This is a genomic window from Streptomyces sp. ICBB 8177 (assembly GCF_003144095.1).
GTDB lineage: Bacteria > Actinomycetota > Actinomycetes > Streptomycetales > Streptomycetaceae > Streptantibioticus_D.
In genome coordinates, this window is record NZ_NSKH01000023.1 from 1,059,745 (window position 1) to 1,100,355 (window position 40,611).

Genomic DNA, 40,611 nt, shown 5'->3' on the forward strand with positions numbered 1-40,611 from the left:
TCCGCGGCGTCTCACCCGCGCCGACCTGGCGGAAGTCCGCGCGTTGCGCGAGACGGTGCGTGGGGTGCTCGAACGGGCGAACGCGGACGCGGTCCAAGCCGCGGCTCTGATCAACGACGGTCTGCGTCGCAGCCGCGCCACCCCGGTACTGCGCCACGAGGGCGACCGCTGGTGGACCGAGGTGACATCCGACACCGACCGCTGCTCGACGCACCTTGCCGCGACCATGCTCAGCGCACTGGCCGCCGTGATCGCCACGCTCGGTCCCGCTCGTCTCGGCGTATGTGCCGGGCCGACCTGCCGGGCCACTTTCGTGGACCTCTCGCGCAACGGCTCGAAGCAGTACTGCACCCGAACCTGCGCACACCGGGCCAGCGTCGCGGCCTACCGGAGCCGGCGCAGCCCGCGTTGAGCGCAGGCACCTGCCCCTGCCAGGCGGGCTCCGGGGTTTCGTCCGAGCCCGCCCTCGACGAACTCGTTCGGGGCTCCGAGGGCGTTCCTCGCGACAATCCGCGTCGCAGCGAAAGTCGCAGTGCGGGCCCGAGACCGCAAGATCTCCGTTCCGGTCGTCCAGCACGCAGCGCGAGCCTGGTATCAGTCCGACAAGGCGCGTGCTCTTCGCGCGTATCCGGAGCCGGACCGACTCCTGAAACAGCTCATCGACAATTCGCGCTCTTCGGCGCCGGGGGCCCGCACATCGTTCGCCGCGGTTACTGAGTCGAAGCGGGGCCGACGGCAGTCGGAAGGGCCTACTGCGGATCGTCGTCACCCTGCCGAGGATCGGCCCCCGCGGGCAGTCATTGCATAAAAGTTCTGTGGAACGTATAGTCATGCCATCGATCGAGGAGGGATTCGATGGTGGTGCGGGCGGCCGTGGCCGGGGCCAGTGGGTATGCCGGGGGTGAGGTGCTGCGGCTGCTGCTCGGGCACCCGCAGGTCGAGGTCGGCGCGGTGACCGCGCACGCCAACGCGGGCGAGCGCCTCGGCGCGCTGCAACCGCACCTGCTCCCGCTCGCCGACCGCGTGCTGGAGCCCACCTCGGCGGAGGTGCTCGCCGGGCACGACGTCGTCTTCCTCGCCCTGCCGCACGGCCAGTCCGCCGCCGTCGCCGAGCAGCTCGGGGACGCGACGCTCGTGATCGACTGCGGCGCCGACTTCCGGCTCGAGGACGCCGCCGACTGGGAGCGCTTCTACGGCTCGCCGCACGCCGGCACCTGGCCCTACGGCCTGCCCGAACTGCCCGGCGGCCGGAGCGCGCTGGCCGGGACGCGGCGGATCGCGGTGCCCGGCTGCTACCCGACCGCGGTCTCCCTCGCCCTCTTCCCCGCCTACACGGCCGGCCTGGTCGAGCCCGAGGCCGTGGTGGTCGCCGCCTCCGGCACCTCCGGCGCGGGCAAGTCGCCCAAGCCGCACCTGCTGGGCAGCGAGGTCATGGGCTCGATGACCCCGTACGGCGTGGGCGGCGTCCACCGCCACACCCCGGAGATGGCGCAGAACCTCGGCGCCGTCGCCGGGCGGCCGGTCACGGTCTCGTTCACGCCGACGCTGGCGCCGATGCCGCGCGGCATCCTCGCCACGTGCAGCGCCAAGGCCCTGCCCGGCACGACCGGCCACTCGGTGCGCGAGGCGTACGCCAAGGCCCTGGACGCGGAACCGTTCGTCCACCTGCTGCCCGAGGGCCGCTGGCCGTCCACCGCCGCGGTGTACGGCTCCAACGCGGCGCTGCTCCAGGTCGCGTACGACGAGACGGCCGGGCGCGTCATCGCCGTCAGCGCCATCGACAACCTCACCAAGGGCACCGCGGGCGGCGCGGTGCAGAGCATGAACATCGCCCTCGGACTCCCCGAGGAGCTGGGACTGACCACGATTGGGGTGGCTCCGTGAGCGTCACGGCAGCACAAGGGTTCACGGCGGCCGGGATCGCCGCCGGAATCAAGGACAGCGGCAACCCGGACCTGGCACTCGTCGTCAACAACGGCCCGCGCCTGCACGCCGCCGCCGTCTTCACCTCCAACCGCGTCAAGGCGGCCCCCGTGCTGTGGTCGCAGCAGGTGGCGCGCGGCGGCGCGGTGAGCGCGGTCGTCCTCAACTCCGGTGGTGCCAACGCCTGCACAGGACCCGAGGGCTTCCAGGACACCCATGCCACCGCCGAGAAGGTGGCGGAGGTACTCGGCCACAGCGCCGGTGAGGTCGCGGTCTGCTCCACCGGGCTGATCGGTGTGCGGCTGCCGATGGACAAGCTGCTGCCCGGAGTCGAGAAGGCCGCAGCCGAACTGTCCCCGTACGGTGGGGAGAAGGCAGCGATCGCCATCAAGACCACCGACACCACGCACAAGACCGCGGTCGTGCACGGTGAGGGCTGGACGGTCGGCGGCATGGCCAAGGGCGCGGGCATGCTCGCCCCGGGCCTGGCCACCATGCTGGTCGTCCTCACCACCGACGCCGACGTGGAGGCTCCCGCGCTCGACAAGGCGCTGCGCGACGCGACCCGCACCACGTTCGACCGGATCGATTCCGACGGCTGCATGTCGACCAACGACACCGTGCTGCTGATGGCCTCCGGAGCCTCCCAGGTCGCCCCGGAGTACGGGGAGTTCGCCGACGCCGTGCAGCGGGTGTGCGCCGACCTCGCCCGGCAGCTGATCGGTGACGCGGAGGGCGCCTCCAAGGACATCCGCATCGAGGTGATCAACGCCGCCAGTGAGCGGGACGCGGTGGAGGTCGGCCGGTCCATCGCCCGCAACAACCTGCTCAAGTGCGCCATCCACGGAGAGGACCCCAACTGGGGCCGGGTGCTGTCCGCCATCGGCACCACCAGCGCCTCCTTCGAGCCCGACGCGCTCAACGTCGCCATCAACGGTGTGTGGGTCTGCCGCCGGGGCGCCGTCGGCGACGACCGGGAACTGGTGGACATGCGCTACCGCGAGGTGCGCATCACCGCCGACCTGGGCGCGGGCACCGACTCCGCCGTCATCTGGGCCAACGACCTGACCGCCGACTACGTCCACGAGAACAGCGCGTACTCCTCATGACCGACGCCGACCACACCTCGCAGCCCGGCCGGGCACCGAAGCCCGGCACCGGCCACGTTCCCGAGGCGGCCGGCGCCGACGGGTCGCCCGCCGCCCGCACCCACAGCGCGCTGCCCAAGGCCCGCATCCTCATCGAGGCGCTGCCCTGGCTGACCCGTTTCCACGGCAGGACCGTCGTCATCAAGTTCGGCGGGAACGCCATGGTGGACGAGGAGTTGAAGGCGGCGTTCGCGCAGGACGTGGTCTTCCTGCGGCACGCCGGACTGCGCCCGGTCGTCGTGCACGGCGGCGGACCGCAGATCACCGCGCACTTCGACAAGCTGGGCCTGGTCACCGAGTTCAAGGCCGGGCTGCGGGTGACCACGCCCGAGGCGATGGACGTGGTGCGGATGGTGCTGGCCGGGCAGGTGCAGCGCGAACTCGTCGGCCTGCTCAACCGGCACGGACCGCTCGCGGTCGGCCTGACCGGCGAGGACGCCCACACCATGACCGCCACCAAGCGGTACGCCGACGTGGACGGCGAACGCGTCGACCTCGGCCGGGTCGGCGAGATCACCGGCGTCGACGCGGGCGCCATCCAGGCCCTGCTGGACGACGGCCGCATCCCGGTCGTCTCCTCCGTCGCCCGCAGCGCCGACGACGGCCACGTCTACAACGTCAACGCCGACACCGCCGCCGCCGCGCTCGCCGTGGCACTCGGCGCCGAGACGCTGATGGTGCTGACCGACGTCGAGGGCCTGTACGCGGACTGGCCGGCCAGCGACGACGTGATCAGCCAGCTCACCGCGAGCGAACTGGAGAAACTGCTGCCCGACCTGTCAAGCGGCATGGTGCCGAAGATGGAGGGCTGCCTGTACGCGGTGCGCGGCGGGGTGGGCACCGCCCGGGTGCTCGACGGACGGGTGCAGCACTCGATCCTGCTGGAGATCTTCACCGACGAGGGGATCGGCACCATGGTCGTGCCGGACCCGGCACCCGAGGGGGACGAGGCATGACCGGCAACGCCGCGTTGACCGCCCGCTGGCAGAACGCGCTGATGGACAACTACGGCACGCCGAAACTCGCCCTGGTGCGCGGCGAGGGTGCCCGGGTGTGGGACGCGGACGGGAACGCGTACCTGGACTTCGTCGGCGGCATCGCCGTCAACGCCCTCGGCCACGCCCACCCCGCCGTCATCGAGGCCGTCACCCGCCAGCTGGGCACCCTCGGCCACGTCTCCAACCTCTTCGTCGCCGAACCGCCGGTCCAACTCGCCGAACGCCTCCTACAGTTGACGGGACGTCAGGGGCGGGTGCTGTTCTGCAACTCCGGCGCCGAGGCGATCGAGGCCGCGTTCAAGATCGGCCGTCGCACCGGCCGAACCCACAACGTCGCCACCGTCGGCGGCTTCCACGGCCGCACCATGGGCGCACTCGCGCTGACCGGCCAGCCCGCGAAGCAGGACCCGTTCCGCCCGCTGCCCGGCGAGGTCACCCACGTGCCGTACGGGGACGCCGACGCGCTGCGCGAAGCGGTCACCGAGCACACCGCCGCCGTCTTCATCGAACCCGTCCAGGGGGAGAACGGCGTGGTCGTGCCGCCGCAGGACTACCTGCGCGCCGCCCGCGAGATCACCCGGGCGACCGGCACGCTGCTGGTCCTGGACGAGATCCAGACCGGCATCGGCCGCACCGGCCACTGGTTCGCCCACCAGGCCCAGGGCATCGAGCCGGACGTCGTCACGCTCGCCAAGGGCCTGGGCGGCGGCCTGCCGATCGGCGCCACGCTGGCGTTCGGCCCCGCCGCCGAACTGCTGACGCCCGGTCAGCACGGCACCACCTTCGGCGGCAACCCGGCGGTGTGCGCCGCGGCCCTGGCCGTACTGGACACCATCGAGGCGGACGGGCTGCTGGAGCGGGCCAAGCGCATCGGGGAGCGGCTGCGGCAGGGGATCGAGGGAATCGGCCACCCGCTCGTCGACCATGTGCGCGGTGCGGGCCTCCTGCTCGGTATCGTGCTCACCGAGCCCCTCGCGCCGCAGGTGCAGCAAGCGGCTCAGGGCGCCGGTCTCCTGGTGAACGCCTGCGTGCCGGACACGGTACGGCTCGCCCCCGCGCTGATCCTCGGCGACGAGGAGGTCGAGGTGTTCACGCAGGCGCTGCCGGGCGTCCTCGACGCCGCTTACGGGGACCGACGAGCCGGAGACTGACGACGAGATGACCGAGGCGCAGGGCGGCCCAGCCGTACCGCAGACCCGTACCGCACGGCACCGCCGGATCGTGGACATCCTCGGCCGGCAGCCGGTGCGCTCGCAGAGCCAGCTGGCCAAGATGCTGGCCGACGACGGGCTGAACGTCACCCAGGCCACGCTCTCTCGCGACCTCGACGAGCTGGGTGCGGTCAAGATCCGCAACGCCGGCGGCGAGCTGATCTACGCGGTGCCCTCCGAGGGCGGCTTCCGCACGCCGATGGCGCCGCTGGGCGAGTCGGTGAAGGAGGAGCGGATGGCCCGGCTCGCCGGTGAGCTGCTGATCAGCGCCGAGGCCTCCGCCAACCTCGTCGTGCTGCGCACGCCGCCGGGCGCGGCCCAGTTCCTGGCCTCCGCGATCGACCAGGCCGAGGTGCACGACATCCTCGGCACCATCGCGGGCGACGACACGCTGCTGCTGATCAGCCGTGACCCGGCCGGCGGCCAGCCGCTCGCCGACCACCTGCTGCGGCTGGCCGAACGCGACCGCGGCTGACGCCGTACCCGTACGATCCCAGCCCCGCATGGATGAATGACCATGCGGGGCTTTGATTTTCCATACGGCATGCTGCATACTTATGCCAGGCACCGCATGGATGCTGTCGTCCGCACCCGCACGCCACTTCAGTGCGCCACCACAGTGAAGGAGAAAGCCGTGACAGAGCGCGTCGTACTCGCCTACTCCGGCGGCCTGGACACCTCCGTCTGCATCGGCTGGATCGCCGAGGAGACCGGCGCGGAGGTCATCGCCGTCGCCGTCGACGTCGGCCAGGGTGGCGAGGACCTGGACATCATCCGTAAGCGGGCGCTCGCGTGCGGCGCGGTCGAGGCCGAGGTCGCGGACGCCAAGGAGGAGTTCGCCGACGAGTACTGCCTGCCGGCGATCAAGGCCAACGCCCTGTACATGGACCGGTACCCGCTGGTCTCCGCGCTGTCCCGGCCGACCATCGTCAAACACCTGGTGGCCGCCGCCCGCAAGCACGGGGCGGACACCGTGGCGCACGGCTGCACGGGCAAGGGCAACGACCAGGTGCGGTTCGAGGCGGGCATCTCCTCGCTCGCCCCCGACCTCAAGTGCATCGCGCCGGTGCGGGACTACGCGATGACCCGGGACAAGGCCATCGCGTTCGCCGAGAAGGCGGGCCTGCCGATCGCCACCACCAAGAAGTCCCCGTACTCCATCGACCAGAACGTCTTCGGCCGGGCCGTCGAGACCGGCTTCCTCGAGGACATCTGGAACGCGCCCATCGAGGACGTCTACGAGTACACCGAGAACCCGGCCACCCCGCGCGAGGCCGACGAGGTCGTCATCACCTTCAAGCAGGGCGTGCCGGTCGCGATCGACGGCAAGCAGGTCACCGTGCTGGAGGCCATCCAGCAGCTGAACGCGCGGGCCGGGGCCCAGGGCGTCGGTCGGCTCGACATGGTCGAGGACCGGCTGGTGGGCATCAAGTCCCGTGAGGTCTACGAGGCCCCCGGCGCCATCGCCCTGATCACCGCCCACCAGGAGCTGGAGAACGTCACCGTCGAGCGCGAACTCGCCCGCTACAAGCGGCAGGTGGAGCAGCGCTGGGGCGAACTCGTCTACGACGGCCTGTGGTTCTCGCCGCTGAAGCGGGCGCTGGACGGCTTCGTCAACGAGGCCAACGAGCACGTCTCCGGCGAGATCCGGATGACCCTGCACGGCGGCCGGGCGGTCGTCACCGGGCGGCGCTCGGACGAGTCGCTCTACGACTTCAACCTCGCCACCTACGACACCGGCGACACCTTCGACCAGTCGCTGTCCAAGGGCTTCATCGAGCTGTTCGGGATGTCGTCGAAGATCGCGGCCAAGCGGGACCTGGCGCAGTGAGCTCCGGCAACGACGACGTACGGCTGTGGGGCGGCCGGTTCGCGGACGGACCGGCCGAGGCGCTGGCCAAGCTGTCCGCCTCCGTGCACTTCGACTGGCGGCTCGCCCCTTACGACATCGCGGGCTCCCGCGCCCACGCCAGGGTCCTGGCCAAGGCCGGGCTGCTCACCGCCGACGAGCTGGAACGCATGCTCACCGGCCTCGACCGGCTCGAAGCGGACGTGGCGGACGGCACCTTCACGGGCACCGTCGCCGACGAGGACGTGCACACCGCGCTGGAACGCGGCCTGCTGGAACGGCTCGGCCCCGAACTCGGCGGCAAGCTGCGCGCCGGCCGCTCCCGCAACGACCAGGTCGCCACGCTGTTTCGGATGTACCTGCGCGACCACGCCCGGGTCATCGGCGGGCTGCTCGCCGACCTGTCCGACGCGCTGGTCGGCCTCGCCGAGGCCCACCCGGACCTGGCGATGCCCGGCCGCACCCACCTCCAGCACGCCCAGCCGGTGCTCTTCGCCCACCACGTGCTCGCCCACGTCCAGGCGCTGTCCCGGGACGCCGAGCGGCTGCGGCAGTGGGACGAGCGCACGGCCGTCTCGCCGTACGGTTCGGGCGCGCTGGCCGGGTCCTCGCTGGGCCTCGACCCCGAGGCGGTCGCGGCCGACCTGGGCTTCGAGCGCGGCTCGGTCGGCAACTCGATCGACGGCACGGCCTCGCGCGACTTCGTCGCCGAGTTCGCCTTCATCACCGCCATGATCGGCGTGGACCTCTCCCGGATCGCCGAGGAGGTCATCATCTGGAACACGAAGGAGTTCTCCTTCGTGACCCTGCACGACGCCTTCTCCACCGGCTCCTCGATCATGCCGCAGAAGAAGAACCCGGACATCGCGGAGCTGGCACGCGGCAAGTCCGGCCGCCTGATCGGCAACCTGACCGGGCTGCTGGCCACCCTCAAGGCCCTGCCGCTCGCGTACAACCGGGACCTGCAGGAGGACAAGGAGCCGGTCTTCGACTCCTGCGACCAGCTGGAGATCCTGCTCCCGGCGTTCACCGGCATGATGGCGACCCTCACCGTCAACCGCGAGCGCATGACCCGACTGGCCCCCGCGGGCTTCTCGCTGGCCACCGACGTCGCCGAGTGGCTGGTCAAGCGCGGCGTGCCGTTCCGCGTAGCGCACGAGGTGGCGGGGGAGTGCGTCAAGGTGTGCGAGGCCGAGGGCATCGAACTGGACGAGCTGACGGACGATCAGTTCGCTGCGATCTCCGAGCACCTGACACCCGGCGTACGCGAAGTCCTCAACGTCCAGGGGGCGTTGGCGTCCCGCGACGGTCGCGGTGGCACGGCGCCCTCGGCGGTCGCCGTGCAGCTGGCCGAGGTGAAGCGGGACGTCACGGCCCAGCACGAGTGGGCCGACGCCCGGCGCTGAGCCCGAGGGACCCGAGGGGCGGGAAGGTCCGGCCGGTCACGTGCCACACGTGACCGGCCGGACGCGTTCGCGGGCCGACTGGCGCGGTGGTCCCTCGCACCGTTGCGTCCGCCGCCGTCGCCTCGTTAGCCGACAACACGGCACTGGGCGCCGATGTGAGACTGTCCTGAATGTGATGAGACAGCATTGTCTCATGCGGGTTACCATCGTCTCATGAGCTTCGATCGTGAGCAGGTCCTGCGGGACGCGGCCGCGCTGCTGACCCGGCGCGCCACGGCGTCGCTGGACGAAATCGCCCGCGCCGCCGGCGTCAGCCGGGCCACCCTGCACCGGCACTTCCCCGGCCGGGAGGCTCTGGTGCGGGCGCTGGGCGCGCTCGGCGTCGCGCAGACCGAGGAACGCCTCGACGCCGCGCGCATCGAGGAGGGCGACCCCGTCGAGGCGGTGCGCCGCCTGATCGAGGAGGCCATCCCGGTCTCCGGCTTCCTCGCCTTCCTCTACGGCGAGAACCAGCTCTACGACGACGCGGAGCTCAACGCGGGCTGGGCCCGCATCGACGAACGCGTCAGCGCGCTCTTCCACCGCGGTCAGGAGCAGGGACTCTTCCGCTACGACCTGACCCCCGCCTGGCTCTGCGAGGCGCTCTACGCACTGATCGCCGCCTCCGCCTGGTCGGTGCAGGACGGCAAGATGGCCCCGCGCGACTGCGCTCGGATGGTCGGCGACCTGCTGCTCGGCGGCATGCTGCGGGAGCGCTCATGACCTCCGGTGTGCTGCGTACCCCCGTCGTCGGGCCCGAGCGGCCGCACCCCGCCCGCTGGTGGGCGCTGGGCGTGCTCACCCTCGCGCTGCTGCTGGTCGCCGTGGACGCGACCGTGCTGGGCCTTGCCATGCCGTTCCTCAGCGAGGACCTGCGGCCCTCCTCCACCCAGCTGCTGTGGATCGGCGACGTCTACTCGTTCGTCATCGCCGGGCTGCTGGTGTCGATGGGCGGCCTCGGCGACCGCATCGGCCGCAAGAAGCTGCTGCTGACGGGGTCCGCGGCGTTCGGTGTGCTGTCGCTGCTCGCCGCGTACGCGACCAGCCCCGGCATGCTGATCGCGGCCCGTGCGCTGATGGGTGTGGCCGGGGCGACCCTGATGCCCTCCACGCTGGCGCTGATCCGCAACATGTTCAGCGACGCGCGCGAGCGCAGCTTCGCCATCGGCGTGTGGGGCTCCGCCTCGATGGCGGGCGCCGCGGCCGGACCGGTCGTCGGCGGCTTCCTGCTGGAGCACTTCTGGTGGGGGTCGGCGTTCCTGATCAACCTGCCGGTGATGGCGGTCCTGATCGTCTTCGGCGTCAAGGTGCTGCCCGAGTCCCGCAACCCGGCCCCCGGCCCCTGGGACACCCTCAGCGTGCTGCTCTCCCTGGCCGGCATGATCGGCGTGGTCTACGCGGTCAAGGAGACCGCGGCCTACGGCTTCGGGCCCGGTCACCTGGCGGCGGGCGTCGTCGGAGTGGGCTGCCTGGTGGCGTTCGTACGGCGGCAGTTGACGATCCCGGCGCCGCTGCTGGACATGCGGCTCTTCCGCAACCGCGGGCTCTCCGCCTCCGTGCTGGCCGACCTGCTGACCGTACTGGGGATGTCGGGCCTGATCTTCTTCCTGTCGCAGTACCTCCAGATGGTGCAGGGGCGCTCCCCCCTACAGGCCGGGCTCGCCGAGATCCCCGCGGCGCTCGGCGCCGTCGTCACCGGGCTGATCGCGGGCAACGCCGCCCGCCGCTACTCGGTGCGCGCCGTCGTGGCGGGCGCTCTGGCCGTCATCGGCGCGGCGCTGGCCGCGCTCGTGGCGATCACCCCGGACACCGGCTATCCGGCACTGGGCGCGGTCCTGCTGGTGGTGGGCGTCGGCGCCGGGTTCTCGTTCACCGTGACCGCCGACGTGATCCTCTCGTCGGTGCCGAAGGAGCACGCGGGCGCCGCCTCCGCGGTCTCCGAGACCGCGTACGAACTCGGCGCGGCGCTCGGCATCGCGCTGCTGGGCTCGATCGTGACGGGCACGTACTCCGGCGTCTCGATGCCGCGAGGCGTACCGGCGCACGCCGCGGGACAGGCGCGGCAGTCGCTCGCCGACGCGCTGGACGCGGCGTCGGGGTTGCCGTCAGGCACCGCGGCGGCGCTGCGCGAGGCCGCCAGGGCGGCGTTCACCGACGGGCTGCGGGCCGCGTCCGCGGTCGGTGCGGCCGTGCTGCTGGTGGCGGCCGTCTGGGCGTGGCGGATGCTGCGCGGTCAGCGCCTCGCGGACCACACGCCGGGCGAGCACGGCTGAGGCGGGCGGACACCGGGTCCACCCGTCTCAGGAGAGTCCAGCTCCCGCTAGGCCGCCTTGCCGTGGTCGGCGGCCTTCGCGGCCTTCGCCTTCGTCGCGTAGACGTCCACGTACTCCTGGCCGCCGAGCCGCATCACGTGGCTCATCACCTCGTCGGTGACCGCCCGCAGCACGTAGCGGTCGCGGTCCATGCCGTCGTAGCGGGTGAAGTCCAGCGCCGGGCCGAAGCGCACCGTCACCGGGCTGATGCGGGGCAGGCCGCTGCCGCCCGGCTGCACCCGGTCGGTGCCGATCATGGCGAACGGCACCACCGGCGCGCCGGTCATCAGCGTCAGGCGGGCGATGCCGGTGCGACCGCGGTACAGGCGGCCGTCGGGGGAGCGGGTGCCCTCCGGGTAGATGCCGAAGACCTTGCCCTCGTCCAGCACCCGCTTGCCGGTCATCAGCGCCGCCACGCCGCCGTGGCCGCCGTCCCGGTCGACCGGGATCATGCCGGCGGTGCCGAAGAACCACGCCATCAGCCGCCCCTTGAGCCCGCGCCCGGTGACGTACTCGTCCTTGCCGATGAAGTAGACCGGCCGCTTGACGATCAGGCTCAGGAAGAGGGAGTCGATGAACGTGACGTGGTTGCCCGCGAGGATCACCGGACCGCTGTGCGGAATGTTCTCCATGCCCTCGACCCGTGGGCGGAACAGGACGCGCATGAGCAGTCCGAGCAGCGCCTTGAGCAGGAAACGGGACAACGGAACCCTCCGTCGGTGGTCGGCGGTACGGCGACAGCGTGCAGCGGGTGGAGCCGGGGCGAACCGGCGCGGAGGCGCCCTGCGGCCGGGCGGCCGGACTCACGTCGCTCCTGGTGGGGACCATACTCGCGGTTACCGATGAGTTCCACGCCGGGTTCACCCAGTCGATACGCCGAGTTGACACACCGCCTGCCCGGCCTCTCGCGCGGCCACCCCTCGGCCCCCCCGGACGGGTGAATCCCGGGGGATGGGAAACCGGCCGCGCGGCGCCGCGCGTTCCGATGGCATGAGGACTTGTGAGAACGCGCCCTGGGGTGCGGACGCGGACGTGGAAGAGGACGTGCGGGCGGTCGCGGCCAGGCTTGGCGGCGCGCCGGCCGGCGCCGCGGGGCTCGCTGGGCTGCTCGCCGCCGAAGCCGCCGCGGAGGCGTGCGCCGTGGGCGTCGACCCCGCCGACCTGGAACAGGCCGTCTGGCTGCGGCTGTTGGACCGAGGCCCGGGACCGCCGCCGGACGCGGGCTGGCTGCGCGCGGCCGTGCGGGCCGAGGTACGCGGTGCCCGCCGCCGCGCGCTGCGGGAGGTGCCCTACGAGCCGGGCCACGGCCCCGACGCCCCGTCGGCCGAAAACCACGTGCTCGACGCCGAGCGGCGCCGCGCGCTGCGGGCCGCCGTGGGGCGGCTGCCCGGCCGCTGCCCCCAGCTGCTATCGGTGCTGTTGTCCCGGTCCGACCTCACTTACCGGGAAATATCCCGGGAGTTGGGAATCTCACAAGGCAGCCTCGGCCCGCTGCGCTCACGGTGCCTGGCGTGCCTGCGGGTGATGCTCGGCGCCGAGGGTTGAAGCCGGGGGAGTACGGGGTAAGGAGCGGTAAACAGTCGGCGATCGGGCGCTTCTCCCCGTCCGGACCCGGCGTGCCACGGGTCTGTCGCACCGCGCTCGCCGAGCCGGACGACTGTGCGATCATCGGCGCCACGGACGTCGGAACGACCCTCTTGAACCCGAGCGGGCCGCGCCGCCTTCCGATCACAGGGCAAACATCCCGGACGCGCACCCTCCACCCTCATGCGTCCGGGAACTCTCAGGGGAGGCCTGCGCACATGGGCATGAGCGTGACCATCTCTACGGCGACCGACGACGACGCCGAGAACATCCTCAAGTTGCAGTACCTCTGCTTCCAGCGCGAAGCCGAGATCTACGGCGACTACGGCATCGAGCCCCTCACCCAGAGCCTCGACGCCCTGCGCGCCGAACTCGGCGAGGGCTGCGTGCTGGTCGCCCGGCTCGGCGCCGAAGTGGTCGGCTCGGTCCGGGGCAGCGTGGACGCCGACGGCACCGCGCGCATAGCCAAGCTCATCGTCCACCCGCGCATGCAGCGGCACGGCCTGGGCGGGCGGCTGCTCAGCGCCATCGAGGAGCGGCTGGCCGCCGAGCGGGAGGCGAAGCGCTTCCGGCTGTTCACCGGCCACCGCAGCGAGGGCAACCTGCGGCTGTACCGCAGGCTCGGCTACGCGCAGACCGCCACCGAGCAGATCAGCCGCCGCTTCAGCCAGGTGACCCTGGAGAAGCCCGCCGCGCAGGCGCCGACGTTCGCCGCGACCGCCTGACCGGCCGTCGTCGTGCCGGGGCCGGCCCCGGCACGACGCGTCAGGCCGCCTCGGCCCGTTCCGGGGCGGCCCGGCGCAGCCACAGGATGCCGGTGATCGGCAGCGCCAGGGGGATCAGCAGGTAGTCGACGCCGTAGTACGACCACACCGTCTGGTCGTGGAAGAGCGACGGCGTCACGATGGTGAGCGTGCCCACGATCAGCACGCCCGCGAGTTCCGCCGCGCAGCACACGATGCCGATCCGCCGCGCCGACTCCCCGCCGCGCACCAGCGTCACCAGGATGAACGCGTAGACGACGGCGGCGACCGCGGACAGCACGTAGGACAGCGGCGCGCGGTGGAACTGGGCGATCAGCTGGAAGACGGACCGCGATCCGGCGGCCACGGTGAACAGTCCGTAGAGGGAGACGATGAGCCGCCCCGGTCCCTCGCCGATCTTGCGGCGCGGGCGGCCCGCGGCGGGTGCCGTGTCCGTCGTCGCTTCCCCGATGGTCTTCCCGGCCGTGCCGGTGCCGGGCGTCGTGCCGGTGTCAGCCATGGCCGCCTCCCCAGATGTCGAAGAGCCTGATTTCCAGGACGGCCAGCACCAGGCCGCCCGCCGTCACGATCGCCGAGCCCCAACGGGTGCGCTCCAGCAGCGACATGAAGCCCGCCGCCGGCACCGCGAGCGCGGCACCCGCGAGGTAGGCGAGGAAGAGGGCGTCGCCGCCGTCCGCCTTGTGCCCGCTCGCCGTCTTCGCGATGCCCACCACCAGTTGGGCCACCGCGAGCACGGAGACCACGGCCATGCCGACGAAGTGCCAGTCCTTGGTGGACTGGTCGCGGGCGGTGGCCAGACCGCACCACGCCGCGAGCAGCAGGGCGGTCACCGTCACCGCGACGGTAAGCGCACCGATCACCGGATCCTCCGGAAGGCGGGACGTACCGGACGGCGCGGACCGGCCGGGCGGGCGTATGGGGGCATGCGGTGACTTTAGTACGGAGCCGTCCCCGCTCCCGCCACGGGTCGTCCCGCGAGGCCGACGCGCGGTCGTGACACCGCCCGGCCCGTCCACACCCGACCGCTGTCCGCATCCCGGACAAGGTGACCGGTATGTGGAATGGTGCTCCGGTGTCTGGTTTACTGGTGCGCATGACGACGACGAACCGCCGCACCCGCGCGACCGAGGCGATGACGCCCGGTGTTCGTCGTATGTGCCGAATGTGTGCGCTCTGAGGGCCCCTGCCTGAGCCTCGCGCCCCGAAGCGAGACCCGACGCGCGAACGGCCGTGACCGTTCCCCGCAGCACCACGGACACCGCACACCATGAACCTCCCCACGCACCACGCGTACCCCGCGTTCGGCCGTTGCCGGATCGCGCACCACCCGCAGCCGCCCGGCACCCGCTGCGTCTGACCCCCTCCACCGCCGGCCCGGTCCAGGGCCGCCCCCGGCATGCGCACGTCCGCGTGCCGTACCGGATTCCGAGATGAATGCCGTACGCGCCGAAGACCCCGGCCGCGTACTCGACAGTGACGGAAACCCCAGTGATCACCACCACGGGCCTGAGGAAGGTCTACCACTCGCGAGATCGCGAGAGCGTCGCCCTCGACGGCGTCGACCTGCACGTGCGCGAGGGCGAGGTGTTCGGCGTCGTCGGCCGCAGCGGCGCCGGCAAGTCCACGCTCATCCGCTGCGTCAACCTGCTGGAGCGGCCCACGTCGGGCACGGTCGAGGTGGCCGGCGCCGACCTGACCGCGCTGGCCGGACGCTCGCGGCGCGCCAACCCCGCGCTGCGCGCCGCCCGCAGCCGGATCGGCATGGTCTTCCAGCACTTCAACCTGCTCGCCTCCCGCACGGTGCAGGACAACGTCGAACTGCCGCTGGAGATCCTCGGCGTCTGTGGGCGCGAACGCACCCGCAAGGCGCGCGAACTGCTCGACCTGGTCGGGCTCGCCGACAAGGCGAAGGCGTACCCGGCGCAGCTGTCCGGCGGCCAGAAGCAGCGCGTCGGCATCGCCCGCGCGCTGGCCGGGGACCCCAAGGTGCTGCTGTCGGACGAGGCCACCTCGGCGCTCGACCCGGAGACCACGCGATCCATCCTGCGGCTGCTGCGCGACCTCAACGAGCAGCTGGGACTGACCGTGCTGCTGATCACCCACGAGATGGACGTGGTCAAGGCGGTCTGCGACTCGGCGGCGCTGATGCGGGCCGGACGGATCGTGGAGTCCGGCACGGTCGCGGAACTGCTGGGCACGCCCGGCTCGGAGCTGGCCGACGAACTCTTCCCGGTGGGCGGCGAACCGTCGCGGCCGGGCCGCACGGTGGTGGACCTCACCTTTCACGGCGAGGTGGCCACCCAGCCGGTCGTCTCCCAGCTCGCGCGCACCTACAACATCGACATATCGATCCTGGGTGCGGCGATCGAGACCGTCGGCGGCCGCCAGATCGGCCGCATGCGCATCGAACTGCCCGGCGCCTTCGAGGAGAACGTCGTCCCCATCGGCTTCCTGCGCGAGAAGGGACTGCGCGTCGACGTCGCGGACCCGGCCACCGCGCCGGATACCGGCGGTCCGGCCGCCGGTAATTCGCAGTCCGAGGCCGGTGGAGACGCCGCCCTGGTCGAGGAGGCCGCCAAGTGACCTGGAACGAACTCCAGCCCCTCTTGTGGCCCGCGTGTTGGGACACCGTCTACATGGTGCTGTGGTCCTCCGCGATCGCGGTCCTGGTCGGCCTGCCCATCGGCGTGCTGCTCGTCCTGACCGACCGCGGCGGCCTGCTGGGCAACGCGGCCGTCAACAAGGTGCTCGGCGCGGTGGTGAACGTCGGCCGCTCGCTGCCGTTCATCATCCTCATGGTCGCGCTGATCCCGTTCACCCAGTTCGTGATCGGCACCAGCATCGGCTCCGAGGCGGCCGTCGTGCCGCTGGCCATCGGCGCCATCCCGTTCTTCGCCCGGCTCGTGGAGACGGCGGTGCGCGAGGTGGACCACGGCCTCGTCGAAGCCGTGCAGGCGATGGGCGGTGGCACCTGGACGGTCGTGCGCAAGGTGCTGCTGCCCGAGTCGCTGCCGTCGCTGGTCTCCGGCCTGACCACGACCGCGGTCGCCCTCGTCGGGTACTCGGCGATGGCCGGCGCGATCGGCGCCGGCGGCCTGGGTGACCTCGCCATCCGCTACGGCTACCAGCGCTTCGAGACCAACGTGATGCTCTACACCCTGGTCGTGCTGGTCGCGCTGGTCACCGCCATCCAACTGCTCGGCGACTTCGCCGCGCGCGCACTGGCGCACCGCGGCCGTTCGCAGGCCGCGCCCCGGCTGCGGCTGCTGCGCGCCAAGTCGCCCACCGCGGACACCGCCTCCTGAGCCCCTTCGACTCCCTTCCGTTCCCCGCCCCGTGACGCCGTCACGGCGGTCGCAGCCGCGACACCCCGAGAAACAGCGAAAGGCACTTTTCGTGCGTAACGTCACCCGCATCACCGTCTCCGCCGTCGCGCTCGGCGCGCTCACCTTCTCCCTGAGCGCCTGCGCCTCCTCCTCCGACGGAGGCGGCGGCCAGAGCAGGAGCGCCGACGCGCCGCTCATCGTCGCCGCGAGCCCCACCCCGCACGCCCAGATCCTCGACTACGTCAAGGACCACCTGGCCGCCAAGGCCGGACTCAAGCTCCAGGTGAAGGTCTTCAGCGACTACGTGACGCCCAACACCGCCACCGAGAACGGCGACGTGGGCGCCAACTTCTTCCAGCACAAGCCGTACCTCGACGACTTCAACAAGAAGAACGGCACCCACATCGTGCCGGTCGTCGACGTCGAGCTGGAGCCGCTGGGCCTGTACTCGCACAAGCTGAAGTCCCTCAAGGACCTCAAGGACGGCTCCACCATCGCCGTACCGAACGACACCACCAACGAGGGCCGCGCCTTCAACCTGCTCCAGGCCAACGGACTGCTCACCCTCAAGCCGGGCAGCGGCGACTCCGCGACCCCCTCCAGCGTGGCGAGCAACCCCAGGCACCTGAAGTTCAAGGAGCTTGAGGCCGCCGAACTGCCGCGTTCGCTGGGCGACGTGGACGCCGCCGTCGTCAACGGCAACTACGCGCTCGGGGCGGGCCTGAACCCGGCCAAGGACGCGCTGGTGCTGGAGAAGGCGCAGGGCAACCCCTACGCCAACTTCCTCGCGGTCAAGGACGGCGACCAGAACGACCCGCGCGTGGTGAAGCTCGCGAAGCTTCTCAACTCGCCGCAGGTCAAGGAGTACATAGAGAAGACCTTCAAGGGCGCGGTCGTCCCCGCCTTCGGCAAGCCCGCGTAAATCAAGCGGACCCCCTGGCCGGTGGCCGCGGCGCCCCGTCCGGCGCCGCGGCCACTTCCGCGCCGGCACCCCGGGTGTCCGCGCGCGTCTACGGGCGCCAGTGCAGCCAGTACACGTCGGTGGTGTACGGCATCTCCAGCCGCTCCTCGCCACGGGTGACGCCCTGCCGCCGGAGCAGGTCCACCGCCTGCGCGCGGACCTCCTCCTGCTCCCGCTCGCCCAGCACCACGATGTGGCTGGAGGACATCATCCGCTCCACCACGTCGGCGACCGTCGTCACGTGCGGGTTGGGGAAGTGGCTCTCGCCTGCCACGGACCAGCCGGGCCGCCCGGTGAACGCCGCGCGCCAGCCGTCGTCCAGCGGGCTCGGCAGATCGCGCGGCGCGCAGCGGAAGTAGATCTCCTGGAACTCGGCCACCCACGGCACCGCCGTGTCGTAGGTATTCCACACCAGCCCCAGCGCTCCGCCGGGCCGCAGCAGCCGTTCCACCTCGGCCAGCGCCCGGGGGGCGTCGAACCAGTGCCACGCCTGCGCGGCCACCACCGCGTCCGCGCAGGCGTCCGGCAACCCGGTGGACTCCGCCGTGCCCGCCGTCGCCGCCACCCCCGGCAGCAGCTCGGCCAACCGCTCACGCATCTCCGCCACCGGCTCCACCGCGATCACCTCGGCACCCGTCAGGGCCAGCAGGCGGGTGAACTTCCCCGTGCCCGCGCCGAGATCGACGACCGTGCGCCCGGCCTCCAACGGCAGCGCGTCCGCGAGCCGGGCGAGGGCCGCCATGGGATAGGAAGGCCGCGATCGCTCGTAGCCGCCCGCGGACCGCGGGTAACCGATTCCTGCTGCGTGGTGGACCGTCACGCGGGCAGACGGTAGCAGGAGCAGATGGCAACCGGCTGGTACGGGCGCGGGCCCGGACCGCCCCCGCACGACGCGCGCACCAGCGCCGTCGCCCGTCAGGCGGCCCCCGGCCCGCCCCGCCCCGCGCTGCGCGCACCCGTCCGGATGCTGCATGCTGTGCTTTTCACATGGCTCTGCACGAAGGGCCGGTCACACGGCTGCGGACACCAGCCCGTCGAGGAGCGGCGAATGACATCCACCTTCCCTGACATCTCGATCAGCACGGAACGCCTCAGTCTGCGTGCCTACGACGAGGATGACATCCCGGCGCTGGCGGAGATGATGAGCGACGAGATGGTCACCGCCTGGAGCGACGCGCCCCACCCGTACACCGAGGCCGAGGCCCGGGCCTGGGTCACCACGACGGCGCCCGCCACCCGTGCCGAGGGCAGCGGAATCGTCTTCGCGGTCAGCGAGTTCCTCACCCAACGCCTCGTCGGCACCGTGTGGTTGAGGAACACCGACTGGGCCGTGCGCAGCACCGAGGTGCGCTACCTGACGGCACACTGGGCCCGCGGCGAGGGCTACGCGAGCGAAGCGGTGCTCGCCACCGCCCAATGGCTCTTCCAGGACCAGAAGTTCGAGCGCCTGGAGATGCGCACCGCCGCGGACAACACCGCCGCCCAGCAGGTCGCCCAGAAGATCGGCTGCATCAGCGAGGGCGTGCTGCGCCGCGCGGGCCTGGTGCGCTGCCGGGACGAGAACGGCGGATGGACCCGCGGCCGCACCGACCTCATCGTGTGGAGCCTGCTGCCCGAGGACCTCGACGGCATGTCCCTGCGCGGTGCCGACGAGGAAGGTTTCGCCGCCTACCCCGACTGGCGCTGAGCCCCGCCGGCCGCGCCGGTCCCGTCCGCCCGCCGCGCCCGGCACCGACCGGCGTCCCCGGGATACTGTGTTCCCCCAGGTGGCGTGAGCGCCATGGGCCTGGAGGCGACGAGGACGGGTGAACCCCGCGGCGAAGGACGAGGATGGCTGACCGGGTCACGGTGATCGGGTGGGACGGCACGCCGCCGACCGCGGCGGCACGGGCCGCGCTCAGGGCCGCCACGCTGGTGGCCGGCGCACCCCACCATCTGGCGCTGCCCGACGTCCCCGCCGCCGCGGAACGCGTCCGGCTCGGCAGCATCGACCTGGCCGCCCGCCGCGTCGCCGCCCACCGCGGCACCGCCGTGGTCCTGGCCGACGGCGACCCCGGCTTCTTCGGCGTCGTACGGGCGCTGCGCAAGCCGGAACACGGCCTGGAGGTCGAGGTGGTGCCCGGCGTCTCCTCCGTCGCGCAGGCCTTCGCCCGCGCCGGGATGCCATGGGACGACGCCCGCGTCGTCGTCGCCCACAGCCGCACCCTGCGCCGCGCGGTCAACGTGATCCGCGCCCACCCCAAGGTCGCCGTGCTCACCGCGCCCGGCGCCGGGCCGGCCGAACTCGCGCTCTTGCTGGGCGGAGTGCACCGCACCTTCGTCATCTGCGAGGCGCTGGGCACCGAGCGCGAGGAGGTCACCGTACTGACCTCCGACAAGGTCGCCGACCACACCTGGCGCGACCCCAACGTCGTCCTGGCCATCGGCGGCCCCTCCGCCTCCGACACCAGCGGCTGGATCGCCGGCCAGGACCCGCGCTACCCCGGACCGCTGCGCGGCTGGGCCCTGCCCGCCGAGCGCTACGGACACGGACCCGGCGCGGCCTTCGGCTCGGCACGGCTGCGCGCCGTCCAGCTCGCCCGGCTCGGCCCGCGTACCGGTGACCTGCTGTGGGACATCGGCGCCGGGGCGGGCGAGGTCGCCGTGGAGGCCGCCCGGCTCGGCGCCGCCGTGATCGCGGTCGACCGGGACGCCGAGGCCTGCGCCCTGATCACCGCGAACGCCCGCCGCTTCGGCGTCGCCCCCCAGGTCGTCCACGGCACGGCGCCGCAGGTGCTGGAGGACCTGCCCGAGCCGGACGTGGTACGCGTCGGGGGCGGAGGCGCCCCGGTGGTGGCCGCCTGCGCCGCGCGCCGCCCGGAGCGCATCGAGGCCTCGGCCACCACGCGTGACGAGGCGGAGGAGATCGGCCGGGTGCTGGCCGAGGGCGGCTACGCGGTGGAACGCACCCTGCTGCAGTCCGTGGAGCTCGACGACGCCTGGGCGGAACGCGAACGCGCCACCGACTTCCTCCTCAGTGGCGAACTGACTCAACGGTGACCCGACTCGACGGCGAACCGGGTCAGCGGTGAACCCGCCGCTCGCGACGCAGAACCGGCCGCCCGGAAGGCTCGCTCCCGGACTGGCCTGTCAACGACCGTGCAGCGTACGTCTGTTCGGATGAAACCGGGGGCTCGGCACACGATCGGGTGATCGCGCGGTAGGCTGGCGGACCGTCGTGCCGCGCGCCGGTGACCTCGCGATCCCTGCTGGGAGGTGGCGTGTTCTCGCTGGCGGCGGGCGCGGCGCCGGTGGGGGACGTGGCGCAGTCCACAGGTCCGGGAAGCCGAGTTGGGTGGCCACGGTGCGCGACCGGCCGGGACAATGAACGTCCCGGGGTGGTCGTGCCGCCTGCCACGCGTGCTCGTTCTTCCTTCGAGTGGCCTTGTGCCGCAGCCGCCGGCGCATCACGGGGCTGGAAGGAGCGACACCGATGGGCGAGGGGCACGCATGACTGACACCGGCCCGGTCCCCGGCGAGGGACTGCCGGGGAACGCAGGCGCAGAAGCGGTTCAGCAGCCGCACGCCGACCTGTCCGCGCAACCGGCCGGCACCCCGGCCGCGGCAGCCGGGTCGGGGCACGGCTGGAGCACCGACGCTTTCCTGGCCCCCGCGACGCCCGTCTTCGACTACCTCGACCAGCCGGAGGGCGTCGAGCCGCCGGTGGCCGCCGAGGACGACGACCTGCTGCTGATGCCCGCCCCGCAGGGTTCCTGGGGCGACCCGCAGCCGGTCCCGCCGCAGCCGCCGTTCCCGCAGCCGTCGGCCCCCGGGCAGGCCCAGGCACCGCAGCACGAGGCACCGGCCGCTGCGCAGGCGGTCGACACGGAGGAGGCCGTCGCGCCCGAGGCCGCCGTCGCGCAGCCCGGAAGCGGCCGGCCGGAGGCGGCGCAGGCAGAGCAGGTTCAGGCTGAGCCCGTTCAGGCTGAATCCGTTCACGCCGAGCCCGCTGAGGCCGGTCCCGTTCACGTCGATCCGGCTCAGGCCGATCCCGGTCACGGTGAGGCGCGGGCCGGGGCCGTGCCGCAGGAGGCGCTGCCCGCCGAGGGCGCCGTGCCGCAGGAGTCCGCCGACGCCGACTCCGCACGCATCGAGCCGGGTTCGCTGGACCTGGGCCACACCGGCCCCGGTCAGCCCGAAGCCGTCGAGGCGCTGCCCGACCCCGTGACGACCGGCGCCCAGCAGCCCGCCCAGGGCGCGGAGCAGGTGGCCGCCGCGCCGGTGGCCGGCGCGGACGGGCAGCCCGCGGCCGAGCCCGTCGCCGCCCCCGAGGCACCGGTGCAGGACGCGCAGGCCGCGCCGCCTGCCGGGCCCGCGCCGCTCGCCGAGCCCGTCCGGGAGAACGCCGCCGTGGACCCCGCCGCCGAGGCCGACCCCGCCGTCGCACCTGCGTCCCGCGTGCCCGCGCCTGGCGGCCCGGCGGGCTCCGCCGCCGGTCAGAACGGCCAGAACGGTCAGAACGGCGCGGTACGGCGGCCGTTGCACCTCGGTCCGCCCACCCCCGCCGCGCTGGGATCCGACTCGTCCGGCGGGGTGTCGGTGCGTTCGCTCGCCGACCGCGGCCCCACGCCGCCGCCCGTCGCGCCCACTCCGGTGCGCGACTCCGTCCCCGGCGACCCGACCACCGGACCCGAGTACCTCGACGTACCGGTGGACGAGACCGCCTCCATCCCGGCCCAGCAGAACGGCGAAGCGCCCGTGGCGGGCGGCCCCTGGGGCCCGACGCCGGCCGCTGCCGCCACCGTGACGCCCGAGGCGCCCGCGCAGCCGCAGCCGCAGCCGGAAGCCGAGGCCCAGGACCCGCCCGAGGCGCAAGCGATCCCGCAGGCCGGGCGGCCGGTGGCGCCGGAGCGGCCTGAGGGGGCCCAGCAGCCCGAGGACGCCCAGCAGGCCGAACAGCCCGAGGCGGGGCCCGTGGTGGAGCCGGTCGCCGTACCGGTCGACGTCGCCGAGAGCCCGCGTGGCGGGCCGGCCGACGAGCCCGGGGCCCTGGCCGACCTCGACCGCGAGCCGGTGCGCGTGACGGTCGTCCCGGAGCCCCGGGCCGCCGAGCCGCAGGCCGAAGCCGTCCCCGTTCAGCCGGAGCGGGCCGAGACACCGGCGCAGGCCCCCGCCCCCGCTGACGACGCGACGCCAGCCGGTGCGACGCCCGCCGCCGACCAGGAGCCGTCGCCGCGGACGTCGGCCGTGGACACCGTTGCGGGCCCTGCCGTCGACACCGCGACGGACGCCGACGGTGAAGCCCCCGGGGAGACCTCCGGCAAGGCTGGGAGCGGTAGCGAGGGCGAAGCCGCCGCCACATCCGCCGCCGCGGGATACGACGAGGCCGTACGCGACGCCGTGCACAAGGTGATCCGCGAGCGCCGCGACATCCGCAACGGCTTCCGCCAGGACCCGATCCCGCACGAGGTGCTGCTGCGCGTGCTGGAGGCGGCGCACACCGCGCCCAGCGTCGGCCACTCCCAGCCGTGGGACTTCGTGGTCATCCGCTCCGACAAGACCCGCGAGAAGATGCACGAACTGGCGATGCGTCAGCGTGACGCGTACGCCAAGTCGCTGCCGAAGGCCCGCGCCAAGCAGTTCCGCGAGCTGAAGATCGAGGCGATCCTCGACACCCCGGTCAACATCGTGGTGACCGCGGACCCGACGCGCGGCGGCCGTCACACCCTCGGCCGCCACACCCAGCCGCAGATGGCCCCGTACAGCTCGGCGCTCGCGGTGGAGAACCTGTGGCTCGCCGCCCGCGCCGAAGGCCTCGGCGTCGGCTGGGTCAGCTTCTTCGACGAGCGCGAGATGGTCCGCGAACTGGGCCTGCCCGACCACCTGGAGGTCGTCGCCTACCTGTGCGTGGGGTACGTGGACGAGTTCCCGGAGGACCCCGAACTGGTGCAGGCGGGCTGGTCCAAGCGCCGTCCGCTGGCCTGGGTGGTGCACGAGGAGGAGTACGGCAACCGCGCCCTTCCCGGCGAGGCACCGCACGACCTGCTGGACGAGACACTGCGCGGCATCCGCCCGCTGGACGCCAAGGCGCTCGGCGAGGCGTGGGAGCGGCAGAAGCGGATGACCAAGCCGTCGGGCGCGCTCGGCATGCTGGAGATCATCTCCGCGCAGCTGTGCGGTCTGTCCCGGCAGTGCCCGCCGCCCATCCCCGAGCCCGCCGCCGTCGCGATCTTCGCCGGTGACCACGGGGTGCACGCCCAGGGCGTCACCGCGTGGCCGCAGGAGGTCACCGGCCAGATGGTGGAGAACTTCCTCGCCGGGGGAGCGGTCTGCAACGCGTTCGCCAACCAGGTGGGCGCCGAGGTCTGCGTGATCGACGTCGGCGTCGCGTCCGAACTGCCCACCACGCCCGGCCTGCTGCCGCGCAAGGTGCGGCACGGCACCGGTGACTTCACCACCGGCCCGGCCATGACCCGCGAGGACGTGCTGCGGGCGATCGAGGTGGGCATCGAGACCGCCCGCGACCTGGTGGCCGCCGGCAACAAGGCGCTGCTCACCGGCGAGATGGGTATCGCCAACACCACCGCGTCCGCCGCGCTGATCTCGGTCTACACCGGCGTCGACCCGGCCGAGGTCACCGGCCGCGGCACCGGCATCAACGACGAGATGCACGCCCGCAAGGTGGACGTGGTGCGCCGCGCCCTGGAGTTGCACAAGCCCGACCCCGCCGACCCCATCGGCGTCCTCGCGGCCATCGGCGGCCTGGAGCACGCGGCCATGGTCGGTCTGCTGCTCGGCGGCGCGTCGCTGCGCACCCCGGTCATCCTGGACGGCGTGAGCGCCGGGGCCGCCGCGCTGGTCGCCCGGGCCGTCGCTCCCGAGGCACTGGCCGCCTGCATCGCGGGTCACCGCAGCGCGGAGCCCGGCCACGTGGCGGCCCTGACCAAGCTCGGTCTGCGTCCGCTGGTCGACCTCGACCTGAGGCTGGGCGAGGGCACCGGTGCCCTGCTCGCGCTGCCGCTGGTGCAGAGCGCGGCTCGGGTGATGCACGAGGTGGCCACGTTCGACTCGGCGGGCGTCACCGAGAAGGGCTGACCGGAGCCCGCGAGGGCGGATCCGGGCCCGTACGACGGCGACCGCGCAGGCCGGGGCCGGTCGCCGTGCGATGTGCCTCGCCGCGCGGCGCCCGTCGCGCACCGTAAGGTTGTCACCACCGGCTGGGCGCCCACCCCGACCGCGGGCCGGCACGGGCCGGTCCGCCGGTCCCGGCCGGACTCCGGGCGACGGCACGGAGCCGTCGTCCCCCGCACCGCCGCATCGCATGAGGAGCCGCACCGCCATGGACCGTAACGACGTGCCCGCCTATCCGGTCGGACTGCGCCTCGCCGGACGGCGGGTCGTCGTGCTCGGCGGCGGTCAGGTCGCGCAGCGCAGGCTCCCCTCCCTGGTGTCCGCGGGCGCCGACGTCGTGCTCATCTCCACCTCCGCCACCGCGTCCGTCGAGGCCATGGTCACCGCGGGGGAGGTGCGCTGGGAGCGCCGCCGTTACACGTACGGGGACCTGGAGGGCGCCTGGTACGTGGTGGTCGCCACCGACGATCCCGAGGCCAACGCCGCCGCCTCCGCCGAGGCCGAGGAGCGCCGGGTGTGGTGCGTGCGCAGCGACGACGCCGACGCCGCCACCGCCTGGACCCCGGCGACCGGGCGCAGCGAGGGCGTGACGGTCGCGGTGCTCACCGGAAGCGATCCGCGCCGCTCGGCGGCGGTACGGGACGCGGTGGTCGAGGGCCTGCGCGACGGCTCGCTGGCCGCGCCCCGGCGCCGGGCCCGCGGGGTCGGCGTGGCGCTGGTCGGCGGCGGCCCCGGGGACCCGGACCTGATCACCGTGCGCGGACGCAGGATGCTCGCCGAGGCGGACGTGGTGGTCGCCGACCGGCTCGGACCGCGTGACCTGCTGGACGAACTGCCGCCGCACGTCGAGGTGATCGACGCCGCCAAGATCCCGTACGGCCGGGCGATGGCGCAGGAGGCGATCAACGCCGCGCTGATCGAGCACGCCAAGGCGGGCAAGGCCGTCGTCAGGCTCAAGGGCGGCGACCCGTTCGTCTTCGGGCGGGGCATGGAGGAGGCGCAGGCGCTGGCCGAGGCGGGCATCCCGTACACCGTGGTGCCCGGGATCTCCAGCTCGATCAGCGTGCCGGGAGCCGCGGGCATCCCGGTGACGCACCGCGGCGTGGCGCACGAGTTCACCGTGGTCAGCGGCCACGTCGCACCGGAAGACCCGCGATCGCTGGTGGACTGGGCGGCGCTGGCGAGGCTGCGCGGCACGCTGGTGGTGCTGATGGGCGTGGAGAAGATCGGCGCCATCGCCGCCGCGCTCGTCGCCCACGGCCGGGACGCGGACACGCCGGTCGCCGTCGTGCAGGAGGGCACCACCGCGGCGCAGCGCCGGGTGGACGCCGTGCTCGGCACGGTCGGCGACGTCGTGAAGGCCGAGGGCGTACGGCCCCCGGCGGTGATCGTCATCGGCGACGTGGTCACGGTGGGCGCGGACCGTGACTGACCCCATCACGATCGACGACCCCGACGACCCGCGGCTGCACGACTACACGTCGCTGACCGACGTCGAGCTGCGCCGCCGAAGGGAGCCCGCGGAGGGGCTGTTCATCGCCGAGGGCGAGAAGGTCATCCGCCGCGCGCGGCAGGCCGGTTACCGCATGCGCTCGACGCTGTTGTCGGCGAAGTGGATCGGCCAGCTGCGCGACGTCATCGACGAGGTGCCCGCTCCGGTCTACCTGGTCAGCCCGGAGCTGGCCGAACGGGTCACCGGTTACCACGTGCACCGCGGAGCCCTGGCCTCCATGCAGCGCAGGCAACTGCCCACCGTGAGCGAGGTGTTGGCGGGCACCCGGCGCGTCGCCGTCTTCGAGGACCTGGTCGACCACGCCAACCTGGGCGCCGCCTTCCGCAACGCGGCCGCCCTGGGCATCGACGCCGTCCTCCTCACGCCACGCTGCGCCGACCCCCTCTACCGGCGGGCAGTGAAGGTGTCGATGGGCGCGGTCTTCCACGTCCCCTGGACGCGGATGACCTCCTGGCCGCAGGACATCGAGGTGCTCCGCCGGCACGGCTTCGTGACGGCCGCCCTGTGCCTGTCGGACAAGTCGATCACCATCGACGAACTGGCCGCCCGCAGACACGAGAAGCTGGCCCTGATGCTGGGCACCGAAGGCGACGGCCTGTCAGAAGGCGCCCTGAGGGCGGCCGATGAGCGGGTCCGCATCCCGATGGCCGCCGGAGTGGACTCCCTCAACGTCGCCGCGGCCTCCGCCGTCGCCTTCCATACGACGAGGTCCTGAGACCCCGCTGCGCGAAACGCGCCCGGAACCAGTCCCGCGGCGGCCACCGGCGGGGCGGCCCGCCCACGTGGTGCCGCGGGCCGCTCCGCCGCCCGCCTCACCCCGCCGCGGGCAGGTTCACCAGGGCCGCCAGGCGGGTGCGGTGGTGGCCCGGGGTGCCCAGGGCGAGTTCGCAGGACTTGGCGCGCTTCAGGTGGAGGTGGGCGGGATGCTCCCACGTCATGCCGATGCCCGCGTGCAACTGGACGCACTCCTCGGCCGCGTGGACCGCCGCCGTCGAGCAGTACGCCTGGGCGACGGCGACCGCCACCGCCGCGTCGGGGCTGCCGGTCGCCAGCGCGTCCGCCGCCGCCCTCGCCGCGGCCCGCGCCGAGACGACCTCCAGCCACACGTCGGCCAGCCGGTGCTTCAGCGCCTGGAACGAGCCCACGACACGCCCGAACTGCCGCCGCTCGCCCAGGTATCGCATCGTCTCGTCCAGGCACCACTGCGCGACGCCGACCTGCTCCGACGCCAGCAGCCCCGCCCCCGCCAGCAGCGCACCCTCCAGTGCGGAGGCCCCCGGGCCCGCCAGGCGGTGCGCCGTCGCGCCGTCCACGGTCACGTCGGCGATCGGGCGGGTCAGGTCGAGCGGGACGGCGGGAGTGACGCGCATCCCGGGCGTGTCGGACGTCAGCGCGTACAGCCCGGGCCCCTCCGGGCCGGTCGCCGGGACCACCAGGACGTCCGCCACCGCCGCGTCCGCGACGCTGGTCACCGTTCCGCTCAACACCCCGTCGGCATCGGCGCGTACGGCCTGCGGGAACGACACGCCCGGCCCGTACGTCAACGGCACCGCCAGCGCTCCCACCGACGCGCCGGAGGCCAACGAGTCCAGCAGACGCGCGACGCGTTCGTCCGCCGTGTCGCAGCCGAGCAGCGCAGTGGTCGCCAGCACCGCGCTGCCCAGGAACGGCACGGGCGCGACCGCCCCGCCCAGCTCCTCCAGTACGACCGCCGCCTCCCGCGCCGAGGCGCCCGCGCCACCCAGCTTCTCCGGCACCAGCAGCCCGGCGAGACCGGAACCGGCCGCCAGCGTGCGCCACAGCCCGAGGTCGTACGGCTCGTCGCTCTCACAGCGCGCCAGCACCGCCGACGCCGGGCAGCGGTCGGTCAGCACGTCCCGCACCGTCGCGCGCAGATCGTCCTCGACGTCGGAGTAGAGCAGGTCGGGGGTGGCGCTCATCGGGGCAGGTCCTTCCACGCGACGTCCTTGTCGGTACGGGGTTCCGAGGGCAGGCCGAGCACCCGCTCGGCGACGATGTTGCGCAGGATCTCCGACGTGCCGCCCTCGATGGAGTTGCCCTTGGCCCGCAGATAGCGGTACCCGGCGTCGTGGCCGAAGAAGTCGACCGTCTCCGGACGGGTCATCTCCCAGCCGTGGTACCGCAGACCCTCCTCGCCCAGCAGTTCCACCTCGAGACCGCTGACCGCCTGGTTGAGCCGGGCGAACGCCAGCTTCAGCCCCGACCCCTCAGGCCCCGGCGCGCCGACCGCGAGCTGCTGGCGGACGCGTTCCGCGGTGAGCCGGGCGACCTCGGAGTCCACCCACAACCGCAGCAGCCGCTCGTGCAGTTCGGGGGTGCGCAGCTCGGGCCGTTCGCGCCAGGTGGCGGCGGCCACGCCGATCATGCCGCCCTCGCGCGGCACGGCGCCGCCGCCGATCGCCACCCGCTCGTTCATCAACGTGGTCTGCGCGACCCGCCAGCCGTCGCCCTCGTCGCCGAGCCGGTGCGCGTCCGGGATCCGCACGTCGGTGAGGAAGACCTCGTTGAACTCCGCCTCACCGGTGATCTGCCGCAACGGCCTGACCTCGACACCGGGCGCGGTCATGTCGCAGACGAAGTACGTGATGCCGCGGTGCTTGGGCACGTCGGGGTCGGTACGGGCGATCAGGATGGCCCAGCGGGCGTTGTGGGCGTTGGACGTCCACACCTTCTGGCCGTTGACCGTCCACGCGTCGCCGTCGCGCACCGCACGGGTGCGCAGCCCGGCGAGGTCGGAACCGGCACCCGGCTCGCTGAACAGCTGGCACCACACCTCCTCCCCGGTCCACAGCGGCCGCAGAAAGCGCGACTTCTGCTCCTCGGTGCCGAAGCGCAGGATGGTCGGCGCGGCCATGCCCAGCCCGATGCCGATCCGGCGCGGGTCGTTGTCGGGCGCGCCGGCCGCGGTCAGCTCCGCGTCCACCACGCCCTGCAAGGCGCGCGGCGCGCCGAGACCGCCGAGGCCCTCGGGGAAGTGCACCCAGGCCAGCCCCGCGTCGAACCGTGCCCGCAGGAAGGCGGCGCGGTCGGTCGTGACCGGGTCGTGCTCCGCCAGGAACGCGCGGACCCGGCGCCGGACCTCCTCCGCGTCCAGCCCGCCCCGGCCGGTGGTGGCCGTCGTCTTCGTGGTCATACGCCGCGTCCTCCCAGACCCGCCCCGGGGGCGGGCCGTCCGTGAGCTAAGCAAGCGCTTGGTAAGTTACCGAACGCGGCGGGAGCGCGCCAGCCCCTGGCGTGATGTGCGGGGATGGCGGGGGAGGTGTCGACTACTTGTCGGTTTGTCGACAGGTAGAGGCGTCAGGTGGGGCGGTCACGCGTGCGGCGGATCAGGGCGGTGGTCCGGCTCCGTGCTCGAACGGAGCGCGGTCGCCTACGGGGCGTCGGAGGGGCCCGCGGCGGCGTCTACCGTGCCGTCGTCCGGCGCGTTCGCGGCTGTCTCCGAGACGGTCGGCGTGCCCACGGCCGCGCCACCCGGCGCCTTCGCGGCCGCCCCGCCTTCCGGGGCCCGCGCCGCGCCGGAAGCGGCGCCGGACACCGCGCCGGCGGCCGGGGCGCCGGAGGCCGTGGCGCCGCCGGTCGGTGAGGCCGTGCTCACCGGTGCGTGCGGGACCCCGAGGCCGTGGCTCGGGCCCTGACACCCCTGCGCCGCCGCGATGCCCAGCGCGACCAGCAAGGTCACCGTGACGAAGACGATCACCCGCTGCCGCAGCAGCCTGCGGTCGGGCCTGCCGGGGCGGCGCCCGGCGGGGGTGCGGGGCGCGGGCGTACGCGCCGGGGCGCCGCGCTGGGCCGGAGGCCGCCCCGGGGCACGGCCCGCGGGCGTGCGCGCGGGGTGGCCGCGCGGGGGAGTGCGGACCGACGACGCCTCGTGCCCCGCCTCCGCCGGGCGGCGCTCGGTGCGCTGCCGCGCGTACTCCTCGGCGCGGGGGCCGGTCGGGCGCTCGGGATGCGGCCCCGCGGCCTTGCGCGGGGCACCGCTGTCCAGGCCGCGCGCCTCGCGGGCGGCGATCTCGGACAGGCGCTCCGCGAGCCGGGCCGCGCTCGGCCGGTCACCGGGCTCCTTGGCGAGGCACGCGTAGACCAGTGGCGCCAGCGCGTCGGGCACGCCGCGCAGGTCCGGCTCCTCGTGCACCACCCGGTAGAGCATGACCTCGGAACTGCCCTGGCCGAACGGCGAGTCGGCCGCCGCCGCGTACGCCAGCGTGGCGCCGAAGGCGAAGACGTCGGTGGCCGGGGTGACCGCGGCGCCGCGCACCTGTTCCGGCGCGAGGAAGCCGGGCGAGCCGACGGCGGTGCCGACGTGCGTCAGCGTGCTGGCCCCGGTCGCCCAGGCGATGCCGAAGTCGATGATGCGCGGGCCCTTGGGCGACAGCAGGATGTTGGACGGCTTCAGGTCGCGGTGGACCACGCCCGCGTCGTGCACCGCGACCAGGCCCTCGGCCAGCGCCGCGCCGATCCCCGCCACCTCGGCGGCCGGCAGCGGGCCCTCGGCGCCCACCTTGTCGTAGAGGGACGGGCCGGGCACGTACTGCGTGGCGAACCAGGGACGTTCGGTCTCCAGGTCCGCCGCGACCAGCCGCGCCGTGCAGCCGCCGCGGATGCGCCGGGCCGCGGACACCTCGCGGGCGAACCGCTGCCGGAACTCCTGATCCTCCGCCAGCTCCGGCCGGATCACCTTCAACGCCACGCGCTGGCCGCGTTTGTCGGAGCCGAGGTAGACCACGCCCATGCCCCCGGCGCCGAGCCGCCGGTGCAGCCGGAACGAGCCGACGACACGCGGATCCTCGCGCCGGAGCCGCATCATCGTCATCTTCTTCCCCTACCTCCGGTGGGGAGACCCGAATGTGCTGCCCGCCCGGTCCGTGTGACGAAGCACAGCTTACGGACTGACCGCCCCGGGTGCGGTCAGGCGCCGCCTGCGCCAACCGGCGGATTGTCAGTGGCCGGTGAGACGATCGACGCGTGGGAAGGTCCTCGGGCGCGGCCTCCGGCGGAGCCTGCCCACCTCACCAACCGGCTGTCTGTGAAGGGGGATTGACGGCGTGAAAGGTGATCGCGTGGAGATAGTGGTGGACGCGGGCGACACGACCCGCACCTACGAGGTGGTGGCCACCCGTGCCGGGCGGCGGGTGGAGACGGCGGTGCGCCGCGGCGTGGTGGAGGTGAGCGAAGTCACCAGAAGTGGATCAGTGGTACGGACCGCGCGTTTCATGGCGACGCGGGTGCTCGCCCTGGTCGAGCAGCCGGTGCCCAGGGCCGACGCCGAGACGCAGGAGGCAGTCGGCACGGCGGCGTAGCCGGCGCACGCGCAAGCGCTGTCCGGCTCTCCGCGCGGTGCCGTCCCACGTGCGGCGGCGGGGTGGCGGCCTTCGCCGGGCGGGGGCGCGCCACCGTGCGCGGAACGTCGCGCGCGGGACGACGGGCGGCCGTGCTCGACGGGGACCCTGAGAGGGGTCGGGGGTCTCTCCACCCAGCGGAGTATCCCGTCCCGGCACGCCTCATCCTCGGGGAGGCCAGGGAAGGGGTACGACGGCATGACGACCCGCACTTGCCGCGCGTCTAGTGTGGAGGGCAAGCGGCGGGCGGAGCACTCGTCCCCCGAGGTCAGACGCCCGCCGCCCCAAGTTGGAGACCACGGCGGGACACACGGGGAGAGCGGTCATGGCGGTGCACACGGCGGCACGGACGGTCAAGCGGGGACGCGGCCTGAGGGCGGCCGTGTTCACCGGCGGACGCCGGTCGGGGACCCGGCATCCACTGGTGGCCGTCGCCATGGCGGCGCCCGTGGGGGTGCTGCTCGCGGTGTGCGGAGGATGGCACGCGGTGGTCGTACAGGCGTCGTCCGTGGCCGGGTTGATGGGACGCTGAACTCAAGCGTCACAGGTCCGGGAGAGCGGCCCGGACCGGGGACAAACCGGTAACAGACCCCGTGGGGACGGGGGGCGCACGGACGGCACGGGGCCCGGACATCTGGAGGTGTCCGGGCCCCGAGACTTTCCGCCTCCGGCCGGCGGAGCCGCCCCCGAGGTCGGTCCCGCCCCTGGGGGTGCGGGTGGCGGAGCCTCCGCTTGGCGAGGCGGAGCCGAGCAGAAACGACAAGGGCGGGGTGGCTCGCGTTTTCCGCGAGCACACTCCGCCCTCGACTGCGAGCACACTCCGCCCTCGACTGCGAGCGGACTCCGTCCTCGACGTCGCGCGGCCCTGGGGGTGCGGGTGGCGGAGCCTCCGCTTGGCGAGGGGGAGCCGAGCAGAAACGACGAGGGTGGGGTGGCTCGCGTTTTCCGCGAGCACACTCCGCCCTCGATCGCGAGCGGACTCCGTCCTCGACGTCGCGCGGCCCTGGGGGTGCGGGTGGCGGAGCCCCCGCTTGGCGAGGCGGAGCCGAGCAGAAACGACGAGGGCGGGGTGGCTCGCGTTTTCCGCGAGCACACTCCGCCCTCGACCTTGTGGACGATACTGGGATTGAACCAGTGACCTCTTCCGTGTCAGGGAAGCGCTCTCCCGCTGAGCTAATCGTCCGGGACGCACACCCCGCGAGGGGCGTGCCGCGTGCGCGATACTGGGATTGAACCAGTGACCTCTTCCGTGTCAGGGAAGCGCTCTCCCGCTGAGCTAATCGCGCGGGATGGTGCCGGGGGCACCGTTCGGGACCCTCACGGATCCAGTGGACGATACTGGGATTGAACCAGTGACCTCTTCCGTGTCAGGGAAGCGCTCTCCCGCTGAGCTAATCGTCCGAGGTGGAGACGGGATTTGAACCCGTGTAGACGGCTTTGCAGGCCGTTGCCTCGCCTCTCGGCCACTCCACCAACGGGGATCACAGGACCCCCATCGAGCGGACGACGGGATTCGAACCCGCGACCCTCACCTTGGCAAGGTGATGCTCTACCAACTGAGCCACGTCCGCGTGTGCCGTGATCCGGGGCGCTCCCGCGTCCCGGCGACGTGTTGAACTCTAGCGGAATTCCGCGTCAGCTCAAATTCCGTTTCCGCAGCGTGCCGGGCGGTGTGAGGGGTCACCGCCAGGTGGTCCACGGCGGTAGCGTCGGGAGCGGGACGTGGGCGCCGCGGCGGCCGCGTGCCGACGTCGTGGGACAGCTGGTCATGAACGCGACGACGAACCGACTCCGGTGGAGGGCCGACCCTTGATGATCTGGGTGAACGGTGGACTGAGGGAAGAGGACGACGCGACCGTCTCCGTCCTCGACCACGGACTGACGGTGGGCGACGGCGTGTTCGAGACGGTGAAGTCCGTCGACGGTGAGCCGTTCGCCCTCGACCGACATCTGGCCCGGCTCGCCCGCTCCGCCCGCGGCCTCGGTCTGCCCGAGCCGGACGCCGACGAGGTGCGGCGGGCGTGCCTGGCGGTGCTGGAGAGCAACCCGGTGCCCCTGGGGCGGCTGCGCATCACCTACACCGGAGGCATCTCGCCGCTCGGCTCCGAGCGCGGCGACCACGGCGCGACCCTCGTCGTCGCCGTCTCCGGGGCGCACCCCCGGCCGGAGACCACCGCGGTCGTCACCGTCCCGTGGGTGCGCAACGAACGCGGCGCGCTGAGCGGCCTGAAGACCACCTCGTACGGCGAGAACGTGCTCGCGCTCGCCCGGGCCCACGAGCACGGCGCGTCCGAGGCGCTGTTCGGCAACACCCGGGACCGGCTGTGCGAGGGGACCGGCTCCAACGTCTTCGTCGTGCTCGACGGTGAACTGCTCACCCCGCCCCTGGAGTCCGGCTGCCTGGCCGGGATCACCCGGCAGCTGGTGATCGACTGGGCCGGAGCGCGCGAGGCCGACCTGCCGCTGGAGGTGCTGGAGCGCGCGGAGGAGGTCTTCTTGACCTCGACCCTGCGGGACGTGCAGGCCGTGCACCGGGTCGACGACCGCGAACTGACGGGCGCCCCGGGCCCGGTGACCGCCAAGGCCATGCGGGTCTTCGCCGAGCGGGCCGGGGCGGAGCCCAACCCGTGACCACCACCCTGCGCCCGGCCGGGCCGGAGTCGCGCGAGCCGGACGGGGCCAGATCCCGCGACTTCACCGTCTGCGTCAACAGCCGCCCGGTCGGCTCGATCCGGCTGGCCACCGACCGCCGTTACGGCCCCCGCACGGGCCGCGTCGTCCAACTGCGGATCGACGAGCGGGACCGGCGGCGCGGTCGCGGCACCGTCGCCGCGCTCGCCGCCGAGGAGGTGCTGCGCGGCTGGGGGTGCCGGCAGGTGGAGGCGAGCGTCCCGGCCGAGGCGCCCGCCGCGCTGCGGCTGATGTCCGCGCTCGGCTACACCGAACGCAACCGCGCGATGGTCAAGGCACTGGGCGAGGAGCCGTCGTTGCCGCCGGGCGTGACCGTCCGCGCCATGGGCGCCGACGACTACGCGGTCTGGCACGCCAGGACCCGCGACGAGTACGTCGACGACTGGGTCGCCAGGGGCCTGACCAGGCAGCGCGCGGTGGAGCTGGCCGACGCCGACTACGCCGCCACCCTCCCGGAGGGCCACCTCACCCCAGACACGGCCTTGCGGGTGCTGGGCGCGGACGGCGCGGACGTGGGCTGGCTGTGGGTGCGGCTGCGGGCGGACGAGGGCCGCCCGGCCTGGGTCTACCTGGTCGAGGTCGCCGAGCCGCACCGCGGCCGGGGCCACGGCCGCACCCTGATGCTCACCGCCGAACGCGAGTGCCTCGCCGCGGGCGTGCGGTCCGTGGGGCTCAACGTCTACACGGCCAACTCGGCGGCGATGCGGCTCTACGAGTCGCTCGGCTACCGCCCCACGTCGCACGAGATGACCAAGTCCCTGCTGTGACACGACGACTGTGACACGACGGCGGTGCTCCCCACCGCTCGGCGCGGCCGGGAGCGCCGCCGGACGGACAGGCCGCCGCCGCTAGCCGCGCAGCGCCTCGTCGACGAGCTGTTCGACGCGTTCGCGCAGCCCGTCCTGGCTCTTGCCGCCGTCGAGGCGGACCCCGCCAACGACATACGTGGGCGTGCCCGTGACGCCGATCGCCCGGCCCTCGGCCTGGTCGGCGTCGACGACGAGCAGGTGGCGGCCGTCGACCAGCGCGGTGTCGACCTCCTCCGCGTCCACCCCGAGCTCCCCGGCGATCTCCGTCAGCAGAGCCTCGCCCCGCTCGCCCAACTCCTCGGCCCGCGCCAGCACCGCCTCCAGGTACGGCCACCCCCTGCCCTGCGCGAACGCCTCCTCCACGGCCTGGGCGGCTGCGTAGGCGTGGGCGTGCTTGTCGAGGGGGAAGTGGCGCAACTGGATCTCCAGCGCGTCGCCGTAACGGGCGCGCAGCGCGCGCAGGTCGTCCAGCGCGGCGCGGCAGTCGGGGCACTGCGCCTCGCACCAGTACTCGACGACGACCGGGGACGGGGTGGGTCGGTTCATGGCCTCAGTCTCTCAAGCCCCCGGCGCACCCCGTCACGTCGGACCGGCACCTGCGAAGGAGGCGTACCCGGAGATCTCCCTGAGGCGGTCGCGGGGGCGTGGCCCGGGCGGCTGGGGCGAGGCACGATGGATGGCAGGCACGTCCGTGGGATTGGAGACATCATGTCCGCAACCGGCACGAGGAGTGGTCGGCCGTGCTGACCGCGACCGTGTGTGTGGCCCTGTCCGGCGCGGGCCTCGCCGTGGCACTGCTCACGGCCTGGCGACGCCGTTTCCTGCGGGCCGTCCGCGTCGCCGCGGTGTCGTTGCTGCCGGTCGGGCTGTACCTGGCGGGGCTCATCACCATGTTCCGCAAGATCGGCGAGGCGGTCGGCGACTGGGCGGCCGGCCTGGTCCTCAAGCCGTCGGTCTGGCTGGGCTTCGCGGTGCTCGCCCTGGCCGTCCTGCTCTACCTGATCGCCCGTCTCGCCTCCGGGCGTTCGGGACGGCGCGCCGAACGCCGGGCGGCGGCCGGCGCGGGGACCGGGACCGCCGTCGAACCCGCGGCGCGGCCGGGACCTCGGCAGGTGGAGGCGAAGAGGGCGAAGGCGGGCAAGGGCGGATCGTCGGAGTTCGACGACATCGAGGAGATCCTGCGCAAGCACGGCATCTGAACGGATCGCGCGGGCACGGCGCCTGAGCGGGTCCGCGTGAGCCCGGCATCGGAACACACGGTCTGCGGCGTCTCACACAATGAGACGCCGCATCCGCATGCCAGAAAACCACCCCTGCGGGTACGCGTGTTGGTTGCGGGGGCGGGGGGTCGGCGCGCGATGATCGCGGCGATCGTCAGACCCCCAACTCCCGCCTGAGGCAACCGACTTGGGACACACGGCCGCGTACTGTTGTGCGAGTCAGTCCCCTGTCGAGTGACCCATGACCTGTTGAGGCCACGCACCACATGAACGACGAGCCCCGCGGGTGCCTGTTCGCGCTCTCCCAGCCGCCCCTGATGTTCTTCCTCGGGTTCATCGGCACGCTGCTGTTCTTCGGGGCGTGCCTCGACCTCTTCGGGTTCTGACCCGCACCCTCCCGCCTTTCCCGTTCCCCCGGCTGTGCGGCCCGGGGCGTGTTTCAGCCCGTGGTCTCCCGTCTGCGGGCCCGGTAGGCGGCGACGTGCAGCCGGTTGCCGCAGGTGCGGCCGTCGCAGTAGCGGCGCGAGCGGTTGCGCGACAAGTCGACGAAGGCCCGGCCGCAGTCCGGCGCCGCGCACCGCCGCAGCCGGTCCCGCTCACCCGCGACCAGCAGGAACGCCAGGGCCATCCCACCGTCCGCGGCGAGGTGGTGGGCGAGCGAGGCGCCCGGGGCGAAGTAGTGCACGTGCCAGTCGTAGCCGTCGTGGTCGGTGAGGCGGGGAGTGGTCCCGGCCTCGGCGACCATGGTGTTGATCAAGGCGCTCGCCGCCTGTCCGTCCTCGGCGGCGAACACCCCGGCGAATCGTTCCCGCAGCGCGCGCACCGCCGCCAGGTCGCCCGCGGTGAGCGGTCCCACGTCGCTGAACCGGTGCCGGGCCACGAAGTCGCCGAGCGCCACGAGATCCGTCAGCGAGTCGTCGTCCTCGCCGTCCGGCGCGGTGTTGAGCAGGTCCACCACACTGTCGAGCGCGCACCGGGTGTCGTGGTTGATCAGCACGCTTTCGCTCCCTGGCGTCGAGGGTCGGCGACGACCGGCACGACGACGGAATCCGCACCGGCTCGTCGCGTGACTCTAGCGCGCCCGCCGCACCGGCCGGGAAAGCGCGCGAGCGCCGTGGCCCCACCCCGGACGGGGTCGGGCCACGGCGCTCGCGCCGAGCGTGCTGATCGGGCCGCGCCGTCCCCCCGAGTAAGGACGGTCGCGGATGTCGGGCGGGGCTCAGCTCTCCGCGAGGATGTGCGACAGCTCCGTGTCCAGGTCGAAGTGGCGGTGCTCGGTGCCCGGCGGCACCGCGGCGTCCGTCCGCTTCAGGAACGACTCCAGGGCCCGCGCCGGGGCCTCCAGGAGCGCTTCGCCCTCCGGCGAGCTGAGGGCGATGCAGACGACGCCCTGGCCGTGACTGCGCGATGGCCAGACACGAACGTCGCCGGTGCCGGTGGGGCGGTGCAGACCCTCGGCGAGCAGGTCACGGGCGAACACCCATTCGACCGTCTCTTCGGCACCGGTGTGGAAGGTGGCGTGCACGGCGTAGGGATCGGCCGTGTCGTACCGCAGGCCCGCGGGCACGGGCAGTGAGGATTCGCTCGACACAACGAGGCGCAGGTGCAGCTCGCAGCTGACCGTGGTGTTCATAAGCGCCAGGGCCTTTCGCTCAGTGTGCGCTCGGGGATTCGCACGTCGGCGAAATCGACATGCCACCTGCGAGGACGTTGTAAACCCCTCTGACTGGTTTGTGAAGCTTCCGGTACTTCGTTCGGACCAGCTTCGGCGCGTGATCGTGGGCCGATGTGGTGATGGGACCGAATCGGGAGGTTTGCGAAGTCGTCACAGAGGGTGATCGTTGAGTGTCTGTGTGCGGCGAGCGCGGAGGGCCGGCGGTGATCGTCCCGGGTGGCGTGGCGCCCTCGTCGGCGACGGGATCCGCGCAGGTGGTCAGGGGCCCCCGCTGACATGCGCTAATGTTGTCCCCGCACCCGGGCGATTAGCTCAGCGGAAGAGCGCTTCGTTCACACCGAAGAGGTCACTGGTTCGAACCCAGTATCGCCCACCGGGTCGAGGGCGGAGTGGGCTCGCGGAAACGCGAGCCCACTCCGCCCTCGGTGTCTCCCGGCTCGGCTCCGGCTCGCGGTGGGGCTCCGCCGCCCACACCCCCGTCTCGTGGTCGAGGCGGTCCCACCGTTCCCGGACGAGGCGTCACACTGAGGCCATGGACTGGTGCCGGTACCGCTTTCGCAGCGTCTGGCGGCTCGCCGCTCCCGTCGAGGCCGTGTACGCGGTCCTGGCGGACCCTGAGGGGTACCCGCGCTGGTGGCCGCAGGTGCGAGAGGTGGACCGGATCGACGAGGTCTCCGGAACGATGCGTTTCCGCTCGCTGCTCCCGTACGACCTCGTGGTCGGCGTCCGGCAGGTCCTGCGCTCGCCCGATGACGCGGTCCTCCAGGTCGCGATGAGCGGGGACCTGGAGGGGTGGGTCCGGTGGACCCTCACGCCGGACGGGAGCGGATGCCGGGCGCTGTACGAACAACGGGTCGTCGTCCGCAAGCCCCTCATGCGTCGCCTCGCGCTCCCCGGCCGGCCGTTCTTCCTCGTCAACCACGCCGTGATGATGCGCCGCGGGCTCGGCGGACTGCGCGCCGCGCTGGCGGGCCGCCCCCGGGACGCCGTTTGAACGCGGGGTCCCCGGCCCTGTATTGTTCACGTCGTCCGGGCGATTAGCTCAGCGGAAGAGCGCTTCGTTCACACCGAAGAGGTCACTGGTTCGAACCCAGTATCGCCCACTCGATCGAGGGTGAAGTGTGCTCGCGGAAAGCGCGAGCGGCTTCGCTCTCGTTGTTTTTTGGCTCGGCTTCGCCTCGCGGGTGGGGCTTCGCCACCCACACCCCCCATGCCGTGGCCGAGGGTGAAGTGTGCTCGCGGAAGGCGCGAGCGGCTTCGCTCTCGTTGCTTTTGGCTCGGCTTCGCCTCGCGGGTGGGGGCTTCGCCACCCACACCCCCCCATGCCGTGGCCGAGGGTGAAGTGGGGGAGGCTTCCCCCCCCGCCTCGCGTGAGTCGGAGTCACGGCGTCAACGCCTAAGCCGCCTCCGGGAGTTCGGGCCGCAGCGGCCAGGCCGGGTCGCAGCGCTCGGGGGAGCCGTTGCGGGCGAACCAGGCCTGCAACCCGCGCGCCTGCGCCGCGTGCCACAGGGCCTGCCGCACGTGCAGTTCGGCGGCCGGGATCGCGCCTATGCCGCGCTCCGCGTACCGCCGTCCCATCGCCCGTACGACGTGGAGCGAGGCGAGTGCGTCGGCCGCCGCGTCGTGCGCGTCGGTGAGCGACACCTCGTAGTGCGCGCACAGATCGGTGAGCGTACGGCGCCCCTTGCGGTAGCGGTCCGCGTACTTGTCGAGCACCCGCGGATCGAGCACGCACATCGCGGAACGCTCCAGGTAGCCGGCGAGCGTCAGGCCCCGGTGCCGCTTCAACTCCCGGTCCAGCAGCGTCAGATCGAACGGCGCGTTCATCACCACCAGCGGCACCGCGCGCACCGAGAGCGCCGCCAGTGCCCGCGCCATCTCCTCCGTCGCGGGACCCGGCGCCGTGCCGTGCGCCCGCAGGAGCGCGTCGGTCAACCCGTGTATGGCCCTCGCCGCCTCGGGTACCGGCACTCCCGGGTTCACCAGCCAACGCCGCGTGCGCGGCGCCGAATCGGGGGTGTCCTGCACCACCAGCGCCGCCGACACGATGCGGTCGTGCTCGACGTCCACGCCCGTGGTCTCGGTGTCGAACGAGGCGAGGGGCCCCTCGAACCAGCGTGCCATGACCGGCTCCCTGCTTGCTGACCCTGCTGACGGTGATACGTGCGATGTCGGGTACGGGCGGTGACGGGCGGTCAACGTCCCGCGTGGTCAAGCCCCGTCATGGCCTGCGGGTTGACGCCCTGTCCCTTTCATACCCGTGACCCAGCGTCAGCGAACCGTGCCGGTTTGCGAAACCTCGCCGCCGGTGACAACACAGTTGACGGCCCGTTCGGCCGACAGCCGACGACCGCCGTCCAAGGACTCGTCGCGGAGCGCGGCTCCGCAGCCCGGAAGGCACGGCCGGAGCCATGGCGCTCGCCCAGCCCGATCCGGCGCCGTTGACGGACGGGCCGCTCCAGGAGCGGCCGGTCCCGCTGCGGGGCTCGATCGCCACCACCAGTTGCATGGAGACACTTCAGGTCGGTTACCTGCACGCGGTCGCCGCCGCCTCGGGGTGCTCGCTCGCCCAGCCGTTCCCCGACAACGGCATCGACTGGCACGTCAGTCACAGCTCACGCGGCCACGAGGTGGACGACGAGGTCACCATCAAGGTGCAGTTGAAGTGCACCTACCAGGTGGCGCCGAACCCGCCCGGGCCGTTCTTCTCCTTC

Annotated in this window: 38 protein-coding genes and 7 tRNA genes; 29 read left to right on the forward strand and 16 right to left on the reverse strand. The window is 73.1% G+C overall.

What is annotated here, in order from left to right:
- The 10 genes from CK485_RS25060 to CK485_RS25105 all read left to right on the forward strand — a co-directional run.
- The coding region (locus tag CK485_RS25060; RefSeq protein ID WP_109454420.1) for a CGNR zinc finger domain-containing protein at positions 1-412 on the forward strand (412 nt) is incomplete at its 5' end.
- Positions 413-855: 443 nt separating this feature from the next.
- Entirely contained in the window at positions 856-1,884 is a 1,029-nt protein-coding gene (gene argC / locus CK485_RS25065) for an N-acetyl-gamma-glutamyl-phosphate reductase (protein WP_109454088.1), read from the forward strand.
- On the forward strand, positions 1,881-3,032 hold the full coding sequence (gene argJ, locus CK485_RS25070) for a bifunctional glutamate N-acetyltransferase/amino-acid acetyltransferase ArgJ (RefSeq protein ID WP_109454089.1): 1,152 nt from the start codon (positions 1,881-1,883) through the stop codon (positions 3,030-3,032). Before argC ends, argJ begins: the two co-directional genes overlap by 4 nt.
- Positions 3,029-4,027 carry an acetylglutamate kinase gene (gene argB / locus CK485_RS25075; RefSeq protein ID WP_109454090.1) on the forward strand — a complete coding sequence of 333 codons (999 nt, stop codon included), beginning with the start codon at positions 3,029-3,031 and terminating at the stop codon, positions 4,025-4,027. The genes argJ and argB overlap by 4 nt, the downstream gene beginning before the upstream one ends.
- The gene (locus CK485_RS25080) at positions 4,024-5,220 is read left to right on the forward strand and encodes an acetylornithine transaminase (protein ID WP_109454091.1); all 1,197 of its coding nucleotides are present in this window, start codon (positions 4,024-4,026) and stop codon (positions 5,218-5,220) included. The genes argB and CK485_RS25080 overlap by 4 nt, the downstream gene beginning before the upstream one ends.
- Positions 5,221-5,227: 7 nt before the next feature.
- A complete protein-coding gene (locus tag CK485_RS25085) occupies positions 5,228-5,755 on the forward strand; it encodes an arginine repressor (protein ID WP_109454092.1) in 528 nt (175 codons plus the stop codon).
- Between the two features lie 159 nt (positions 5,756-5,914).
- Positions 5,915-7,111, forward strand: coding sequence for an argininosuccinate synthase (locus CK485_RS25090; protein ID WP_109454093.1), 1,197 nt, complete (start codon positions 5,915-5,917; stop codon positions 7,109-7,111).
- Positions 7,108-8,535 carry an argininosuccinate lyase gene (gene argH, locus CK485_RS25095; RefSeq protein WP_109454094.1) on the forward strand — a complete coding sequence of 476 codons (1,428 nt, stop codon included), beginning with the start codon at positions 7,108-7,110 and terminating at the stop codon, positions 8,533-8,535. The genes CK485_RS25090 and argH overlap by 4 nt, the downstream gene beginning before the upstream one ends.
- 213 nt (positions 8,536-8,748) lie before the next feature.
- Complete coding sequence (locus CK485_RS25100; RefSeq protein ID WP_109454095.1) at positions 8,749-9,297, forward strand: TetR/AcrR family transcriptional regulator; 549 nt, start codon at positions 8,749-8,751, stop codon at positions 9,295-9,297.
- Positions 9,294-10,847, forward strand: a complete 1,554-nt coding sequence (locus CK485_RS25105) for an MFS transporter (RefSeq protein WP_109454096.1) — start codon at positions 9,294-9,296, stop codon at positions 10,845-10,847. The genes CK485_RS25100 and CK485_RS25105 overlap by 4 nt, the downstream gene beginning before the upstream one ends.
- A 47-nt stretch (positions 10,848-10,894) precedes the next feature.
- Here CK485_RS25105 and CK485_RS25110 read toward each other — a convergent pair whose 3' ends face one another.
- Complete coding sequence (locus tag CK485_RS25110) at positions 10,895-11,590, reverse strand: lysophospholipid acyltransferase family protein (RefSeq protein WP_109454097.1); 696 nt, start codon at positions 11,588-11,590, stop codon at positions 10,895-10,897.
- 340 nt (positions 11,591-11,930) lie between these two features.
- On the opposite strand from CK485_RS25110, the gene CK485_RS25115 reads away from it, so the two are divergent.
- The gene (locus CK485_RS25115) at positions 11,931-12,431 is read left to right on the forward strand and encodes a sigma-70 family RNA polymerase sigma factor (protein WP_241968614.1); all 501 of its coding nucleotides are present in this window, start codon (positions 11,931-11,933) and stop codon (positions 12,429-12,431) included.
- Positions 12,432-12,688: 257 nt separating this feature from the next.
- On the forward strand, positions 12,689-13,195 hold the full coding sequence (locus CK485_RS25120; RefSeq protein WP_109454098.1) for a GNAT family N-acetyltransferase: 507 nt from the start codon (positions 12,689-12,691) through the stop codon (positions 13,193-13,195).
- Positions 13,196-13,235: 40 nt separating this feature from the next.
- On the opposite strand, the gene CK485_RS25125 is transcribed toward CK485_RS25120, so the two are convergent.
- A complete protein-coding gene (locus CK485_RS25125) occupies positions 13,236-13,733 on the reverse strand; it encodes a hypothetical protein (RefSeq protein WP_241968573.1) in 498 nt (165 codons plus the stop codon).
- Positions 13,726-14,094: a hypothetical protein gene (locus CK485_RS25130; protein WP_109454099.1), complete on the reverse strand. Its 369-nt coding sequence runs from the start codon at positions 14,092-14,094 to the stop codon at positions 13,726-13,728. The genes CK485_RS25125 and CK485_RS25130 overlap by 8 nt, the downstream gene beginning before the upstream one ends.
- A gap of 628 nt (positions 14,095-14,722) precedes the next feature.
- Between CK485_RS25130 and CK485_RS25135 the strand changes: the two genes are divergently transcribed.
- The 3 genes from CK485_RS25135 to CK485_RS25145 all read left to right on the forward strand — a co-directional run bounded on the left by CK485_RS25135 (position 14,723) and on the right by CK485_RS25145 (position 17,482).
- On the forward strand, positions 14,723-15,817 hold the full coding sequence (locus CK485_RS25135; RefSeq protein WP_241968574.1) for an ATP-binding cassette domain-containing protein: 1,095 nt from the start codon (positions 14,723-14,725) through the stop codon (positions 15,815-15,817).
- On the forward strand, positions 15,814-16,539 hold the full coding sequence (locus CK485_RS25140) for a methionine ABC transporter permease (RefSeq protein WP_109454101.1): 726 nt from the start codon (positions 15,814-15,816) through the stop codon (positions 16,537-16,539). Before CK485_RS25135 ends, CK485_RS25140 begins: the two co-directional genes overlap by 4 nt.
- 91 nt (positions 16,540-16,630) lie before the next feature.
- Entirely contained in the window at positions 16,631-17,482 is an 852-nt protein-coding gene (locus CK485_RS25145) for a MetQ/NlpA family ABC transporter substrate-binding protein (RefSeq protein WP_109454102.1), read from the forward strand.
- Between the two features lie 88 nt (positions 17,483-17,570).
- Here the strand turns inward: CK485_RS25145 and CK485_RS25150 are convergent, their stop codons facing one another.
- Positions 17,571-18,341, reverse strand: a complete 771-nt coding sequence (locus tag CK485_RS25150) for a class I SAM-dependent methyltransferase (RefSeq protein ID WP_109454103.1) — start codon at positions 18,339-18,341, stop codon at positions 17,571-17,573.
- A gap of 228 nt (positions 18,342-18,569) precedes the next feature.
- On the opposite strand from CK485_RS25150, the gene CK485_RS25155 reads away from it, so the two are divergent.
- From CK485_RS25155 to CK485_RS25175, 5 genes are all read left to right on the forward strand, one after another.
- Positions 18,570-19,208, forward strand: coding sequence for a GNAT family N-acetyltransferase (locus CK485_RS25155; protein ID WP_109454104.1), 639 nt, complete (start codon positions 18,570-18,572; stop codon positions 19,206-19,208).
- Positions 19,209-19,351: 143 nt separating this feature from the next.
- Positions 19,352-20,560, forward strand: a complete 1,209-nt coding sequence (cbiE, locus tag CK485_RS25160) for a precorrin-6y C5,15-methyltransferase (decarboxylating) subunit CbiE (RefSeq protein ID WP_109454105.1) — start codon at positions 19,352-19,354, stop codon at positions 20,558-20,560.
- A gap of 450 nt (positions 20,561-21,010) precedes the next feature.
- The gene (cobT, locus tag CK485_RS25165; protein ID WP_109454106.1) at positions 21,011-24,595 is read left to right on the forward strand and encodes a nicotinate-nucleotide--dimethylbenzimidazole phosphoribosyltransferase; all 3,585 of its coding nucleotides are present in this window, start codon (positions 21,011-21,013) and stop codon (positions 24,593-24,595) included.
- Between the two features lie 244 nt (positions 24,596-24,839).
- Positions 24,840-26,063: a uroporphyrinogen-III C-methyltransferase gene (cobA, locus tag CK485_RS25170; RefSeq protein WP_109454107.1), complete on the forward strand. Its 1,224-nt coding sequence runs from the start codon at positions 24,840-24,842 to the stop codon at positions 26,061-26,063.
- A complete protein-coding gene (locus tag CK485_RS25175; protein WP_109454108.1) occupies positions 26,056-26,859 on the forward strand; it encodes an RNA methyltransferase in 804 nt (267 codons plus the stop codon). Before cobA ends, CK485_RS25175 begins: the two co-directional genes overlap by 8 nt.
- A 97-nt stretch (positions 26,860-26,956) precedes the next feature.
- Here CK485_RS25175 and CK485_RS25180 read toward each other — a convergent pair whose 3' ends face one another.
- The 3 genes from CK485_RS25180 to CK485_RS25190 all read right to left on the reverse strand — a co-directional run bounded on the left by CK485_RS25180 (position 26,957) and on the right by CK485_RS25190 (position 30,975).
- The gene (locus CK485_RS25180) at positions 26,957-28,084 is read right to left on the reverse strand and encodes an acyl-CoA dehydrogenase family protein (protein WP_109454109.1); all 1,128 of its coding nucleotides are present in this window, start codon (positions 28,082-28,084) and stop codon (positions 26,957-26,959) included.
- Entirely contained in the window at positions 28,081-29,298 is a 1,218-nt protein-coding gene (locus CK485_RS25185) for an acyl-CoA dehydrogenase family protein (RefSeq protein WP_109454110.1), read from the reverse strand. Before CK485_RS25185 ends, CK485_RS25180 begins: the two co-directional genes overlap by 4 nt.
- Positions 29,299-29,535: 237 nt before the next feature.
- Entirely contained in the window at positions 29,536-30,975 is a 1,440-nt protein-coding gene (locus CK485_RS25190) for a serine/threonine-protein kinase (protein WP_109454111.1), read from the reverse strand.
- 232 nt (positions 30,976-31,207) lie between these two features.
- Between CK485_RS25190 and CK485_RS25195 the strand changes: the two genes are divergently transcribed.
- Both CK485_RS25195 and CK485_RS25200 read left to right on the forward strand, forming a co-directional pair.
- Complete coding sequence (locus CK485_RS25195) at positions 31,208-31,462, forward strand: hypothetical protein (protein WP_109454112.1); 255 nt, start codon at positions 31,208-31,210, stop codon at positions 31,460-31,462.
- A 364-nt stretch (positions 31,463-31,826) separates the two neighbouring features.
- On the forward strand, positions 31,827-32,033 hold the full coding sequence (locus CK485_RS25200; RefSeq protein WP_109454113.1) for a hypothetical protein: 207 nt from the start codon (positions 31,827-31,829) through the stop codon (positions 32,031-32,033).
- 579 nt (positions 32,034-32,612) lie between these two features.
- Here the strand turns inward: CK485_RS25200 and CK485_RS25205 are convergent.
- From CK485_RS25205 to CK485_RS25225, 5 genes are all read right to left on the reverse strand, one after another.
- A tRNA-Val gene (locus CK485_RS25205) sits at positions 32,613-32,684 on the reverse strand.
- Between the two features lie 31 nt (positions 32,685-32,715).
- Positions 32,716-32,787: transfer RNA gene (locus CK485_RS25210), tRNA-Val, on the reverse strand.
- Positions 32,788-32,830: 43 nt separating this feature from the next.
- A tRNA-Val gene (locus CK485_RS25215) sits at positions 32,831-32,902 on the reverse strand.
- Position 32,903: 1 nt separating this feature from the next.
- Positions 32,904-32,974 (reverse strand) — tRNA-Cys (locus CK485_RS25220).
- A 25-nt stretch (positions 32,975-32,999) separates the two neighbouring features.
- A tRNA-Gly gene (locus CK485_RS25225) sits at positions 33,000-33,072 on the reverse strand.
- 238 nt (positions 33,073-33,310) lie between these two features.
- Here CK485_RS25225 and CK485_RS25230 point away from each other — a divergent pair.
- Both CK485_RS25230 and CK485_RS25235 read left to right on the forward strand, forming a co-directional pair.
- Positions 33,311-34,132, forward strand: coding sequence for an aminodeoxychorismate lyase (locus CK485_RS25230; protein WP_109454422.1), 822 nt, complete (start codon positions 33,311-33,313; stop codon positions 34,130-34,132).
- The gene (locus CK485_RS25235) at positions 34,129-34,959 is read left to right on the forward strand and encodes a GNAT family N-acetyltransferase (RefSeq protein ID WP_109454114.1); all 831 of its coding nucleotides are present in this window, start codon (positions 34,129-34,131) and stop codon (positions 34,957-34,959) included. The genes CK485_RS25230 and CK485_RS25235 overlap by 4 nt, the downstream gene beginning before the upstream one ends.
- A gap of 81 nt (positions 34,960-35,040) precedes the next feature.
- Here the strand turns inward: CK485_RS25235 and CK485_RS25240 are convergent, their stop codons facing one another.
- The gene (locus CK485_RS25240) at positions 35,041-35,547 is read right to left on the reverse strand and encodes a DsbA family protein (RefSeq protein WP_109454115.1); all 507 of its coding nucleotides are present in this window, start codon (positions 35,545-35,547) and stop codon (positions 35,041-35,043) included.
- 194 nt (positions 35,548-35,741) lie between these two features.
- Here CK485_RS25240 and CK485_RS25245 point away from each other — a divergent pair, with 194 nt between their 5' ends.
- Positions 35,742-36,200: a hypothetical protein gene (locus tag CK485_RS25245; RefSeq protein ID WP_109454116.1), complete on the forward strand. Its 459-nt coding sequence runs from the start codon at positions 35,742-35,744 to the stop codon at positions 36,198-36,200.
- Between the two features lie 460 nt (positions 36,201-36,660).
- On the opposite strand, the gene CK485_RS25250 is transcribed toward CK485_RS25245, so the two are convergent.
- Both CK485_RS25250 and CK485_RS25255 read right to left on the reverse strand, forming a co-directional pair.
- A complete protein-coding gene (locus tag CK485_RS25250) occupies positions 36,661-37,218 on the reverse strand; it encodes a CGNR zinc finger domain-containing protein (protein WP_109454117.1) in 558 nt (185 codons plus the stop codon).
- 222 nt (positions 37,219-37,440) lie between these two features.
- On the reverse strand, positions 37,441-37,854 hold the full coding sequence (locus tag CK485_RS25255) for an SsgA family sporulation/cell division regulator (protein WP_003959770.1): 414 nt from the start codon (positions 37,852-37,854) through the stop codon (positions 37,441-37,443).
- Positions 37,855-38,197: 343 nt separating this feature from the next.
- Between CK485_RS25255 and CK485_RS25260 the strand changes: the two genes are divergently transcribed.
- The 3 genes from CK485_RS25260 to CK485_RS25270 all read left to right on the forward strand — a co-directional run bounded on the left by CK485_RS25260 (position 38,198) and on the right by CK485_RS25270 (position 38,999).
- A tRNA-Val gene (locus CK485_RS25260) sits at positions 38,198-38,269 on the forward strand.
- Positions 38,270-38,428: 159 nt separating this feature from the next.
- Positions 38,429-38,890 carry an SRPBCC family protein gene (locus CK485_RS25265; protein WP_109454118.1) on the forward strand — a complete coding sequence of 154 codons (462 nt, stop codon included), beginning with the start codon at positions 38,429-38,431 and terminating at the stop codon, positions 38,888-38,890.
- A 37-nt stretch (positions 38,891-38,927) separates the two neighbouring features.
- Positions 38,928-38,999: transfer RNA gene (locus tag CK485_RS25270), tRNA-Val, on the forward strand.
- Positions 39,000-39,292: 293 nt separating this feature from the next.
- Here CK485_RS25270 and CK485_RS25275 read toward each other — a convergent pair.
- On the reverse strand, positions 39,293-40,021 hold the full coding sequence (locus CK485_RS25275; protein WP_109454119.1) for an exonuclease domain-containing protein: 729 nt from the start codon (positions 40,019-40,021) through the stop codon (positions 39,293-39,295).
- A 287-nt stretch (positions 40,022-40,308) separates the two neighbouring features.
- Between CK485_RS25275 and CK485_RS25280 the strand changes: the two genes are divergently transcribed.
- On the forward strand, positions 40,309-40,611 hold a 303-nt coding region (locus CK485_RS25280; protein WP_146214585.1), incomplete at its 3' end, for a DUF4365 domain-containing protein.

What these genes read in the sequence shown, in the direction of transcription:
- argC (WP_109454088.1), top strand. Translation starts at nt 856, where the DNA reads ATGGTGGTGCGGGCGGCCGTGGCCGGGGCCAGTGGGTATGCCGGGGGT.
- argB (WP_109454090.1), top strand. Translation starts at nt 3,029, where the DNA reads ATGACCGACGCCGACCACACCTCGCAGCCCGGCCGGGCACCGAAGCCC.
- CK485_RS25080 (WP_109454091.1), top strand. Translation starts at nt 4,024, where the DNA reads ATGACCGGCAACGCCGCGTTGACCGCCCGCTGGCAGAACGCGCTGATG.
- CK485_RS25085 (WP_109454092.1), top strand. Translation starts at nt 5,228, where the DNA reads ATGACCGAGGCGCAGGGCGGCCCAGCCGTACCGCAGACCCGTACCGCA.
- CK485_RS25100 (WP_109454095.1), top strand. Translation starts at nt 8,749, where the DNA reads ATGAGCTTCGATCGTGAGCAGGTCCTGCGGGACGCGGCCGCGCTGCTG.
- CK485_RS25105 (WP_109454096.1), top strand. Translation starts at nt 9,294, where the DNA reads ATGACCTCCGGTGTGCTGCGTACCCCCGTCGTCGGGCCCGAGCGGCCG.
- CK485_RS25120 (WP_109454098.1), top strand. Translation starts at nt 12,689, where the DNA reads ATGGGCATGAGCGTGACCATCTCTACGGCGACCGACGACGACGCCGAG.
- CK485_RS25125 (WP_241968573.1), bottom strand. Translation starts at nt 13,733, where the DNA reads ATGGCTGACACCGGCACGACGCCCGGCACCGGCACGGCCGGGAAGACC.
- CK485_RS25155 (WP_109454104.1), top strand. Translation starts at nt 18,570, where the DNA reads ATGACATCCACCTTCCCTGACATCTCGATCAGCACGGAACGCCTCAGT.
- cbiE (WP_109454105.1), top strand. Translation starts at nt 19,352, where the DNA reads ATGGCTGACCGGGTCACGGTGATCGGGTGGGACGGCACGCCGCCGACC.
- cobT (WP_109454106.1), top strand. Translation starts at nt 21,011, where the DNA reads ATGACTGACACCGGCCCGGTCCCCGGCGAGGGACTGCCGGGGAACGCA.
- cobA (WP_109454107.1), top strand. Translation starts at nt 24,840, where the DNA reads ATGGACCGTAACGACGTGCCCGCCTATCCGGTCGGACTGCGCCTCGCC.
- CK485_RS25180 (WP_109454109.1), bottom strand. Translation starts at nt 28,084, where the DNA reads ATGAGCGCCACCCCCGACCTGCTCTACTCCGACGTCGAGGACGATCTG.
- CK485_RS25185 (WP_109454110.1), bottom strand. Translation starts at nt 29,298, where the DNA reads ATGACCACGAAGACGACGGCCACCACCGGCCGGGGCGGGCTGGACGCG.
- CK485_RS25190 (WP_109454111.1), bottom strand. Translation starts at nt 30,975, where the DNA reads ATGACGATGATGCGGCTCCGGCGCGAGGATCCGCGTGTCGTCGGCTCG.
- CK485_RS25200 (WP_109454113.1), top strand. Translation starts at nt 31,827, where the DNA reads ATGGCGGTGCACACGGCGGCACGGACGGTCAAGCGGGGACGCGGCCTG.
- CK485_RS25240 (WP_109454115.1), bottom strand. Translation starts at nt 35,547, where the DNA reads ATGAACCGACCCACCCCGTCCCCGGTCGTCGTCGAGTACTGGTGCGAG.
- CK485_RS25255 (WP_003959770.1), bottom strand. Translation starts at nt 37,854, where the DNA reads ATGAACACCACGGTCAGCTGCGAGCTGCACCTGCGCCTCGTTGTGTCG.
- CK485_RS25265 (WP_109454118.1), top strand. Translation starts at nt 38,429, where the DNA reads ATGGACTGGTGCCGGTACCGCTTTCGCAGCGTCTGGCGGCTCGCCGCT.
- CK485_RS25275 (WP_109454119.1), bottom strand. Translation starts at nt 40,021, where the DNA reads ATGGCACGCTGGTTCGAGGGGCCCCTCGCCTCGTTCGACACCGAGACC.